The organism is Shewanella sp. SR44-3 (assembly GCF_014163735.1).
Classification (GTDB): domain Bacteria; phylum Pseudomonadota; class Gammaproteobacteria; order Enterobacterales; family Shewanellaceae; genus Shewanella.
In genome coordinates, this window is the sequence record NZ_JACJDV010000002.1 from 115343 (window position 1) to 173013 (window position 57671).

Below are 57671 nucleotides of genomic sequence, written 5' to 3' on the forward strand. Positions count from 1 at the left end.
CAAGGCATGCGCCATTATAACTTAAGCCAAGACAAGCGCTTCACCGCCCTACATCACAGATTAGAGCAGCAAGATCCTAAACGCCGCTTGCAACAATTAGAGCAGCAATTTGATGAGTATCAGCTGCGCTTAGACAATGCCTTTAAACATAAACTAAGCCGGCTTCACTTGCGTCAAGAACGCTTAAGTGCCCAACTGCAACGCCAATCCCCCGAGCACAAACTGCAACTTGCAGCCAAAGAGCTCACCCATATCAGTGGCCGTTTTAATGACGCCATTAAAGATACCCTTTATAGCGCCGAACAGCGATTAAAACAGTCAGCTCACCAATTGGAAGCCATGAGCCCCTTAGCCACATTAAGTCGCGGCTATTCAATCAGCAGTAACGCTAAAGGCAAAGTAATAGAAGATGCCAGCAAGCTCAAGGTTGGTGACAGCCTGCACACCCGCCTAGGCAAGGGGCAGCTGGTATCAACCGTCACAGATATAGTCAATTAATTTACAGCTAACCCAGCACTCAAAGGAATGTTATGCCAATAACATTGCGTCAAATCAGCAAAGAAAACTATGAAGCTGTGTGCGATCTTGAGGTCACCACAGAGCAAGAAGACTATGTTTCGACCAATATGTGGTCACTGGTTGAGTCTCACTACAATGATGGCTATGAAACCAGAGCAATTTATAAAGAAGAGCAGCCCGTTGGCTTTTTCATGTGGGTACAAGAGTCCAACACTAAAGTATCCATTTGGCGATTTATGGTTGATCACAACCACCAGCAACAGTCCGTTGGGCGCACGGCATTAGGCTTAGCCCTAACTGAAATAAAAAGCCTCGCAAACCTTGCTGAAATTGAAATTTGTTATAGCCCCAGTAATCCGGTGGCAAAAGGGTTTTACTCAAGTTTTGGCTTTATTGAAATCGGCATGGATGAAGATAACGAAGACATGCTGGCGATTATAACGCTATAAAAAAAGCATAATACCAATCACATTAATTATGTGATCTATCAGAGCACCTCAAGCTTTTCAATTCAAGGCGCATTAATGCAGTAAGGGTTATTCCCTTTCAAATTAATGTAACGATGAAGTGGAACGCTTGAGATGCTCCCGAGCGGCGGGTTTCAAAGGGGATTTCTCTGCGTTGAAGACTTTTGACATAGCACCACTATGCCTTCAAGCCTTCGCCTTGATTAATACCCTTTGAACTCCCGCTGAATGACCAGATAATTAATACGATTGGTATAAGCACCTTAACTCAAGTGCTTACGCTTCTAATATTCAGTGCAGAAGCTTATCTATTCACGTACAACTTACTGTACAAGTATCGACACTGCGCTATACTTGTACGACTTATGGTACATGTGAGGTTCCTATGAGGATCATCTCTTTTACAGAAGCCCGTAATGGCTTAAAGGCAGTGTTAGATAGCGTAGTTAATGATGCTAATACAACCATCATCACCCGAAGAGATGCTGAAGATGCGGTTGTGATGTCTTTAGACTACTACAACAGCTTAATGGAAACGGTACATTTACTCCGCTCACCAAAGAACGCTGAGCACTTAGCGCGCTCTATTGAGCAATATCGCGCTGGTCAAACTACGGCTCGAGACCTCATTGATGAGTAGCCGTCGGCTATTATCATGGACCGATGGAGCCTGGAATGATTACCTCTATTGGCAAACCCAAGATAAAAAAACCTTAAAGCGAATTAATAAACTTATCAATGATGTAAGACGCTCGCCTTTTGAGGGCATAGGTAAACCAGAACCACTCAAAGAAAACTTGGCTGGTTTCTGGTCCCGGCGTATTGATGATACAAATCGCTTAGTCTATGCCATTGATGATACCGCTATCACTATCATTGCCTGTCGTTACCATTACTGAATCAATGCACTTTTATATTAAAACTGATTTATATTAGAATTGAAAAACGCCCTGCTGGGCGTTTTGATTTATGCCAGTATGAATATTCATACTGGCGATATAGCTAAGCTTTACATCGCTAGCGTATAAAAGCTAACTGTTAGGCTGAGCTTACTTAAGCTTAAGGTCAACCCAGACAAGTCTGTGATCTGAAGTGACTGTTTTACCCTGCTCACCGTCTTTATTTTCAAACAAATAACGTTGAGGACTGTCTTTGTCTTCCCAGTACACGCCGCTATCCACAAGCTTCAAGTCGCTCGATGGCAATACGTAGTCAAGGCGCAGTGGGAACAACTGTGTCCAATTAGCAGGGGTGCCATAAAACGCTTTATCTGTTTGGTATATCGCAGCGCCTTTACTTTGTGGTACATAGTTACCGACTGCGGCTTCTGTTGATACCCGTGAATGGCTCAGCAGCTGACGAATAGCAAACTGGTAAGAGTCACCATCGACAGCGTCGGCGTTTAAGTCACCGGCGATAACAAAAGAAGCGTCAACGGCTAAGCCGCCCGCTTTGCCATTATCATCAATCAAGTAGCTTGATTTAGTCACATCATCGCTGACGTAATCAGAGAACAGGCGGATTTCATCATAATTTCTGCGACCATTTCTGTCTTCTGGGCCATCAAATACGGGTGGCGTTGGGTGCATAGCCAACAAGTGAACAGTTTTACCTTCGATAGTCACAGGAATATCGATGTGGTTTTTAGATGATAATCTAAAGTCACTTAGGGCTTCATCACTGTAATAGCTGCTGCCATCGTCATTTTTTGGCAATACTGCACCCGGCATGTCTTTCCAAAGGAATTTTTGGAATGAGCGTACTTTATCAGCCTCTAACGGATATTGAGACAAGACCACAAAACCGTATTGGCCATGATAGAAACCAAAACCATAGGTGTCATTGGGCATAGTGATTTTGCCGTCACCACTTATGTCTTTTTGAGCCAATAAGCCGGTATTAGTCGGCACAATATAAGTATATGGATAGCGAATAGGCTCAGCGCCATTGTGCGCTTTATCTAAATAATTTGTCTGGAAGTCTTTAAGGCTTTGGGTGTCAGCGCCTATGCCATCGTGATCAAACTCATTAAGCAGTACCACATCTGGGCGCACCCGCTGTAAAGTCTCGGCAACATTTTTGATTTGCTGATTATCTCCAGCCGCCATTTCTTCAGCTAGTTGAGTCGCTTTGGTGCGATCAAATGAAGCATTAAAAGTTGCAAAACGGAAGGTGTCTTTTACAACGGGAGTTACAGGCTCTTGCACAGGTTTGCTATCTTCTTTGCCACAACCGGCCAGTAAAGCCAAAGAGATCGCAGCCGCAGCTGCTGTTTTGATTAATTTCATAATATTTACCATCAACCTTTATTATCATTATTTTGCTCAACCCCTGAGCAAACTTGATAGTAACTAAGGTAAGTCGGTGATATCAATCGAAAGTCTGAGTTAGCCTGAGTGGATGTCCAAATCTTTGCCATTGTTCGCAAAAAATGCTGATTTTGCGAACAATGGCACTTGCCTTAGTTTCCTTTTTTAAACAATGACGACATCAAGCTAACGCTTCAAAATCATCTTCGGCAAGCTTAAATGTGCCGTCGGCTTGCTTGAGCCACAACTCCCTATGAATAACCCCTTGGGCTTGATTCATTTTCCACTTTGAGGTGAGTAACACCTGTGTTTCATCAAGCACGCTAAATTCAGGCTCAATGTATTCAACGTCGGCAAAACCATCATCGATGAGTTGCTGCCAGAAAGCACGGATTTCAGCTGTGCCAGTAAAAGTACCAAAGGGACGCGCATGCATTATGGCATCATCTTGATACTGTGCCGCGCAGCCAGCAGCATCTTGGCGATTAAAGGCTTGTTTCCAACGTTCACTTGCCTGCTTAGCCGCAGTTAATGCCGTTTGTTTAGCGTCTGCGCTGATAGTCCTACTCTGAGGTTGAGCAGTGGTTTGAGTCATGGATATTCTCCTGTAAGGTCATTGATGTCATCAGTATATGCACGCCAACTATTAAGATAAACGCTAAATAATAAAATCTATAATTCGCTTTAAACGAACAATGATTTACACTCAAACTGATTTACGCCTGTATTTTTCAGACGTAAAAACACCTACATAGAGCCCCATAATGAAAATAAACTTTAAGCAAATGAGTCTATTTGCCGCAGTTGTGGAGTCAGGCTCCATCACTGCAGCGGCCGAGCAGTTAGGCATGGCAAAATCAGTGCTGAGCCAACATCTTAAAAATTTAGAGCAACAATTAGGTGTGGTGCTGCTAAAACGCACCACAAGACGTCAACAACTCACGGCCGCAGGAAGCCGTTTTTATGTTAGCTGTAAGCAGCTCAATGATATTGCCAGCACCGCTTGGCAAACCGCCCAAGAGTCAAGCTTGAAAGCTGCAGGTAAAATCACCATTAGCGCCCCCCATGCCTTGATGAATATCATCATAGCTCCCGCAATGGCCGCCTTGTGTATGCAATTCCCTGACATTGAGCTGCAACTCATCGCAGAAGATAAACGTTTGAATTTAAGCGACCATGGGATTGATATCGCCGTGCGAGTAGGCAAGTTGGCTTCAAGTAACTTGATGCAACAAAAACTCGGTGAATTTAGAGACTCCTTGTGCGCCTCAAGGAGTTTTTATGAGCGTCATCAAACAGCATTGAATTTAGATAAGTACCTTCAAGAACGTTTTGCAACAATTGTAGATAAGCCCTATGCCCATGATGCAAAAGCGCTAATTTCTGATACAAAAAACCAGGCTTCTGATGCAGTAAAGCCTACCCCTGATAGCATTCGACTCAATTGCCCTTATATCGCCAATGATTGGCAAGGAAACGCCCCTAGCCACGAGCTCACTCACATTAAAACCGGCCATAGGTTAATTATTAATGCTAAAGCTAGCGCTCAAGTGAACTCCTTACCAACATTATTGGCACTGGCAAAATCCGGCGCTGGGATCGCACTGATCCCTGATTTTATTCTAGCGGACCAAGATGCTGGCGATCTCAGTGGGATTTTTAGCGACTATCAAGGAAAAACAAATCCGATTTATGCCATCCATGATTTCGGCCAACATACACCGCATCTGGTTAGCCTCTGCATTAAACAGATTAAAAACCATCTTAGAAGACTAACAAAAAAAGAACCCTAAGGTTCTTTTTTACTCGCGCTAATAACTCAATAAATACTCATTGGCGTCTTACATTTTTACCCAATTTATGACATTGGACTAAGAATAATTTCTACGCGGCGATTTTGTGCACGTCCCGCAGGCGATCCATTGTCAGCAACCGGTGATGCTTCACCGCGGCCAAAAGAACTCACACGGTTGGCGGCCACTTTTTGCAGCATTAAATACTGACCCACTTCATTAGCGCGCACCTGAGATAAGCGAAGATTGTAAGACTCACTCCCCGTACTATCTGTGTAACCAGTAATGTTCAAACGTGTATCGCTATACTCTTTCGCCACTAAGGCCACGCTAGATAACACAGATTGTGCTCGTGAGCTTAAGACAGTCTCATCAACACCAAAAGTCACATCATTAGGCATATTTAAGATGATGCTATCGCCACTGCGAGTTACGCTTACACCGGTAGATTTAAGCTGTTTACGAAGCTTAGCTTCTTGCACGTCCATGTAATAACCAATGCCGCTGCCCACAGCAGCCCCTGATGCTGCGCCAATTAACGCGCCTTTAGCTCTGTCTTTCTTACTTGATGAAGCAATCCCAATAGCGGCGCCAGCCAAGGCACCTATCATGGCACCATTGGTCGCTTTAGCATTTTCAGCTTCGCCTGTGTATGGATTGGGTAATTGACAGCCGGCAACAAATAGACTGGCTAGGGTAAGACTAGCTAACATAAGACATTTTTTAGACTTCAACAAAATAACAACTCCTTTCGCACTGATAAACTATCAGGCGATAAACACAAAATAGGCTAATTTTGATAGTAAGTGCATTGCCAGGCCCAGTACACGATAATCACCACTTGCACTGGCTATTTTTCAATTAACACACCCAATAAAAACAAGCTGCTAACCAAAAAAACTCATTGGTAACATCTTCACCTATGTTATTAATTATCTGGCCATAGGACGACTACGCCCTGACATCAACATGCACATTAGCGCCACTAATCCCCACCACGACAGACTGCCACCCGCTTCTACTTCAATATAGGTTTCTGGATAGGTTTCTACGTAAAGTGGATCTCTGTCTCGACTTTCAAGAGGCAATGCATAAAGGGTATTGACATCATTTGAGCTTAAACTTGCCACTGGCTCACTGAAACCCACTTCATACAAATCGATAAGCACATCATAATGAGCGGTCTGATAACCTGATTGCAGTGTGGTCAATACTCGGTAATCGTCATAACTGGTGCTGCCTGCAATACTAAATACTTCCGTTGAGTAATAATGCAGCCAAGGCCCACCTTCTTGGCTGACATAAAGCTCGGCATACACATTAGCGTATTCATTAAAACCGATACCGTTCACATCGGCATCAAAGGTCACGCTGAAAGTGGAGTAAAAATTATCACCATCAAAATCTTCCAATAAATGACTTTGAGCGTCATAAATATTGAAACGATGAAACCCACCACTAGACTGCAGCGCGCCTGTGGCATTTTGACTGCTCTTTGCTGTCATTCTTTGCTCGCGGGTCATTGGGAGCACGCCTTGATCTGCGCTGGCTTTTTCTGGTTGCGAACGCTTGGCAAGCGCTGCGCCTCCAGCCAAGGCTTCAGATCCAGCACTATCAACCTCGCCGGCACCTAAATCCTGCTTATGGCTATTTATTGAGGTTTTTACATCAGAGGGCTGCCAAAGCCGATTCAATACCGCACCTTGATGTAAGCGCTTCAATTCTTCAGACAGCGTACTGTATTGCAGCTTAGTTTCTTGAACGGTACTGGTTTTAACAGAACTGCCCTTAACAGAGATGTTTTTAGCATCACTGTCTTGAGTTCGATCATTTTGAATCAAAACATCACTACTGTGACTACTGACACTAAACTGTCTTCTTTCAAGACTTAACTCTTGTTGTGATTGCTGCACAGCTTGCGCTTGAGCATGGACGCTTGCGCTACTTAACAGCCCTAGAGCTGTGGCCACATAAAACGCAGCGCTGCTATGCACTTTTTTATTACTGCCCGTTTTGGCATTGCTATTGAAAGTATTCATGGACATAAGGCCTCCAATTGTCGATTTGTAAGCATCATTGAGTTTTGTTCTTGCCAAAGTACTAGCAAGGTATTAGCAAGGATGCATCGCGCTGTTGGAATGCATTAAAGCGCAGTCAAACTGAACGCTAGCTGAACGACATCAAAATCAATTTCTCTGTGGCGTTAGATCTCGGCTTGTTCAGCTGATGTTCACACTCAAGCATTAAAATGAATGCTATCAGTGGCTGTTTCTAATTAGCGGCGATTCTTTTACACTGGTTAATGAAGCTTAAAACGATTAACTATTGGAGTGATAAATGAAACTTGGGTGTAAATGGGCCAGCGCTCTCTTTGTCGTTTTCATGAGTATTGTGTACACCAGTTCTGCTATCGCTAAGGCATCTGTTGCTGTGGCATCATCTTTATCTCAAGCGGGTTATGCATTGCAACCTGGTCCCAGCAATAGCGCCGATCTTGCCATCAGAACGCCGCAACAAGCCATGCAGCGAGTTCGCAGCCAATACCAAGCTAAAGTGCTGACCATTCAGGCAAGCCAAGTGAATGGCAACCCGGGCTACAGAGTTAAATTGCTCACAGCACAAGGTGAAGTCTTCTATGTGCTTGTGGATGCTAAAACCGGTGCCATCTATCGCAATTAATACCCTAGCTAATCACGCAATTAATAGCGCCTCTTGATATCTATCATTTGCTTCGAAAAAAGGATCCACCATGCGTTTATTACTGGTTGAAGATGATATCGCGTTGCAGCAGAATCTTAAGCAGCACCTGCAAGCGGCCAACTACCTACTGGATATCGCTTCCGATGGTGAACTGGGGTTATATCAAGGGATGGAATTCCCCTATGATGCCGCCATCATAGACATAGGCCTGCCAAAGCTTGATGGAATAAGCCTAATCAAAACCTTAAGAGAACGGCAGGTGAGCTACCCCATTTTAGTCCTGACCGCCAGAGACAGCTGGCAAGATAAAGTCAGCGGCCTTGATGCTGGCGCTGACGACTACCTGACCAAACCTTTCCAACCTGAAGAATTGCTGGCCCGAATTAAAGCTCTTATTCGCCGCGCTGCCGGCAAAGCCAGTTCCTTGGTGAGTAATGGCCCTTTTAGCGTCAATATCACCAGCTTGGAAGTAAGGCGTCATAATGAACTGATTAATCTCAGTAGCTCTGAATACAAGTTATTTGAGTTTTTGATGCTGCACCCTGGAGAAGTTCAGTCAAAGTCAGAGCTAACTGAGCACATTTACGATCAAGACTTTGATTTAGACTCTAACGTCATCGAAGTGTTTATTCGCCGTTTAAGAAAAAAACTCGATCCTGATAACCAGTATCAGCTGATTGAGACACTGCGCGGACAAGGTTATCGTCTAAATCCTTTTTTAGATCAAAGCCCTGCTATAGACACAACAACTCATCAAGCTCCAAGTGCTAATCTAATCCCTAGTGCTAGTGTAACCCCAAGTGCAACACTAAGCGCTCCTACACCCCAAATTTCTGGGACTAAACAAGATGACTAATAACGCCATAAAAACATGGCTGGCTGAGTCTATTTTTAGCCGCTCACTCAAGGCGCGCCTTATCGTTAGTGCACTGTTATTTGTGTTGCTATTACTGCCTGTTATCGGCTTTGCCCTTAACGATGCCTTTAAAGAGCAAATGCTGGCCAGCGCCAAGGAAGAACTCAGCGCCTACATGTATTCAGTGCTGGCGATAACCGAAGTTGAACAGGGCCAAGTGCTGCTGCCAGAGGTCTTATTAGAAAACCGCTTTAATCTGATTAACTCTGGGCTTTATGCGCTGGTTTCTGCGCCTTCAAATGATGATAAGCTCGACCAATTACTGCTACGCCATAAGCAGCACATTGTCTGGTCTTCAGCTTCATTTCAAGGACAAGAGAAGCCCTATCGGTTGCCAAAACCTGCCATGGGGCAAATGGATTTTGCTGAAATACAGATAAACAATAAACCTCATCTCATTTTCAGCTTTAGTGCTAACTTTGCCAGTCATGCCGCGATTAGTGGTTCAGCAAGTGAAGCAGAGTCGAGTAGCCCTGAAGCCAACAGCTCAAGCGCCAATCCAACATCAAATTTCCCTGTGACCATACACATCATTAAAGACAAGCGAGCGCTGCTCATCCAAATTAATGCTTTTACGTCAAAGCTATGGAACTGGCTGTGGGTGATTTTAGTGGTGCTGCTAGGTCTGCAATTAAGTTGGTTGCTGTGGACCCTAAAACCACTGGCGCGATTCACCGACGAACTCAATCGAGTCGAACAAGGCCAAGGGACTCAATTAAGCCAAGATTATCCCCAAGAGCTAAACGTGGTCGCCAAGCAGCTCAATGGCTTATTGCGAAATGAGCAAAATCAGCGCCAGCGTTATCGCAACGCCCTTGCGGATCTAGCCCATAGCCTAAAAACGCCACTGGCAATCATTCAAACCCAGCAGGGGTTAAGCCCAAGCTCTCAAGAGCAAGTTGCCAACATCAACCGCATTATCAGTTATCAGTTAAGACGCGCCCAAAGTGCAGCAGGTTCAGCTTGGCATTTAGGCGTTCAGGCGGAGAAAGTCACCAGCAAATTATGCCGAACACTAAATAAAATTTATCCTCACATAGACATCCATTGTCATGTCGATCAACAGGTTATTTTTAGGGGCGATGAAGGCGATCTCACAGAAATGCTCGGCAATGTGCTCGATAACGCCTGTAAAGCGGCAAAGCATCAACTGCGTTTGACAGTACTCAGTACTGGCGACCAAGTCATTATTCATGTTGAAGATGACGGCAAGGGAATAAGCCAAGAAAAACAACAAGGTATTTTTGAGCGAGGCGTCAGAGCAGATACCTACGCCCAGGGTCATGGGATTGGTCTTGCTATCAGCCTTGATTTGGTCACTAGCTATCAAGGGCAGTTGAGCATTACTGAGTCAGCTCACTTAGGCGGGGCTAAATTCAGTTTTATTTTTCCAAATTAATCACTAGGATTCTTACTGAGTGTTCAGCTTAAGTTCAGCTTCACGAGCTTAGTATCTTCCCATACCCGAACAGGTTTTGGAGAAGATATGAACATAATTAATCAAGCTAGCCTGCTTTTTATAAGCCTATTTGTTTCTAGCATGGGTAGCCTAGCATCTGCTGCACCGAGTTTACCCATGGCAACCGCTGGACTTAATCAAGCATCACAATTGATAAACCAGCCCAGTGAGCCTCTGTCTCAGGGGCAGTTAGCCCAGCTTCTGGCCCCTATCGCCCTTTACCCAGACACAGTGCTAACCCATGTATTGATAAGCGCCGCCTATCCCATGGATGTGGTTCAGGCGGAGCGTTGGCTTAATCAACGCCAAGGCATGAGTCAATCTTCACTGATAAATAGCGCCGAAACAGAGCCTTGGGACCCAAGCATTAAAGCCTTATTAGCATTTCCTTCGTTATTACAAAAAATGAGTCAGGATCTCGCTTGGACTCAAGCATTAGGGGAGGCTTTTGTGCAAAATGAAGCTCGGGTACTTGATGCCATTCAGGTGCTCAGGCAACAAGCCTATGACGCAGACAACTTGAATGAACTGCAAAATATGCGGGTTAGGCGAGTAGAGAAACATATCATCATAGAGCCAATACAAACCCAAGTGATCTATCTGCCCTATTATGACAGCCGCTATATCTATGGTAATTGGCACTGGCAGCAACATCCGCCTCATTACTGGCACCGATCAACCTATATTAGCTCAAGCCGCTATATTGTAGGCTCCAGCCATAGGGGTCATATTTATTGGGATACTGGGGTGAACATTGGAGTGAATTTTTTCTTCAGTGCATTTCATTGGCATAAACGTCATGTGGTGGTGACGTCTCACCACAATAGCCATCACTACCAACGCCCACTGCAAATTGTCACCAGCCCTGGGGCGAGGCATTGGCATCACAATAGCGATCACAGGGCCAACCACAGAAGCAGTATGAGCAATGGCGATGGCGGCTTATCTAGAAAGCACAGCACCAGTGTCGGCGGACACGGCGCTCAGCAATTTAATCGACATCTGCCGACTCAAAAACAGCTGCCAAGCGTCTATCATCAGCCGCGCTATCGCGCTTCACAATCTCAAGGGAGCCAATCACACCAAGAGCGAGAACATGCATCTCACGCTCAAGATAATAGGTCTCGTTTAAGCCACTCACCCGTTAGAGCGGCTAAGATAAGGGAATATGCACAACCCATTAGGCAGCAACAACGCCAACCCAGCCATCATAACCAGCGCAATGAGAGCCAGCGTAGTCGCAGCGAAAATGGTGACAGGCAGCACAGCAGTAAAGAAAGACACAAAAATAGCAGCAAAGAGCGTTAACAAGCGGTAATACTAGCGATAAGAAATGAATATAGAAATAGTTGCACTTTTAAACAACAGACGTTAACCTACGCAAGAGGTTAACATTTCGTTAACATTTAGACAGCAACCATCAGCCAGTTTAAAGGATTATTCATGAAAAAATTTCTTAGTGTGGCCGCAGTACTATCAACAAGCCTATTTGCATCACAAGCATCAGCGGCAAGCATGGAATGCTATGTAGACACCCAAGCATATGACCAATATACCTCTGGTCATTGTTTTGCACTCGTTTATGGGGCAAGAAGTGCTACAGCTGTCTTTAGAATAGCTGGGGCAAACAAACCTATTAGTTCAGTTATTTGGGGAGATAAAGCAGCAAGTTGTGGTACTTCTGGTACTTCATGCTCATTCACCATACGCCCTTTTGTATCCAATAAAGCCTCTGCGACTATCCTCTATCAAGACGGTACTTGGGCTACGGCCTCAGCGACAGCCTCTTTTGAAGATGGCCGCTAAGGGTTAAATTTTAAATATCATTCCATCTCCTTTAAGGGCACTGCATGTTCACAGCGCCCTTTTTTTTACAGTACTAAGACATCTTGTTCTGCGCCTAAATCGCATTTCTTACAATTTAGCTCAAAACCTAACTTTTCATCCCTGCCTCCTTGGCTGATAACCCAAGGGCGCAGAGTCCAAGGAGGATTATGGCGAACATGTTGAAAATGACCACACTTCAATACCGCAACCCAATGCTGTCCATCATCTTGATGGTAATCCACTATGGCTTGTTTCAAGTTTGTCTCCTAGGCATAAATTCATCTAGATACGCGTTTTTAGACATAAAAAAGCCTGAACAAGTCAGGCTTTTAGTTTAAGCAGTAATAGCTCAAAGGCTGATATTACTATTGACCTTTGTTCTTTCTGTCGTTGATATGGCTTAAAGCGCGCTTACGACGGCGCTCTTGTCCCATAGTCAATTTATCCACTTTACCTTCGAAGGGATTATCACCTTCTTGAAAACGGATCTGAATTGGCGTGCCCACTACTTTTAATGAACGACGGAAGTAGTTCATCATGTAACGCTTGTAAGAGTCTGGCAGCTTGCTGACCTGATTACCATGAACCACGATAATTGGCGGGTTATAACCACCGGCGTGGGCATATTTAAGCTTAACTCGGCGACCATTAACCAGAGGAGGCTGATGATCATCCTGCGACATTTGCATCACGCGCGTTAGCATTGACGTACTCACGCGGCGAGTCGCACTGTCATAAGCTTCTTCGATTGATTCATATAAATGACCAACACCTGTGCCATGCAAAGCCGAAATAAAGTGGATTTTGGCAAAATCGATAAAACCTAAACGTCTGTCTAACTCACTCTTAACTCTATCTTTAACGGTTTGATCTATGCCGTCCCACTTGTTTACCGCAATCACCAATGCGCGGCCAGCGTTTAACGTGAAGCCTAATAAACCTAAATCTTGCTCGGCAATACCTTCACGGGCATCCACCACAAGTAATACTACGTTAGCATCTTCAACTGCTTTAAGTGTCTTGATCACTGAGAATTTTTCAATGACTTCATGGACTTTACTGCGACGACGAACACCAGCAGTATCAATTAAGACGTATTCACGGCCTTCACGTTCCATAGGAATGTAAATACTGTCACGGGTGGTGCCTGGTGCGTCATACACCACTACACGTTCTTCGCCTAAAATGCGGTTAATTAGCGTTGATTTACCCACGTTTGGCTTACCAATAATGGCAAGTTTTATCGGCAAGTCTTGCAGACGCTTTTGCTCAGCTTCGGCTTCTTCTTCCGTGTATTCACGTTCTTCTTCAATGGCTTGCTCGTCATCATCACGATTAAGTCCCATGGCTTCAGCATAGGGAGCTAACGCATACTCAATCATGTTGGTCACACCGCGACCTTGAGCCGCCGCCATTTGGTACACTTCACCTAAACCCAGTGCCCAAAATTCACCGCAGACAGAGTCAGCATCGATACCATCAACTTTATTGGCAACCACGAAGGTAGTTTTATCACGGCTACGTAAATGTTGCGCAATCGCCAAATCGGCAGAAGTTAAACCAGCACGAGCGTCTGTTAGGAATAACACCACATCCGCTTCTTCAATGGCAGCTAGAGATTGCTCCGCCATTTTGGTTTCAATGCCTTCTTCAGTTCCATCGATACCGCCAGTATCAACCACAATAAATTCATAGCCAGATAAAAACGCTCTACCGTACTTACGGTCACGGGTTAAACCTGGAAAATCGGCAACTAACGCGTCACGAGTGCGAGTAAGACGATTAAACAATGTCGATTTGCCGACGTTAGGTCGCCCCACAAGGGCCACTACAGGGATCATGATTTTGCCTCTAAAAACATTTCAATAAAAAGCCCCCGGAATTCAGATCCAGGGGCTATAAACAAGGGGTAAACCTTTAATTTATGGAAGGATTACCTGAGCAACTACGCCGCTACGACCTTGCACATAAATTTTTCCATCAACCACTTCAGGTTGACTATATAATCCATCACTGTCGACCTGTATACGGCCAACAACTTCACCACTTTCACGGCTAATAAAATGTAAGTAACCTTCAAAGTCACCCACAATCAGATATTCACCGACAACCGCTGGAGACGTTAGCTCACGGTTTTTAAGGCTCGAATTACTCCACAGCTCTAACCCGTTGCGCTTATCGACAGCGTAAACACGGCTGCGATCATCAACAAGATATAAGCTTAGCCCTGCTGAAGCGAGTTCATTAAAACTAGAATACTTACGAGTCCAAATCGTGCGGCCACTTCGCATCTCCATCGACACTAAGTTACCATTGTAACTGACTGCGAATAAATTATCGCCAGAAATTAACGGTGTCATGTCTACATCGGCCATACGCGTAAATTCATTACCACCGGTTGGCGCATAAATAGACTGCTCCCATGCCGCTTGACCGTTCTTCTTAACCACAACCGCGATTTTGCCATCCGCAGTACCTAAGAAGAAGCCACCGGCTTCATAACTTGCTGAACTTGTGCCTCTAAGCGTTAACTTAGGCAGCTGCATTTCATAGCTCCAAAGCTTAGTACCGTCATCGATATTATACGCTTCGAAAGAACCTTTGCTGGTATTCACAACCACAACGTCTTCAGCAATAGTCGGGGCCGAGAGTAATTCACCGCCAGCAACCACTGACCATACCGTCGCGCCGTCATCAGCATTTAACGCTACAAGTAAACCGCTTTCGCCACCGACGAAGACTTTGTTACGGGCAGCAACAACGCCAGCAGATAAACGTACGCCTTTGACCTTTGACAATAAGGTATCGCCAAATTCATCGGCAAAGTCTTTGCTCCAAACGGTATCACCGCTGGCTTGATCAAATGCCACCACTTCACCATCACGATCGGCAACAAAGATTTTACCATAGCGTACACTTGGCTTAAGGCGAGAATAATAATCATCAATCCCACCGCCAACGCTATCGCTCCAGCTTATTTCAGGAAATATGCTAGCTTGGAGTTCAACTAACTCACTGATGGGTTCTTCTTCAATATCGCTTGATGAACAGGCCGTAACCAGTGCAATACTTAGCCCTGCGGCCAGTAAATTCTTATACCAGGATTGCATAGTCACTTCCTTATGCTTTGTTAAGGCTGTCTAATTTCATTTGCAGCGCTGGACTCGCTAAAGTCCCACCTAAGGTCACCGCATCTTGATACGCACTTTTGGCCTTATCAAACTCACCTTGACGGGCGTAAAAATCGCCTTTTAACTCATCGCGCTGAGCACCATAAGCAGTGTCAGTGACATGCTCTAGTGTGGCGAGTGCTGTACCTAAGTTACCTTGCTCAGCTTGTACTCGCGCTAAGCGTAGTGCTGCTATCATATCAAGGCCTGCAGCAGGTTTTGCCGCGATAACTTTAGTGTAGGCTTGCTCAGCTTGCGTCAGATCTCCGGCTTCAACCGCAGATTTAGCTAGCATAAATTGCAATAGCGCTTGATAACCTTGTTGATCATGGTTTTTCTCAAATTCAGCAGCAGCCTTCATTACATTTGGGCTGTTTTCAGCATCCAAGGCGATAGTTTGAAATGCTTCAGAGGCAAGCTCAGCACTAGAAACTTGATTTTCTGAATAGGCATTCCAGCCATATAAACCACCTAGACCAATGACAGCGCCTAGTGCAATTGAGGTACCGTAATCTTTCCAAAACTGCTTGATAGCATCTACTTGTTGTTCTTCTGTGCTATAAATTTCCACTGCACTTCCCCTATTAAATCAATGCTGAAATGGTTGCTGCCAAAGCGTCTCTGGCAACTAATTCTTGTTGGTTATTATTTCGTAACGGTTTAATGGCCACTTGATTATTGGCAAGTTCATTCTCACCTATGATAATGGCGTAAGCTGCACCGCTTTTATCTGCGCGCTTCATTTGCTTTTTAACGTTACCGCCACCGCAATGGCTCATGACTTTAAGTCCTGGTAAGGCTTCACGCAAACTTTGAGCAACTTTAAACGCTTCAACTAAACATGAATCACCCATGGCAGTAACATACACATCCACTTCCGAGGCGATATCTTGGTTAAGTTCCAAGGTTTCAAGCAATAATACAATTCGCTCAAGTCCCATGGCAAAGCCCACAGCAGGAGTCTCTTTTCCCCCCAACTGACCGACTAAGCCGTCGTAGCGACCACCAGCAAGGACAGTTCCTTGTGAACCTAAACTTGATGTGACCCACTCAAAAACTGTGCGGTTATAATAATCTAACCCACGCACTAAGCGTGGATTAACTTGGTATTGGATGCCAACAGCGTCCAAGAGTTCACATAAAGTTGAAAAATGTGTTTTTGACTCTTCACCTAAATAATCCATCAAGGCTGGCGCATCAGCCAACAAAGCTTGTACTTGGCTGTCCTTAGTGTCGAGTACCCTAAGCGGGTTAGAATACATTCTGCGTTGACTGTCTTCATCAAGCTTGTCTTTGTGTTGCTCAAGGAAGGCGATTAGCGCATCACGGTAAGCGGCGCGCTCACTAGGATCACCAAGGGTATTAAGCTCAAGACTAACGTGTTCACTTATTCCAAGCTCTTTCCATAAACGTGCTGACAGCATCAAAACTTCTGCATCTATGTCCGCAGTACCTATGCCATAAACTTCAACACCAAATTGGTGGAACTGGCGATAACGGCCTTTTTGAGGACGCTCGTGACGGAACATCGGGCCCATGTACCACAGGCGCTGCTCTTGGTTATAGAGTAAGCCATGTTCATTACCAGCACGGACTGTTGATGCTGTACCTTCGGGACGCAAGGTTAAGCTATCGCCGTTTCTGTCTTCGAAGGTGTACATTTCTTTTTCAACAATATCAGTAACTTCACCAATAGAGCGTTTAAAAAGATCAGTACTTTCTACGATTGGAGTGCGAATTTCGCTGTAACCATAAGCACTCACAGATGAACGCAATACGGCTTCAACTTTTTGCCATAGAGGACTTTGGGTGGGCAGAATGTCATTCATTCCGCGAATTGCTTGGATCTGCTTAGCCACTGTAATTATCCGATTCTTCGATGTAAAAAAACTGCCTTAGGCCGCAATTGCATCCCTAAGGCATCAAATATTATGCTGTTAATCTGTCTTGTCTGAGATAGCAATCCGATTTGCCATCATGCTGGCCTTGGCGCGTATTTTAGCTTCAAGGGCATCGACTAAATTTAAGTTATCAAAGCGCTCTTTCTGGCGAATGCCATCGTCATAATAACCACTTTTGTTGGCACCACCAGTAAGACCAATATGAGACACTAATGCTTCACCAGGGCCGTTAACCACACAGCCAATAATCGACACATCCATAGGGGTCACTAAATCTTCAAGACGACGTTCGAGCTCGTTTACCGTATTGATCACATCAAACTCCTGACGAGAGCAAGATGGACAAGCAATAAAATTAATCCCACGGCTGCGAATACGCAGTGATTTAAGAATATCGAAACCTACTTTGATTTCTTCAATCGGATCGGCTGCCAATGAAATACGGAGAGTATCGCCTATGCCCTCAGCCAGTAACATGCCAAGACCCACAGCTGATTTCACTGAACCGGCACGCATGCCGCCGGCTTCGGTGATCCCAAGATGTAAGGGTTGACGAATTTGCTTTGCCAGCAAACGATATGACTCTACGGCCAAAAATACATCAGAGGCTTTAACGCTGACTTTAAATTGATCAAAATTAAGTCTATCTAGAATATCTACATGACGCATTGCCGACTCTAATAATGCTTCAGGCGTCGGCTCGCGGTATTTATCCATCAACTCTTTTTCGAGGGAACCACCGTTAACCCCTATTCGAATTGGAATGTTTTTATCACGCGCACATTCAACAACACTGCGAATTCGTTCTTCATTACCGATATTACCAGGGTTTATGCGCAGACAATCAACGCCGTATTCTGCCACTTTAAGGGCGATACGATAGTCAAAATGAATATCAGCCACTAAAGGCACGTTTACCTGTTGCTTGATAAGCTTAAAGGCTTCAGCAGCGTCCATGGTTGGCACAGAAACACGCACAATATCTGCACCGACCTTTTCTAAGGCACGAATTTGCGCAACTGTCGCTTCAACGTCAGTGGTTCTAGTGTTCGTCATAGATTGCACTGCTATAGGTGCACCATCTCCGATAGGCACATTACCCACGTAAATACGACTGGAAGGACGACGTTTAATTGGTGTTTCGCTATACATGCTGTTTCTCTACTGCTTACAAGCCCGCGGCCATTATACCTAGGTCTAGCTAGATAACGCTAATTTACGCTTCTGGTATGGTAAATCTAGCAACGCGGCCATCTAAATATTCACTGATATCAACTTGCTCACCATTAAAGGACAAGCTCACAAATTTAGGCGCGCCTATGATTAAGCTAAATGGTGCTTTACCCGCTACCTGAATAGTACGTCCAGAAGCTTTTACGCCATCTATTAACACTTTACCAGTGCTATCAACCACTTTCATCCAGCTGTCACCGCTGAGTTCAACACTCAGCTTGTCGCCGTCACCAAGTGATACTGCACTTGGCTGACTATCGGCGACACTAGCGTTTTGAGGGTCGACTTGAACAGCCGCTATTTCATTGCTGTTTATTAAAGTTTGCACAGCTGGTGCTTGCGATGCACTTTCTGAAGGGACGTCTGCTGCTTGAGTTGTTTCAGCTTGAGTCGCCACAGCATTAACATTGCCGTTAGCTGCGCCAGAGCCAGCATTCGGTGCAGTTTTTATGGGGTCAGCGCCTGTTTGTTCAGCAGCTAACGATTCATTAGTCACTGGCGCAGCATCAATTTGGCTGGCATCAAGGTCAACACCATCATGTTCTAATTCAGGTATAGATTGCGCTAACTGGCTAATTTCAAAAGCTTCTAATGCTTGTTCTTGCTCTGTTGCTGCCACTTCTTCCATGCTCGGCTGAGAGACATCCACATCACTTAACAATGATGATTTCTGTACCCACCACAGCACTAACAACGCCAGTAAAGTGAACACCAGCACATAAGTGAACATCAGCAAACGTTTATCACGGGCTTGTTTGGTGGTCTTACGAGAAAAACTCTGCATACTTGGCGCCACTTCCTGAGGAAGCTGCGCAATAAGGCAGGTTTTAATTAATTCAATATCGGCATCGATGAAACGCGCATAGTTTTTGACATAGCCTCGAACATAAGTCATCGAAGACATAGCATCAAACTTATCGTTTTCAAGGTCGGTAATAATACCTGGTCTAAGATGCAGCTGTATCGCCACTTCTTGAATGCTTAATCCTTTACCTTCTCGGGCCTTGCGTAACACAGCACCGACCGTAGTGATATCCGAAGATGGGTCTACTTGCTTTAGGGGATTTAAATCCAATTCATTATTTGTCATTACTGCAAATTAGCTCTGTATTCTTGTGCTTGGGTGGATGCTGGGAACTTGGCCAATAATACTATGCCAAATCGTTTAGCAGCGTCGATGTCACTGACGGCCTGCTCAATTTTAATGCCTAAAGCCAAACTTTGAGGCGATTCATTAACTACCTTATGATAAAGCGCTAATTGCTCGCGCGCCATAGCATAATCACCATTGAGTAAGGCTAATTCAGTTAATTCTAATAAGGCGACTTCGCGTCTTGGATCATACTGTAACGCTATCTTAAAATACTGTCGCGCTTTTTCGAGTTTTCCCGCAGCTCGACTACATAAACCTAGGTTTTCATAACTGGATGCTGTGCGAGTGTACTTGGGAGTATTGATTGCAGCCAACAACATGGTTTCTGATTCAGGGTACTTCTTTTGTTGACACAGAAACACCCCAAAATTGTTCTTAGCATCCCCAGTGGAGTCAGAGGCGTTGATAGCAGTTTGATAGGCATCCTCAGTACGAATAAGATCGCCAACAGTTTGATAATAATAAGCAAGAGCTACATATACATCACTGTGCTCTGGAGCATACTCAACGGCTTTATCAAGGTTATATTTAGCTTGCTCTGGATTGCCACGATTAAGATAAGTTAGCCCCAACTGCATGCGTTCACGAGCGGCGGCCAGTTTATCTAGCTTACGCTCAGAAACCTGAACATCAGTACCGCGATAAGTACTTTCAGTAATACACCCTGTCATCAACGACAAGGTGGCAATGACAAGGCAAACCTTCTGTAATTTGTACATAATGTTTCAGCCTATTAGTTCGAGCAAACAAAGAGTTAATCCATTGTGACCGAAATTTGGTTCTCTTGCATGCGTTTTTTTGCTAAACGCTTAGTTCTATCACGAATATCGCCAGCTAATTGACCACAAGCAGCGTCAATATCATCACCGCGAGTCTTACGCACGATAACCGTAAAGCCGTACTCCATCAGCACCTTTGAGAATCTGTCGATGCGAGAGTTAGAAGAACGACCATAAGGTGAGCCTGGATAAGGGTTAAACGGAATTAAATTCACCTTACATGGAGTGTCTTTCATTAATTTAGCCAACTCATGGGCTTGCTCTGTACTGTCATTGATATGATCAAGCATCACATATTCCACAGTTACTCGGCCGCGGTTTGCGTTAGATTTAGCAATATAACGACGAATGCCCGCTAAAAACTCAGCCAGTGGATATTTCTTATTCACAGGCACTAAAATATCACGCAGTTCATCATTGGGGGCATGGATGCTTACAGCTAATGCCACATCGATAGAATCGCCTAATATATCCAATGCAGGTACTACACCTGAAGTCGATAAGGTGACACGGCGCTTAGACAAGCTAAAGCCGAAATCATCTAACATGATATCCATCGCTGGGATCACGTTTTTCAGGTTAAGTAAAGGCTCGCCCATGCCCATCATCACTACGTTTGTAATTGGGCGCTCACCTGTGGCTTTAACAAAGCCTAAGAATTGAGCAACACGCCAAATTTGACCAACGATTTCCGATACGGTTAAGTTACGATTAAAGCCTTGCTGACCCGTTGAGCAGAAGGTACATTCTAGGGCACAACCGACTTGAGAAGATACACATAGGGTGGCCCTGTCATCTTCTGGAATGTACACAGTTTCGACTTCTTGGCCTTGCCCCACATTAATAGCAAATTTGATGGTGCCATCTGCAGACTTTTGGAAACTAGCAATTTCAGGCGCCACAATTACGCAACGCTCGGCTAATTTTGAGCGCAATACTTTGTTGATGTTAGTCATTTCTTCGAAATTACTGACACCAAAATGATAAATCCATTTCATTAGCTGATCAGCACGAAACGGCTTTTCACCCATTTCAGTGAATAAAGCTCGTAATCCTTTTCGATCAAGATCTAATAAATTGATTTTCTTTTCGCTCATCTTGCCTAACCTCTAACGCCAAAACCTGTAACAGGGCGGCGAATTATACAGATGCTGGCTTAGATTAGCTAGGGTCAGTTGTTCTTTATTGGTTAAAAATCATTCGAGACTTGGTCGTTTATTCTTTATTTAAATGTCAGCGTACAACGTGAGTGTGAAGCCCGGTAACACAGCACTGCGGGTAGAATTATTAGCATCAATGCTTGAGGCTTCACCTGTTAATCGCAAAAGTGTTAGGATCAGGCTTAGTACAACCAGATACCATAGGCACAGGATAGGACATCAGATTGAACATTCGTTATACGTTAAGCCTTGCTCACATCAATGATACGCACTCAAACTTTGAAGCCAGTACAGTTCAATTTTCTTTAGAGCATCAAGGATGCCAATATAAAATCAATACAAAATCAGGTGGGTACGCTAGGCTGTCATTTCAAATTAGCCAAGCAAGACTCGCAGCCCAAGAAAATACCATGCCGTTTTTATTTCTCCATGCTGGAGACAGTTTTCAAGGCACCCTGTATTTTAGGGAGTTTCAAGGCTCAGCCAATGCCCATTTATTAAATTTACTTGCCCCTGATGCCATGGTGCTAGGTAATCATGAAATTGATGCAGGCAATGGCCCAGTACAAGCTTTTTTAAACCGCATTGAATTTCCATTGCTGGCAGGCAATATGGATTTAAGTCAGGAAGAATTAACTAAGCCAGGCCGACTAGCAGGTCACCCTATGCTGTATGACTATGATGCCAAGCTCAAGCTTGCAAAGGTTATTCTCAAGCCATTTCACGATACTCAGCTTGCCATTATCGGAATAACGTTAGATCAGATGGCCCTCATTGCCCGCCCAGATCCTGACACTCATTTTGTTGATGCCATAGCAACCACAGCACGCACCGTGGCTCATTTAAAAGCCCAAGGTATACACCACATTGTAGTACTTAGCCACTTAGGTCTAGATCAAGATAGAGAGCTTGCCAATAGCGTGCCCGGAATAAGCTTAATTGTCGGCGGTCACTCCCATACATTGCAAGGTGACTTTAACGCACTTGGTTTAAGCCAACTTGCCTATGGAGAACGTCAAGGTGGTACTGCCATAGTCCATGCGGGAAAATACGCAGAAACCTTAGGCCTTGCTAACATTGAGTTTGATCAAGCAGGCAAGCTATTAAGCCTTACTGGTAATAACTTTTTTATGCTGGGGGATGAACTTACGATAACAAGCGCGACTGACAAAGCCGTGCCTAGGCAAGTTGAAAAGCGACTTTCAGAGCAACTTAGGCTGCACCCAGGAATACTCAATAGTGAGCAAGATGATGCTCTTGAACATATTATTCAGACACAATACCGTCCAGCCTTGGATGCATTAGAATCTCAAGTTTTGGGGCAGATCCCACGAGATTTTGTCCATACTCGCCTACCCAGTCGCCATCACCCTCACGGCAGCGAAATTGCCCCTTGGATCAGTCGCAGTATGTATAAAATGGCCAAAAAGCAACTGCCTGAGTTAGATTTCTCCCTGCACAATGCTGGCGGAGTCCGTCAGTCCTTACCCAAAGGGCAAATAACCATGGCAGATGTACTTGGGCGAATTTTACCCTTCGAACTGCCTTTAGTGGCTTATCAGATAAAAGGCCGCCACCTTTTTGAGGTGTTGGAAAACTGTATCAATGCGGCAACCAATAATGGGGCAACTGGCACAGGTGCGGGCAGCTTCCCTTATCCCTATGGCATTCGCTATTTTTATGATGGCACTCAGGCTTTGGGGCAACGTATCACTAAAATTGAACTGCATAAGCAAGGACATTGGCAAGATATTTCAGCAGATGAGCACTATACTGGTGTGTCTACAGCTTACACTGCATCAGGCAAGGAAGGGTACCATGGGCTATTAAATGCCTTGTGGTTCAAACCGCTACCTAAAACAACCTTGCCGGAAGCCTTTGTAGATTTTATGGGTAATCATGGGCATTTATTAACTGAAACATTAACCCCAAATGTGTACTACATCAGGCATATTCATAAAGGTTAAAGTTATGCCAGACATATACCCTAAAGCAAAAAACCAAGATCAAACACAGCTCTATTATCAATTAGTTGACTATACCCCCAGCGATGCTGCGGGGGTAAGTTCGCTATTTCACTTAGCCGTCAGTAACATCTCTCATCCAAGGTACAATCAAGCTCAGCTACTGGCTTGGTCGCAAGCTCCCCGCTCGACTCGGCATTGGCGCAATCAATTACAATACGCTAAAACTTGGTTGGTGATAGCTAACAATCCAAATGAGTCGCTGCAGGAACCACTCAAAGGAGTCGCTAATGGGGATGATGGGCGGAAGTTGATTGGTGTTATCAGTTTAGAAACCCAATTTAAACACCAAGGCTATATCAGCCATTTATATGTGACACCTGAAGCGCAAGGGCAAGGCGTAGGCCGCCAGCTGTTATTAAATGCTGAATACTGGGCGTTAGAGCAAAATTATAGCCAGCTCAGCACTGATGCCTCTTATGTCTCTAAAGCACTTTTCGAGCGTCACGGATTTAGCCATCAAGGCAAAAGCTTTCAACATAAACTTGGCCAAGTGCTCACGGGTTTTCACATGACCAAAGCACTTGCTGTTCCTATCTAGTTCCGACCTATTTAGACCCTAGCGACTCACTTAGTCAATGGATGCTGTAGAATTACTTCTTTAACAGCGGCATCAGCATGGTTTCTAAGCCATTAAGTTTCACTTCATACATCAGGGCTAACTGCTGTCCTAATTTACCTTGTGGGAAACCATTACTATGGAACCAGACTAAATAAGGTTCAGGTAACATCAGCAATTTTCGCCCTGCGTATTTACCAAAAGGCATGGTTTGATTAATCGCTTCAATCAATTGCTCTTGCTGCACTTTATTTTACTCCACGCTTGAAATTCAACCGATTGTACCCAATAACCTTATCTAAGATACAGTTTCTAGGATAATAATGCTGGCCATCACACTATTAGTTATCTCAGCCTTTGGGGCCATATTTTGGATAACCAGCCAAAACTGGCGTTCAGGTCTTAGGCGAGCGAAGATTAAATCCCAAGCGTTTCCTAAAGCATGGCGGCAAGTTTTAAAATCGCGTTTTCCTTATTTCAAAGCCATGCCAGCGGATTTACAGCTACAGTTAAAAAAACACATTCAGGTTTTTATCGCCGAAAAAGAATTTGTTGGCTGTGACGGCTTTAGGATTACCGATGAAGTTAAGGTGACGATTGCAGCCCAAGCTTGCCTATTGCTGTTAAACCGAAACACGGATTACTACCCTAAACTCAAGCAAATTTTAGTCTACCCCAACGCTTTTATTATGGAGCAAAATCAAACTGATTTTGCAGGGGTTGAGTCACGCAAACGCCAAGTTTTACTGGGCCAATCTTGGGAATTGGGCAAAGTGGTATTGTCCTGGAACAGCACTTTAGAGGGCGCCGCAGATCCAACTGACGGCGCTAACGTGGTTATCCATGAGTTTGCCCACCAGCTTGATCAAGAAAACGGCATGGCAAATGGCGCCCCAATACTTGGAGATATCAGCGCTTACCCTAAATGGTCAGAAGTATTAAGCCGAGAATTTAACCAGCTGCAATATGCTGCCCAGCATCAGCTCCCGTCATTATTTGACTATTATGGCGCCACCAATCCCGGTGAATTTTTTGCCGTAATAAGTGAAGTGTTTTTTGAGCGCCCAGCTGATTTTTCTTTCTCACACCCAAGGCTTTATCATGAGCTCAGCCAATTCTATCGACTGGACCCTATAAACTGGCAATAACAATTATTAATATTCGAACAAAACTTAATCGATTAAAAATATTTATAAATTAAGGATAACAATATGACCTCATTATTACACCGCCTCGGCTTTATCGCCGTGATTGTCACGAGTGCCATCGCCTTTGAAGCTCAAGCACAGGATGCTGGTAATCAAGATCAGAATACCAATAAACAATTAGCCACTAATGGCCTCAGCCAAACCGATAAAATACAGGTGGATACCTTACTAGATAACTTGCATCAATCGGCATCGGATGCCGATTGGGACAGCTATTTTTCAAGCTATCATCATGATGCGGTATTTTTGGGGACAGATGCAACTGAGCGCTGGGGGATGCAACAATTTAAGCAATATGCGCAGGCAAGCAAAGGTTGGAGTTATCAGTTAAAAAGTAGAAAACTAATCAAAATTAATGACCTTATCGTGTTTGATGAAGCGCTGCACAGCCCTTCTTATGGTGAAACCCGCGGCACAGGGGCATTAGTGCACACTCAACACGGCTGGAAAGTCGCCCAATATCACCTGACGTTCCCGATCCCAAATGATAAAGCCAAGCAGATAACCCAATTACTCGCTAAGCCTTAAACGCCCCACTGCGGTTATCACTTCAAAGGAAGCGGCTCGATATCGCTGGCTATTCAAACTTAGCGGTTTATTTGACCGAAACCGCAAAACAAATATTAGCCAGCTGGGTAAAATGAGTAAAATTATCATAGTCTTGAGATTCAAATGTGCGACCGCTGTGGTGCCTGTCTGCATAGAAAACCCCTATAACCCGGCTATCAATGGACACAGGAGCCAAGAAAAACCCTGTTTTTGACAATCTAGCTTTTAATGTTGGATTAATATTTCTTTGCCATTCTTTTGCATTTGGGTCTTCGACCCAAAAAGGGGTTTTTCGCTCAACACACTGAGAAAAAATACTCTGGGCTTCATCTAAGCTAATAATAAACTCGCGCTTCATCGCCTCAGCTTCATCTCCCAGCATGATCCTAGGTTGCAGTAACTGGCGGTTAGGGGATAACAACAGCACTCCACACCTATCGACACCGACTCCCGAAAGGATCCCTTCCAGTGCAGTTTGCATCACTTGATTAAAATCAGTTTTAGTCAAAGCGTAACCTGTGAGTTCTCTGAGTTTTTTAAGCTGAGCCGCAGGATCGCTAGCACGCACCTTCAACGCTTTAGCTTCTTGAGCAACACTGGCAAGCACATCGGCGCTTTTGGGTAGAAACTCAAGCAACACCTGAGCCCCATAGTCGATAGCTAATCTCTGAGTTGCATTAGTGCAATCCACCACCTTTTGCCGCAACTCACTGACTTCAATATTGAGCATCTCAGCCCCTTGCTTGAGGCGCTCAGCAAATTCATTAGGATCTGTTACAGGCTCAATGAGCAACTCGGCGAGTTTATCGGCAAGTGCGATGCAGCGGATTTCAGGGGTACGTTCATCAGGATGAGAAAGGGATTTAAGTAGTACCTCACCTAAACCCCAACTGCGAGCAATATTTTGAGTTAACTGACCGAAAGAAGTCCCTAAGATGTCACGGACTATGATCTGGGGGTCTTGTTTATCATCACTGTCGCGTATCTTCCAATCTAAGGCATCACAGAAACTACCGCCAATGCTCCAAAATGCACTCTCACCGATGCGATACAATAAAGAAGCGATAAACACTTCTTCTCGGAGCTTCTCATCATGGCCTGTCATCATCATTCTGGCGAGCATGGCCGCTTGAAATGATTGCGCCATCAGCTTTAGTAGTCTTTGGTAAACATTAGGACTTAAGTTTTTGTTCTCTAATAAACTACTTAACAGGCGAGCTGTAATGCAGATGTTTCTTAAGGTATCAAAGCCCAGCATCACAGCGGCGCGGCTGACAGTGGAGACATGATTGATGCCTTTGTTATAAGTGGCGCTATTAGCCACTCTTAAAATTCTTGAGGTGAGCGCATTATCATGCATCACGCTACGGCCTAAAATAGCCAGTGAAGACACATCATCCTTTGCAAGTTTTTCCAATTCGCGCACTGTAGAGCATAGGGCAGGCATTTCTTGATCGCTAATGCGTTTTGTCCAGTAATCTGCGCCCTTATGAATGGGGGAGGACGATTTCAACAATGGTCGCCTTAAGCATGAAGTGGGTTGTATCAGTATAGGGGGCGAACACTAAAGTGTTGGGATTTTTATGCTGGTTAGTAAAAAAACGGCTCTAGAATTCAAATCCATTGAATATCACCACAGAGCCGCCGACTCAGTGCTTTGTTTGGGTATACTCGGGCGGGAAGAATCGCCAAGGTAACAGAGCCAAGTCAGAAGATAAAAAATCCCATCTCGTCCGTAGGCAAACGAGATGGGATTAAGCTAATTAACGCTTAATTAAAACTGCTCTTCTTCAGTTGAACCCGTTAGTGCTGTCACTGAAGACTGACCACCTTGGATACAAGTCGTCACTTGGTCGAAGTAGCCTGTACCCACTTCTTGCTGATGCGATACGAAAGTATAACCTTTCTCTGCTGCTGCAAATTCAACTTCCTGCACTTTCTCAACATAGTGCTTCATGCCTTCACCGCGAGCATAGTCATAGGCTAAATCGAACATGTTGTACCACATGTTATGAATGCCAGCTAAGGTGATAAACTGGTACTTGTAACCCATGTTTGATAGCTCTTGTTGGAATTTTGCAATTGTTGCGTCATCCAAGTTCTTCTTCCAGTTAAACGAAGGAGAACAGTTATAAGCCAGCAATTGATCTGGGTACTGTGCATGAATCGCTTCAGCAAATTTCTTCGCTTCTTCAAGGCAAGGCTTAGCGGTTTCACACCAGATTAAATCTGCGTATGGCGCATAGGCAAGACCGCGAGAAATCGCTTGGTCAAGCCCCGCTTTAACGCGGTAGAAACCTTCACTGGTACGCTCGCCGGTGACAAAGTCACGGTCATAAGCATCACAATCTGAAGTCATCAAATCCGCAGCATTAGCATCGGTACGAGCGATAACTAGCGTATCAACACCGCTTACATCGGCCGCTAGACGCGCCGCTACTAGCTTTTGCACCGCTTCTTGAGTCGGTACTAGTACCTTGCCGCCCATGTGGCCACATTTTTTCACTGACGCTAATTGATCTTCAAAGTGAACCCCAGCAGCGCCAGCATCGATCATCGACTTCATCAACTCAAACGCATTGAGTACGCCGCCAAAACCCGCTTCAGCATCGGCAACTATCGGCAAGAAGTAATCAGTGTAATTTTTATCACCTGGATTAATCTCTTTGCCCCATTGAATTTGATCTGCGCGGCGGAAAGAATTGTTAATACGGCTAACCACAGCTGGTACTGAGTTGGCTGGATACAAAGATTGGTCTGGATACATGGTGCCCGCTAAGTTAGCGTCTGCAGCAACCTGCCAACCTGAAAGGTAAATGGCTTCGATACCCGCTTTAGCTTGTTGTACAGCTTGGCCACCAGTCAATGCACCTAAAGAGTTAACGTAGCCTTTCTTAGCACCGCCATTTACCAGCTCCCACAATTTAGCCGCACCACGTTTAGCTATGGTGTTTTCTGGCACGATAGATCCACGTAGTGCAACCACTTCTTCAGCCGTAAACGGACGCTTCACATGCTTCCAGCGCGGATTCTCAGCCCAATCTTTCTTAATCGCATCAATTTGTTGCTGACGAGTTAACCCTGCTTCTACCTTAGACATATCCTACTCCTTCATTTTGATTATCAGCTGAGATTTGAAACAGCTAAATGTGTAACGTTTAATTTAAGTTGCCAATATTAAGCGGTTAACAGTTCGTAACCCGGTAAGGTTAAGAAATCAACTAGCTCATCGGCCGTGGTAATGCTAGTGAACAGCTCAGCGGCTTTGACAAATTTGCCGTTATTAAACCGTTCAGTGCCCAATTCTTGTTTTACTGTAACTAATTCTTCTTTAAGCATGCTGTTGAACAACTCTTTGGTCACTAACTTGCCGTTGGAAAGGCTTTTACCGTGCTTAATCCATTGCCAGATAGAAGTGCGAGAAATCTCAGCTGTGGCCGCATCTTCCATCAAGCCGTAGATAGGCACGCAGCCGTTACCTTGGATCCACGCTTCGATATACTGCACCGCGATACGAATATTAAGTCGCATACCCGTTTCAGTACGTTCGCCATCGCAAGGGCTGAGTAATTCGCTAGCAAAAATCGGCGCATCCACATCGCGAGTAATATGCAGTTGATTAGTTTCACCCTGACCTATGTATCGATTGAAGATTTCCATCGCAGTATCCGCAAGTCCCGGATGAGCAACCCAAGTGCCATCATGACCATTACGGGCTTCAAGCTCTTTATCGCCACGCACTTTCTGTAACACCAGTTCATTGGTGGCCTCATCTTTTGCCGGAATAAAGGCCGCCATGCCGCCCATGGCTAAAGCACCGCGTTTATGGCAAGTTTTAATAAGTAATCGTGAATAAGCGCTAAGGAATTTGGTATCCATGGTTACGGCTTGACGGTCTGGTAAAACCTTGTCAGGATGATTCTTTAAGGTTTTGATATAACTGAAAATGTAATCCCAGCGGCCACAATTAAGCGCCACTATGTTTGAACGTAATTCATAAAGAATTTCATCCATTTCAAACACAGCAGGTAAGGTTTCAATCAAGCAAGTGCATTTAATGGTACCAGGCTTTAAACAGAATCTATCTTCAACAAAAGCGAAGACTTTTGCCCACCAACGCGCTTCTAAATGGCTTTCAAGTTTGGGAAGATAAAAATATGGTCCCGAGCCTTTAGCTAACAATTGGTGGTAGTTGTGATAAAAATACATAGCGAAATCAAACAAGCCGCCAGGAATTGCAGTCCCTTTAAACTCAACATGCTTCTCTTTTAGGTGCAAGCCACGAACTCGACAAATAAGCACAGCAGGATCGGGATTTAAGCTGTATTGCTTGCCCGTTTCTGGCGCAGTAAAGCTGATGTCGCCCCGCACAGCATCACGTAGATTAATTTGCCCTTCGATAACTTTCTGCCAGCTCGGTGCCAGCGAATCCTCAAAGTCAGCCATAAACACTTTAACGTTGGCATTGAGGGCATTGATGATCATCTTGCGATCAACGGGACCAGTAATTTCTACCCTACGATCGGTGAGATCTGCCGGAATGCCTCTAATTGACCATTGTCCATCTCTAATGGCACGGGTTTCAGGTAAGAAATCTGGCAAATCGCCTTTATCTATACGCGCCTGCTTCTGAGTGCGCCTAGTCAGCAACTCACCCACTTCGCCAGCAAAGTGCTCACTTAACGCACTTAATAAGGCTAAGGCACCCGTTGTAAAGATTTCATCTTGACCTTGAACATCTGCTCCGATAATCGCTAGTGGCGATGAGTCAGCTTCAGCTTGCTGTTGCGAGCACGCTTTTGTTTCGTCCCGTGTGTATTTTGCAACCAGTTGTTCTGCAGTCATATCTAAACTCCCAATCCCTTAAAGATGTCATCTGCACGCCAAATAACTTTCAGATGTTTGTTTTGAACTAAAATCTAACCATAAACATGTGTAATTGCAACAGTCCGAACATGCCTAAAAATCAAAAATTTAACATGAAAAACCTTCAAAAATTGGTAATACCAAAAGAAGGAGTTGCACCCAACTTATTGATAAACAGAAGTATAGAGCTTTAATTCTAATTGGTGGCACTGCCTAACACAAAATTGGTAATACCAAGGAACCAACAAACATTAAAGGAATGTTAAAACGTAATATAATTACCAGATGTAAAATTTACATTCCATTATTGACCACAGGAAAAAACGCCATCGCTACAGGCAATAAATAACCAAGCGTTTGCTGGGGAAGGAAAGGTAAACAAAGAAAACAGCTATTAAACAATCAGTTAAACACCATGCCGTTAAATGATAATTTAAACAGCCGTTTTAATCTTACGTTTACGTAAACAGGAATTAAACTGTCGCACCAAACTGACCTAAAACAGCTTTTGTTTTCAGATCAACAAGTGGATTTTCACTGGCTAAATATTGAATTTTTGAAAAAAGTTTGAAAAGAATTTGAAAAAATTTAAAAATAGTCTGAAAAACGGCGTAAAGAAGCTCGATGCTAACAGCAAGCCCATTTAATTTAGGTTTAATGCAGTAAGGGTTATTCCCTTTTAAACTTCATTCTTACACTGGAATGCAACGAAGAAGTGCAACGCTTGAGAGGCTCCCGCTGAATGACCAAATAAGTAATACGATTGGTATAATTCAGATCCTAATAAGAGTAATGTATAGCAAGTATTTTACATTACTCTTCATTGAATTTTAACGACACCTATCAACAAGTTGGCTGATATTAACTCACTAACCTTTGCTAAGCACGGTGAACGCTACAGTTAAAACAGCCAGGTTTTGCGTTGTGAATATGAATATACTCAACATCGTTTTGTTGAAATAACCGCGCTATGGCTAACTCAAGCTCAACACCCTCGACCACTTCAGCCCCAACCATGATTGCGGCTGCATTATAGGCTCTGACTGAAACTAATCTATGGCGCAGCATTTGCGGGATTTCATTGATAGCAAGCTTAGCTGTTAAAGCATGTTCACGAAAAAATATCGGCCCAGAGGCCCGATAAGGTGACTCCACATCGTGATGTAAATATGACAGTGCCAGCACTCGTTCGCCGACCTCAGCATCCGTCAAAGAAACTCGACATGGATAACCTGGGCTCGCATCAACTAGGATCCATTGTGCAGATTGCCTCGACAACGCTTTATCATTCAATTGAGCTAACTCATCAAACTCATGCTTGTCGAGTGCTTTTATTTGAAAGTTAACCGTGAAATTCCCCGCCATACAGTATTCCTTATTATCTGAATTAGTAAGGACCTAATAATAAATGGCAGAAGGAACAATACTCGCGAGTTTCGGAACAGGCAGTCTGATAAGGGAGGCACTTGATTTAAATCAAGAGGCTGTGTGTCGAGGAGTGAATGCCATGGCGAGCCTGTACAATATACCATCATCTGCACTTATCAATGCTTAAGCTCAGCTATCGCTAACTCTCCACTATCCCACATAAAACAAAACCCACAGGTTCGAGTGTGCCTCGAAGCTGTGGGTTTAATGTTTATTTAGTGCCAAAGCGGCGTAACTTAAGCTACAGACTGACGCGTAAACTCACTTGCAATAGCTATCGTTGTTACAATTGCTCAGTTCGCTCACACCTTGCCCCATAACCAAGCGGCGCCGCGTACGCCGGATGAGCCGCCAAATTTGTTTTCTAAAATTGGGGTATCACATTCGCCGCCTAAAACGTATTGGCGCAGCAGTGCTGGCAATTTGGGGTAAATGGCTTGCACCTGTGACATGCCGCCACCTAACACTATGGCATCAGGATCGAGCATATTGATTAAATGGGCCAATGAGCGAGCTAGGCGGTCAAGGTAGCGCTCAAAAGCCGCAATCGCCTCAATATCGCCGGCATCAACCAGTGCCATGATGTCGTTGCCGTGAGTCAGTGCCTTGCCGGTGTGTGAGTTAAAATCACGCACAAAGCCTGTGCCAGAAATAAAGGTTTCGATACAGTCTTGGTTACCGCAAAAACAGCGGGTGGTGTTAAATTCATCAGCCGTCATCCAAGGTAAAGGGTTATGGCCCCATTCACCACCAATGCCGTTGCCGCCGCCATGCACTGTACCATTAACGGCGATGCCACCGCCGCAACCTGTGCCAATAATCACCCCAAACACTAACCCCTTGCCTGCAGCTGCGCCGTCCACGGCTTCTGATACTGCAAAGCAATTAGCATCGTTGGCGACTCGCACTTCACGCTTGAGTAGTTCGCCTAAATCTTTATCTAACGGTTTGCCGTTGATCCAGGTGGAGTTGGCGTTTTTAACTAGGCCGGTAAAAGGTGAGACTACCCCCGGAATGCCCACGCCCACAGTACCTTTAAGGCCAGTTTCAGTTTCAGCAGCGTTAACTAGATCACAAATGGCCGCTAAGGTGCCAGGGTATTCCTTAGGCGTTGGAATGCGCTGCCTAAAAAGCTCTTGCCCTTGCTCATCAATGGCTAAAATTTCAATCTTAGTGCCACCTAAATCTACACCCATGCGCATCATAACTCGTTCTCCGTGTTCTAGGGCATTTGATAAAAAATGCCTATGGTGCTGCATGGGCTTAGGTGGTTAATTATACCAATCCTGTTAATTCTTGTTATCAAACCAAGCCTTAGATGCAGCAATAAAGTAAGGGTTTAAAATATTCTCTTTGGTGTTGTATTTAAGGGCATCACCCTCTGGATAACGCACCACAACACCACCAGCGGCTTCTAATACCGCTTGAGCCGCAGCAGTGTCCCACTCGCTGGTGAGTCCCAATCTTGGGTACACATCTGCCTTGCCTTCGGCCACTAAGCAAAACTTAAGTGAGCTGCCAACGCTTTGCATCTGGTGCTCACCAAGTTTGGCTAAATATTCTTGCACGTCAGGACTTATGTGAGAGCGACTGCCCACCACAACGGGCACTGAACCTATGACTCTTTGGCTAATATCAAGGCGAGTTTCAACCCCAGCATGTTCACGCCACGCGCCTAGTCCTTTTATACCAGAATAACAAGACTCAAGCACAGGCGCATACACCACGCCGACAACAGCTTGGCCTTGGTGAATAAGGGCAATATTGACCGTAAACTCGCCATTACGCTTAATGAATTCTTTGGTGCCATCTAAGGGGTCTATCAGCCAATAGGTTTCCCAATGCTTGCGCTCATTCCATGGGATATCGGCGGCTTCTTCACTCATGATAGGCCACTGTGAAAAGTCCTTGCCTAAGGCAGACACAATCACATTGTGGCTAACAATATCAGCCTCTGTCACTGGACTTTCATCGATTTTATTTTGCACTGCAAAATCACGTTTGCCGTACACCGCCATTATTCCTTCACCCGCCGTTTTAGCGATATTCACTAAATTTGCAAGCGCGGCGGTTGAAAAGGTAAAACTTGTCGCTGATGTCATTTACTTCCCCTGCTGTTCTAGGTTGACTGGCTAAAGCGGGGTAAAAATCACTGCTTACACCGAACTCATACCAAACTCATAGCGAACTCACACTGAACTCGTCAGATTGGCTATTATGCCATTAGTTACCGATTAACAAGGGATTTTTTGGCTATGAGATATGCTAAACCGCAGCAATCATCAGGCTCAATCAGTCTAAGCCAAGCTAAGGCCACAAAAAAGGGACTTGAGCCCGTTTGCATTCGTATTCATCCGCCTGTAGCACAGTAAACCAAGCCAACTCCAGAGGCGAAACGTCTCCTCAGCGGATGAATTTATTCTCACAGGGAATTGAACATTAGATAAAAAAAGGAATATATCAAGATGACAGAGGAACGCCAATATGACCACAAACAGCAGCATGATACTCGATAGCCAACGCCTTAAAAGTTTAAGAAAAAAAAAGCACTATCCCAAGAAGAACTCGCCCAAGCCAGTCTAGCATCTCGTATCCCTCTTTCTAGCTCCTCCATCAAACGTGCAGAACTTGGCAAACCTGTATCTCGGCGAATCGCCAGAAATTTTGCCATTTTCTTTAAAGTGCCCCTAGATCAATTACTCCATGACAGTCCTCAGTACCCATTAAATTTAGTTGACCCATTACCCATAGAGTCTCTTATCCAATCTTGCCGTTACTATAAAACCCAAATCATCTGGGTTTATGTCTTAGCTCTTGAAGGCAATAAACACAGAAATGCCATCAACTGCTTATGCCAACAATTACTCACGATTTTACTTGAGTCTAACGATGCCATGATTGATAAGGCCATCATTAATTATGACTCAGGGCAACAACCGCACATTGATGCTGCACATCACTCAAACCTTCATCCAGATCATCACACTCCCCACAGTAATCAACTGGCTTTTATATTTGAGCGCTAAGCTCAACTGATACTGAACTGATACTGAACTGATACTGAAAAAAAACCTTCAAGTGCCTAACCTTGTGATCGTGACTCATTGACGAACACAAGGAAGGCGTTATGGACAACCACAATATCGATTTTGATTTCATTCATAAGCTAGAAGGCTTCAGCCTGACAGGTTATGTCCCTGATCCTAAGCAAAGTCAATCAGGGGTCACTGTGGCCTCAGGCTTTGATATCGGCCAATGCTCAAGAGATGAAATCAAAGCTCAATTTAGCCCAGAGCTTGCCGAAAAATTATTGCCCTATGTGGGTAAAACGAAACAAGCAGCTGTCGATTGCTTATCGGCAATGCCATTAGCCATAGATGATAACCAAGCTAACGAAATTGACAGCTACACTAAATCGGCAGCCATTAGCCGTCTATGTAAAGCCTGGCAACAAGCCAGCCCCTATCAGGACTTTGACTCCCTGCCCTCTCCCTGTGCCACCATTATTGCCTCGGTCGCATTCCAATACGGCAACCTTGCTAAGCGCACGCCCAACTTTTGGCGCCAAGTCACCCAAGGGCAATGGCAACAAGCCTTAGCTAACCTAAGAAATTTTGGTGATAAGTACCCCACTCGGCGCCATCAAGAGGCTGATTTACTGGCCGCTTGGCTTGCCCAAAGCACTAATGCTAAGCCCTAGCCCCTAGAACATAAGCCTTAGCACATAAGCCCTAGCACGTTTATGTAACGGGCCAGCAACCCAACAGGCACAGGCCTTGAACCCAGAGCCATATAACGCCCTGAGGCAGCCAAGTCATGCCATTTTTTAATAACTTATCAATTATTTAACCACCAATCTCAAGGTGGAACCAAAAAATATCGAGGAGAAAAGCCGTGTCCAAACAAAGCCTAACCTTACAAAATCTTGTTGAAGCCATTATGAATTCCATTGCCGATGCCCAAGATCAGCTTGAGCGGCAAACCATGAACAACCTCAATGATTGGTTTGATGCCGATGGTAGGCCTAAGACGATCACCTTCAAAGTGCCGTCGTTACACCCAAATCACATAGAACAAAGGCAAGCTGGGGGCGAGTCCGTCGAGCGAGATATTGAAATTCCGCTACTGACACTGATGCAGATGAACCCCATAAAAATCAAGAAATTAATTACTAAGTTCGACATAGCTTTAGGCAGTGTCGAGGTGAAAGAAGATGAAACCGACTCAGATACTAAGCCGCTTATTGGCACTGGGACGGTAAAAAGAATCAAAAAAATTCTCTCAACCGATTTGTTTACTGGCAATGCAAAGGGCGCTAGCACCCCACGCCAAGCCAGCATGGAAATCGAATTTGAGAGTAGCGAGCCCACAGAAGCCTTTTTGAAATTACAAAATGAACTTCTAAAGCTCTTCTAGGACGTGTTCAGCTTGAGTGTAGACTTTGTCATTGCTGGTTGGTGTTTTATCGCATGCCTAGGTTGTCTTTAGCATAAATGCTATTTAAGCAGCTGATAACGCAATATAAAACTATAACCAACACAATCTTAAAGGCCCTACGCCACGCAAGGAAGCACCTCCTCATAACCCAGCAACGAGCGAGGAATTATTATGGGTGAATTAGTAAAAATGTCAGACCAATTTGGTGGTCTACCAATGGATCAGTTGATCGGTGGGCCGTTAGCGGCCGCCTGTGACGCTCAGATCTCTCTGGCTAAAGCCACCTCTGACTTTATTGAATCAGTAGGATTTGTTACTGATCCCACCAGTAAGCTGCAAAAAGTGCGCTATGTGGACTTTAAGTACGATAAGTACGAAGAAGATCCCCAAGCCGATGGCAGCATAAAACGGGTAAAGCGTGAATACAGCATCAATGTGCCTTTTATTGCCATTGTTTCTGTGCCAACGCTGCAGGTCACTGAAGTGGATGTAAATTTCATGATGGAAGTGAAATCTTCCTTCAGTGAACAAACCAAGGACTCAAGACAAGCTTCCTTTGAAGCTGAAGTCTCAGGCTCTATTGGTCCCTTCAGTATCAAGGTCAAAGCCCAAGGCTCTATTGCGTCGAGTAAAGAGAGTCAGCGTAGCTCTGATAACTCGGCAAAATACGATGTCTCGGTTAAGGCACGCCAGCTGGGCACGCCTGAAGGCCTGTCTAAAGTGATGGATATTCTGCATCAGTCTATCCTGCCAGTACCTACGGGTACCCAAGATGACACAGTAACACAGCCTCAAAGCCGTACCGCTTAGCCCTAAAAGCGAGCCGTACAACCAAGCAGTAAAGTCAAGATAGTGCTGGCTCTCAAAGGGGCCAGCTTTCAAGGAGAGCCTGATGTTTAATACCCCAAGCCAAAGCGTTAATACCTTTGATATCACAGATGTGGGTTATATAGAGCGGGTTGTCGTCGGCACGACAGATCCTGGGCAAATCCCCACAGAAGAGGAGACTCAAGCCAAGCTTGCCATTATTAATCGCTGCTTAACTGAGTTCCCTAAAGGCAGGATCATCGGCGTCGAACGCAGCTTTTCAGTGGTCCGCATCGGTGAGCATCAAGTGGTGCTAGAGGCTGTGGTTTATCACATCGGCTTTAAAAAACCACCCATGTGGCTGGAGGAAAGTAAGCGAGCTAAACCTAACTTCCAAATCGACCCTAAAAAGGTTGAGCAAATCGTGGGTCAATATGAATAAGTTCCTCAATGGAACAAGGAGAAATACCATGCCTTACGAAACAGATTTTTATGTTAAGAGCAACATCATAGGTTACACAGGGGATTTGAATAACAATCCCACAGTGTACTTTAAAAACGGTAATAAATTTGGTCGTATTACTCAAGATCATGGTCATCAAGACAATATAGGCCGTAATAAAGTCAGGGAATATGCAGACTATGACATTAGCAATGTTGAAGGCCGAGCTCGAGAGTACTATAACGGCGATTATCAACATACAAGTCGCCATGCTTTTGTTCCGCTCAATGGCAACCAAAATACCCTCAATACCTTGGCCCAAGCCATTAATGCTTTCCCTAATGCCAAGCCTAAGTATCAATAAAGGTTAACTTTGCCTATCCCCTAAAGTGCCCATCTCTTTAGGGGATTTTTTCAACGTGCCATGTCAAAAATTTTTTACAGGAGGTTCGCAGATGATGCACATAAAAACGTCAAGTTTCTGGCTGGCTTCTACGCTCATTTCAATTCTACTATCACTTTGGCTGGTTCAGCTGTGGAGCGAGATGAATCACTATGAAGTAAATCCCCAGCAACTGACAAATACCAGCGATGTAACTGACTATTTACGCGCCAATGAGCCGACTTTAAGCCCTCTTAATCATCCTCCAACCCAAGTGCACACTGGAGTTTTTATTCAATCACTGCAATTTATCAATTCAAGTGATGTCAATATTAACGGTTATTTGTGGCAGCGCTTTGACGCTGGAGAATTAGATGCACTCCATCGCGCAGGGCTGCATGAAGGGATTATTTTTCCCGAAGAAGTCAATTCAGGCAGTGACAATCAACCGGTGGAAATCTATCGTCTTAAAGAAGGCGAAAGTGACATTATCGGTTGGTATTTTGATACCACAGTGCGCCAACCCTTCGATTACGACAACTATCCTTTTGATCATAAGACCGTGTGGCTGCGCCTCTGGCCGAAGGATTTTTATGCCCATGTAATATTAGTGCCAGATTTTGACGCTTATGATGCGACTGGGGTGGAGGATATTTTCGGCATAGAGGAGCAAATTGTGCTGGGCACGTGGGAGCGTGAAAACACCTATTTTGATTATCATCATTCCAATTACACCACTGATTTTGGCATGGCACACTTTGTCGGGAAACAAGGTTTCCCTGAATTACAGTACAATATTGTTATCAAGAGAAAGTTTGAAAATGCGTTTATTGTCAATCTATTACCACTTTTTCTAGTGGCATCACTTTTGTTTGCGGCCTTGCTTACCGTCAGCCACAAAAAGCAGCACAGTCAGCGTTTAGGCTTTAATGCCACCGGCTTTATTAATACCAGCTCGGCACTGTTTTTTGTGGTGATGTTGGCACACATCCAGCTGCGAGAAAAATTTGAAGCCACCAGCATAGTCTATATGGAGTACTTCTATATTTTGATGTACTGCGTGTTAATCATAACCACAGCGAACGTGTACTTATTTTCAATAAAAATCAAACTATTAAGCCCTATCATAGATTACAGAGATAACTTGCTACCGAAAGTGATTTTCTGGCCATCCATACTGGCGGCCATGGTGGCGATTAGCCTCTGGGCCAATATATAAACCTCCTCCCAACAAACAACAACGTTAAGGGCAAATGCTAACGTCCAAGCCCTTGCTGCATGGCTTCTAAGTCCTGCAGTAATTGCTCCGCTTCAGAGTGTAAACCCAAATAACAAAGTATTGCGCTGATGCACTCTGCGGTGCACAGGCCATAATCTTTTTGATTACGCCGCAGCCGATAAACAGAAGGCTTAGTCTGTTCAATTAACATTTTGGTTAACTGATGCAAATACGGGCTTTGGTTATACATCTTCTGCGCTTCTTGCCAGGTAGCATCGAGTAACACAAGTCCTTTCACTGACCTATTTAATGGCATTTTCAATGACCCAATACTGCAACTTTGCAGCACCTCACAAGCTGCGACAGTCTCACTCCCGGGATAAAGAAGCGCCCATGATTCAGTGGCAAGCTGGGCGAGCAATTGCGCACAAGGCTGTTTTCGTTGCCAAACCACAGTGCAAACTTGCATATCGGTGGTATTTTCCAGCACAGCATGCACCAACTTGCCTGTATTGCTCGGACGTTCAAGCTCCCGGCTATGGGTCAATAAGACTAACTTCATAGGAATTCATTCTTCGAAAGGAGGTAAATAATGATTTTAAAAGATGTTATAAGTTATGCAGTGACTCCGTCACTAGCTCCATAGGAATATCTATAATCCCCTGGGTTTCACGAATAGCCCCCAGTGGTAAAAACCCCAGTTTAAGGTAAACCCCTTGGGCATTTAACGCGCTATTGACAGTAAAACGGCCTGTATTACCCTTCGCCAAACATTCATTTTTGGCATGGCACCAGAGTGCGGTGCCAATGCCTTGACCTTGATGGGTTTTCGCCACAAACAGATGATATAAATGGCTGTCATCTCGCATGCCAATTACGCCCACCAACAAGTCACCATCTTCCATTAAATGGTAACAAAATGGTCCAGCAAGATAACCTTCTATGGCTTCTTGACTCATAGACTCAAGTAATTTTTTCCCTCCAGACTCACTGCAGCTTGGTAAAATATCTTGTTTAGCGAGTACGCTGATCAGCGCACTTATGTGACTGGCATCGGTCAACTGCGCCTCCCTTAACCTCATTAATCGTTCTCCTTATCCTTGCAGTAGATATTCTTCTGCTTTTTCAATTTGATGAGTCTTACCCACCAGCAACAAAATGTCGTTTTTGCGCAGTTGCCAATCCTCGGGGGGATTATCAAACTCAGCGCCACTGCGGCGAATCGCCCTAAGCTCCACCCCCAAAGTCTCCCAAGGGATATCTACCAACATTTTTCCAACCGCACTGGCGCTAGTGGTTAAGGTCACCGCATGGAGTAAATCTAAAGTGAAATCCGTTTCTGCACCAGAGAAAAATCCATGCAGATATTGATAATGATTGCGCCGCTCTGATTCTAAGCGTTTTAAAATCCGCGCTAAGGGCACTCCACATTGATACAATACTTGGGAAACCAGCATTAAGCTGCCTTCTAAAGTTTCAGGAATGACCTGAGTCGCTCCCGCCTCTTTAAGCTCAGTCAACTCGCTGTCATCTCGAGTGCGCACTAAAATTTTTGCATCCGGCGCTAACTTACGGCACAAAGCCAAACACTCTTCCGATTGTCTGGGCTCGCAAAATGTCAGCACCACCATGTTAGCTTGGCGAATGCCTATTTGCTTTAAAATTCCCAACTTACAAGCATCGCCAAAGTATACTGGCTCAGCTGCCGCCCGCGCCTCTGACACTCGGGTGGGATCTAAATCCAGCACCATATAGGGTACAGCCTCGGTTTTTAAAAAACGGGCAATGGTTTGCCCTACTCGGCCATAACCTAGGATAAGCACTAATTCTTGGCTGTCGCTGTGAGGCACGTTAGCTGGCGCTAACTCCTGATGCGATCCCTTATGATTGCCCTGCAATTTTTTGGCTATGGTTACACTGTTGCGCACCAACCATGGAGCAATGGACATGGATAATACCGCCACCATCACCAAAATAGTGCTAATTTGATTTTCCAATAATTGATAATTGACCGCCAGAGCCAGCAGCACAAAGCTGAACTCCCCCACCTGAGCCAAGCTAATTGCTGTGCTCATGGCGACCTTAAAGGGTTCGCCAACCAGTTTTAGTAATCCATAAACCACTGCCGCTTTAGTGATAACCACGGCCAGTAAAATCAGAATAACCTGCCACCAGTACTGCATTACTAGGCCAAAATCCAGCAACATACCAATAGAAATAAAAAACAAGCCCATCAATAAATCGCGAAATGGGCGAATATCTGCCTCAAGTTGACGTCGGTATTGGCTCTCGCCTAATAGCATACCGGCAATAAATGCTCCTAGCGCCATGGACAAGCCTAGCCATTGGGTAAAGGCACCAGTAACCAAGGCCACGACTAAGGTCGATAACACAAACAGTTCATTTGAACGGGAGCGCGCCACTTCATCAAATATCCTTGGCAGCACCCACTTACCAAAGGACATTAAACCAATAAAGGCTAAAATGCCCTTGAGCAGGCCCCAAGCAATATCGGCTGAGCCAATGGGCGCACCATCATTAGACAATAGTGGTAACACAATCAATAACGGTACCACTGCCAAATCTTGAAATAACAATACACTGACTGACAATTCCCCATGACGACGTCTAAGCCAGCCTTGCTCATTCAATAATTTAAGTACGATAGCGGTTGAAGACAACGCAATCGCCGCACCAATCACCAAAGCCGAAACCCCATTTTGCCCCAATAATAATGCCGTAGCACCAGCAAGTACTGCAGTCACTATCATCTGCGCGCTACCTAAACCAAATACTGTACGGCGCATAGCCCACAGTCTAGGCACAGAGAACTCAAGCCCAAGGGTGAACATCAATAACACCACCCCAAGTTCGGCAACCGATTGCATTTGCAACTGAGTGAACCAATGAAAACCACTGGGGCCACTAAGTACCCCTGTCAGCAGGTAAGCCAAGATAGGCGGCAAGCCTATGCGTCTTAACATAGCAATAGCCACAATGGCGATAACCAACATAGATAAGATCTGAATAAAGATGCTGTGGTCCATGTAGTCACACTCTCCTTGTCAATTAAATGACGATTTCTAGATTAGGGAAATCACCTCTGGGTACCACTAGTTTTAACAGAGACGTTATAAAGATAGCAACCATATAAAAAACAACAAAAAAACATTTTAGGCACAGTAATTGCTTAATGATTAATGTCGGCTGGCTTAGTAGCGAAAATAAAGCGTCATTAACGCCTAATCAATCGAGCCAGACCACGTATTTAGATGTATCTTGTTGGAGTATCACTATGGATTTTGCCTTAGCAACACAACTGTATCCTGAAGAGTACTGGTATCAGTCAGACTCTTACCTCAAGGATGAGCCAGAGTTTGATCTGATCCAAGTCATTCAGCAATTACATGCGAGTTTAGAGCCGAGGACAGTGTTTGCCTGTTTCGGCAAATTAATCGGCCAACAATTGCCGATCCAAGGTGTGCAACTTTCAGTAGAGCAGAAAAAACTCAGCTGGGGGCGTCACCATGGTCTAAGCCTACAAAGAACCCTGTTACACAATGACACCAGCATGGTATTTCAATACCAATTGTCAGTGCCATTAACCCCCTTACAACTTGTGTTACTTGAAAAAGTAGAACCACTGTTTGCCTTGCCATTTATCAATGCGCTTAAATACCAAAAGATGGCCAACCAAGCCATGTTTGATGCATTAACTGGCTTAGGTAATCGTCATTATTACGGCCAATCTATCCACAATGCCCTGGCACGTGCCCAACGTAAGCATGGCAATGTTTCTTTGGTAGTGCTGGATTTAGACAGGTTCAAAAATTTAAATGATGAGTTCGGCCATAAGCTTGGCGACACCGTATTGATTGAGTTTGCCAATGTTATAAACAAGGCGATCCGTAATACAGATCAAGCTTTTAGAATTGGTGGTGACGAATTTGTTATCATAGTTCAAGGTGATGAAGACGCCGCTGGCATATTGTGTCAAAGGATCATGGAATTCCTACCAGCCAATCCAGTGCTTAATCAATTTAACGTGCAAACCAGTATGGGTATTGCCGGCTATAAAAATGCTCAAAGCCCAGAGCAACTTTATGAGTTTGCTGACAAAGCCTTATACAGTGCTAAAGCCGATGGAAGAAACGGTTTTAAAATCGACAAAGTTAGTTAAGCAACATTCACAGTGGAACAATACAGAGCATAGAGCCCGCACTAAAGCGGGCTTTATTATGTTGATGTTTTATCCATTTGAGCTAGATGCCTACACTGCCACTTATTCCTTTTTGGTATTACATATACTTTTTGTTCATGACATTAATTTCCCAAGCCACTACTGCCAAAGTAAAGCTGCAATGAGATGAAATATAAGTTTTTTTATAAAAAAACTTATATGCTAATTTACTCAGACTCAACCATTAACTTTGATTTTATTCAGTCAAAATACTGACTTTAGTTAAAAATACCTAGTCATTTAACTTAGTACATTTGAACTAATTGATAACTGCCACTCCCTACTTTTGGCTAGGGCTAGAAAAATAACTTGAATAAAAATGGTTACTGCCTCTAAAATCAAATTGCAATACAATTGCAACATTAAATTAACAATTAATTAACCTGAATTGTTCACTCTTGGTTATTCATATTGGTTATTCGCGTCAATGCTAGCGCAATGCATACTCTGATAACCCATGGTTATACCAAGTCTATTAATGTTCTGGACTAACAAATTTGTTAGCTCATATTCTTGAAAAACAGAGGCAACTTTCATGATAAAAAAATCAACCCTACAACTTGTCGGACTCAGTGCTGCATTGCTTAGCACGAGCGTATTAGCAGACGGCGTGCGTGCAAGCCTCGCCATGGATCAACAAAGCTATGCTAGTCAACAAGATGTGTATGTCACGCTAACATTAACCAACGAAGAGCCAAAAGCCGTTAAACTACTCAAATGGTATACTGCCGTTGATGGTGTGGAAGAGGCATTATTTAAGGTCAGTGTCGATGGCCAAGAACAGCCCTATTTAGGTGCACATTACAAGCGTCCAGCCCCCACAATAAAAGATTACATTAAGCTTAAATCTGGCGAGAGTGTGTCATACAAAATTGAATTATCATCCCTCTATGACATGTCACAAACAGGTAACTATGACATCAGCTATGACGTCAGCAATATTAAACTATTAGGGCCTAATGCCAGCAATAGCAAAAATCCTCAGACAATGAATAGCTGGGCTATGGATGATAAAGCGAGCCAAGATAAAGTCGCCACTAATAGCGTAAACTTCTATCTAGAAGGCCGTCAAAAAGTCTCGCCGACTCATCAAATTACAGCCGATGGCATTATCAGTACTATGGCAAGTGCCGCAGGTGGTTCAGTGTCTTTCACTGGTCGTTGCAGTAATTCAGAGCAAAGCTCAATTCTATCCGGTTTAAATGCAGCAAGGAGCATGGCTTCTAATGCCAAATCTTACATGCAATTTAGCAGCCCAACGTCACGCTACAACACCTGGTTTGGTAGCTATAGCTCAAGCCGCTGGAGCACGGTCGCTAATAACTTCAGTAACATAGACAGTGCATTAAATAATCAACCACTGACATTCGATTGTAGCTGCAATAAAAGCTACTTTGCCTACGTGTATCCAACACAACCTTATAAAGTTTACCTGTGTAATGCCTTCTGGAGTGCACCAACAACGGGAACGGACTCTAAAGGCGGCACTATTGTTCATGAGTTAAGCCACTTCAACATAGTTGCCGGAACCGATGATATTGTTTATGGGCAAAGCGGTGCTAAATCCCTTGCCATCAGCAATCCATCTCAAGCAATAAAAAATGCTGACAGCCATGAATACTTCGCCGAGAACACACCTTTCCAGAACTAACTGTCTAAGCTAATTTTCAAAAAATGGCTAACAGTTAGACTCAAGCGATAAAACGATGAAGGCGGCCTAGGTTCGCCTTTTTTATTCTCTATTGTTAGCGTATAAGTGAAAATCAAAGCTAAGTTTATTTAATGATGAAGAAATTCGAACAAGCGTTTATTAAAAAGAGAACTCATAATGAAAATCATCATTCACGCCCTAACCGGATTATTTTCCCTATTGTTTATCTCATCACATGCCCACGGTCATGGAATTGGAGATAAACCTCTTGATGGAGCCTTGAACATGACACCGCCAGTTAGCTGCAGCATCACAACAACAGATGATAAAAAAGTGATTCAGGTAAGCTTAACCAACCAAAGCAGTCACACTTGGCAGCTTCTCAGCTGGCACACGCCATTTGATGCTTGGTTCAGTCGCTTTATGAGTGTCACTGTCATAGGTGGGGAAAAAGATGGCGAAATAGTGCCATACCAAGGCGCACTGGCCAAACGAGGCGCCCCTAATGCTGAAGACTATTTGCAGCTAGCAGCCAAAACAAGCTTATCGGTGACGCTCGACTTAGCCCAAGCCTATGAGCTCCCCTCGGCAGACTATCTTATTACCATTAATCCGTTTGAGTTACATCAAGTGGACAATAAAAGTAAAAGCTTCACCTTGGCCTGCCCCACTATCAAGCTGGCATTATAGTGGCCCAGTAAAACTCACTTAAAGATAAGCTAAAAATATCAATCACTAACAGGCTGAGGTTTCAAATTCGCATGCATTTTATAATAGGCAACACCGTTTTTATAAAATGGCGCTCCAAGTGAGCTAAAACCGAGATGTTGATAAAACCCTACAGCTGAGACTCTAGCATCAAACCAGAGATAGCTGACTTTAGCTTGTTTTAACTTGGTAACGATATGATTAAGCATGCATGAGCCTATGCCCTGACCTTGAAACTGGCTAAGGGTTGCAAACTTTCTTAATCGAGCAGTCCCATCATTGATATATACAGATGCTACGCAAAGATGTCATTATCGACAACCACACCGAAATGTAACCCTTCACTATCGCCCTCAACCTGACAAAACTCCGGGCTTTCATTGGGCCATAACACCTTGTGCCGGATGGGAATAGTTTGCTCCCAGTTAAGATCGATGACATGCAAAATTTTTCACAACCTTTTAATTTTCAGTTACTTGTTAAATATCGACGCTAAGTGTTTGACCTAAATTCTCAGCGCACAGCTACCATGTTGTGCTTGCCGCCACTGATGACTAGACTGCTAGCTACACTGATGAGGCGAAATAAGCCATGATTTCAGCAGTTGTCATCTCTTTGGTTTCATTGGAAAAACAATAATAATTAGGGCGCATATCGCTAAAGTATTGCATATCCATCTCAAGCCCTTGCAAGTGTGGAAACAAGCCAACCGGCATATTATATTCACCGGTGGCGTTAAATTTATAAAACAAATGCGTACCGCACTCAGTGCAAAAAGCGCGAGACGCCCAAGATGATGATGGGTACATTTTTACCTTGTCATCGCCTTCTATGGTCACTTTAGTGCCACATTTAACCGCAAAAAATGGCGCGCCGCCCCAGGTCCGGCATGATTGGCAATGACACACGGTAAATTTGGGGTCGATATCTTCGGCAGTGATTTTTACAGCGCCACAAAGGCAATTGGCTTCAGAGATAGTCATGTGGATGACACCTTAATTGATCAATAGATAATAGCGTTTTAAGATAAGCTCTAGCTCATTATCTAAAAAAGCAGAAAAAACTAGAACATATTCAATTATATGCTGCGTTCAAGTAAAGCTAAAAAGCGTGGCAACGACAATAAAGAAAACTGACCTAGCCTAAATTACCATTTAGATATTCGAAGCGTAGATTTCCCTCACTCTTGTCCTCACTCTTAGCTTCAAAAGCGCCAACAATTTTAAAGCCACAAGAGGTTAATACATTAACGGAGGCGATATTCTCAGCTGAGGTATGAGCGATAATTTTACTTACGTTATCAAAGGATGTTGCGTGAGACACTAACATGTTAACCATTTCAGTGGCGTAGCCACGGCGCTGCCACTCTGGCAATACTGAATAGCCAATCTCGACAATCCCGTCAGCATTGGGTGGGCCAAAATAACCACCGGCTCCGACTAATGCTCTGGCCCCTTGTGTCGCATCTATGTTGATGGCATACCAGCCGTACCAGCCTTGCGCTGCATCACCACCAGTTTCAAAACACGACAGGAAAAACGCCATTGCATCCCGATCATACTCTCCCGATGGCCAATGTTCTGACACAAATGCGTTTAATTTCCCAGCCAATAATTCAGGGGTTTCAAGCTCTATGCGAATATGCTCAGCCGATGAAGAAATCATCTCCACTCGCCCTGATTGATGACCCTGTAATAAATTCTGCATTTTACTTCAATGATCCTTTTATAATGTGCAAGTCCGTTTGATAGGCGCTAGTATAGCTTGATAATATCAACTAAAACAATGAGCTAAAGCTGCGTTATAAAAATGGGCGTCTCAACGATGGTCATCAACAAGTAAGATAGTTTCTTATTTGATTCTGTTCTTGATATTTATACACAAAGAAAAGCGCACCAATAACAAAGAAAAAGCCAGTAAAATTAGTCAGAATTTCAGTCTAAACCCAATAATCCCACCCTTCAGGTGGGAGAAGCGCACTTCGGAGTTGAATTCGGGCATCTTCATTAAGATTTTTAAGTTCCTACGCTAAATCATGCTATTTAAGCTGGATGGTTATATTTCGGTGGTAAGTTCTACTCTCTAATAATAACTTTCCATCGATAGATATTAGTTCCTCTTTTATGAAAGATATCACCAATCTAAAGTAACTGATATTGTATTTAATCCCTTGCTATTTGGGATAGCTAATCACACCTTTTTCTGTGGCGGTTTGTCTAAGTAATTGCACCATATTACGACACTTTTGAGACTGAAACGGCTTTGAAGCATAGATGAGTGTAACTTTAAGATCTGCAAATTGATGATTAGCTAACAATGGGGTGAAGATGCCTTCTTTTATGCCTGGCATTACCATCACTGTTGGCAGCATGGTAATGCCTTTGCCATCTCTTGCCATATTTCTGAGCAAGTGCAAATCTTCGCTGTAAACATAGTAATCGGTATTTCTTGGGAGCTGCATTTTACTGTAACGGTTGCCCAGTAGCAGGTGGCTTGCCAATTCATCTAATGATTTAGGCTGGCCCATTTTTTGTAAATAACTGGGGCTTGCCACCATAACGCAGGGGAGCTGAATAAAGTATTGCTGTACGTAATCATCATTAATTGGCGGACTATAGACAGGGAGAACTTGAATATCTGTATTGGTCCGCCTTAGATCTATGGCCTGTTTTTGATGCTCAATTTCAAGTTTTACCTTGGGGTAGAGGCTGGTATAGCGCTCAATCACGGAAGTGAAAAACTCTGTCACCCCAAGCACCGGAGGAATGGCCATCCTTAGCTTTCCTTTAGGCTCCCGATTTTGCTCCGCTAACATGGTCATCGCTTCATCCAGCGTCGTTAAATGGGACTCAACCTGCTGATAGAGCCATTCTCCTTGCTCTGTTAGCTCGATATGGCGAGTGGTTCTGATCAATAACTGATACCCGAGCCGACGTTCCAACTCCTGCAATCGCCGACTCACTTTAGACCTTTGTAAATGGCTGGCTTTAGCTGCAGCACTTATGCCTTGATAGCGTACGGTTAAAGCAAAAAGTTGCAAATCATCTAGGTTGTGCATCGACTACTGTCCTATTTATAGGTCACTTATCGCTCATTTTACTCTCTTCTAGCCAAGCATAGATCCCGATAAACTAGAGTTTGTACTCTAGTTGTGAGTCAGATCACCAGTAAATGATTAACTCACTGCGATTGACTCATAGCTAGGGCTGTTAAGGTTAACTATCAAGAGGTCTGACTATGTTTCTGTTTGAACCCTTATCCTCGCATCACATTATTGCTGGGGTTGCCGTATTAGCGGCATTAATCATGCTCAACGAGATATCACGGCGTAATTTATGGGCGGGTATCGCCTGTTTTATTGTGCTTCCTTTGGTGCTGACTTTTACTGTCTGGCAGGACACTACCTCTGCCGAAGGCTCTACCGTTGGAACCTGGTTTCACTGGGCGAAAGTCTATTCATGCTTAGCCGGATGTATTGGTTTTATGGTACTGCGCTACCTAAAGGGCGCAGTAAACAATAAATTTATGCTGTTCTTTCCGGCGTTAATTTTGGGGGTAAATATCTTTGAGGCAGTGCTTAGGGATTTTCAGGTGTCTAGTTTTGGTGAACTCAGCCTACATGATGGCATGATGATCCAAGGCGGCGCTTGGAACATATTCAACGGGATAGCCGGTATTTTAAATATTGTCACCATTTGCGGCTGGGTGGGAATTTTTATCAGTAAGAAGAAAACTAAAGACATGCTGTGGCCAGATATGTTGTGGTTTTGGATCATAGCCTATGATCTGTGGAACTTTGCCTATGTGTATAACTGCGTACCAGATCATGCCTTCTACGCTGGTGCTATGTTACTACTTTCTTGTACTATTCCAGCCTTTTTCATTCAAAAAGGAGCCTGGCTACAGCACAGGGCTCATACTTTAGGCTTTTGGATGATGTTTGTCATGACCTTCCCCTCCTTTGTCGATACCTCTAGCTATGCGGTGAAATCATCGGGCAGTACAGATGCACTGTGGCTGGTTTCTATCTTAAGTTTTGTGGCTAACTTAGCAGTGTTTATCTACCAAGTTAAACGCATTAGAAATCGTAAACTAAGCCCAACCCGTGATGAGCTTTACACAGATCTCAATGCTTACCATGAGGTTGCCGCTTTAAAAGAGGGCTATGTTGCACCTAAGCGCTAGCAATCGAGTGCTATTGAGTTGCCAGTGATGAGCTAGCTTGCTGTTGCCATATCACATTATTAACTTTCATCAATTCATTAGCTTGCCATTAGCTAACGATATTGAAAGACAACAGGGCCTGTATCTATACGGTGCGGGCCTTTTTAATTAACCTAAGCTCAATAAGGCATAAACAGAAGTCGCATAAAAATAGGCATCAGAGATATTAAGCAGTGACTTACTCTCTTTTAGTTAAACTAGATACTGCAACACCTACGACGTTTAGTCATTTAATAGTAAGCAACTAAATCATACAAGGTAAAATCGAAGCCGCACCGACCACTCAACCATTAGATTAAGTAATGCTAAAAAATTATTTATTACTGTATTTTATGCTGGAATACAGGCAAAATCCGCTTTCTTTTGGTTAGCTAGAATGATCTTATGTTAGAAGTAAAAGTAATCAGTGCTTTATGGTTCATCGGCATCTTAGCTGAAGCTATGACAGGCGCCCTAGCGGCGGGTAAAAAACAGATGGATCTTTTTGGAGTGGTAATAATTGGTTGTGTCACCGCGATTGGTGGTGGCACCCTGCGCGATATGCTCCTAGGAAATTACCCCCTAATATGGGTTGAAAATGCACATTACTTGTTAGCCATAGCAACCGCCTCACTGTTAACCGTGATGATTGCACCGTTAATGCGTTACTTATCACGCTTGTTTCTAGCCATTGATGCTGTCGGTCTAGCAGTATTTTCTATTGTGGGTGCACAGAAAACCTTAATGCTGGGTTACAGCACTGAGATTGCGATTGCGATGGGAGTTGTGACTGGCGTTTTTGGTGGCGTTATCCGTGATGTGCTATGCAATCAAGTCCCGCTTATTTTTCAGAAAGAGCTATATGCATTAGTGGCTTTGCTAACGTCTGCTTTATATGTGGCGATGAAACTAAATGGGGTTGTTGAATGGATAAGCCTATCTGTTGCACTGACCTTTGGCTTTAGCTTTAGAATGCTTGCAATCCGCTACCATTGGTCAATGCCTAAGTTTGACTATCAATGTCAATCAAACAATATCCATTAACAGCCACTAAATTGGCCCAATGGAACAGACAAGCCATTGTAAAAGAATAATTGTTTGACACAGGTTTAGGCTCTACAAGGGAGCGACTATATTGAGTTAAACAGGACGCTCCAACATCTACAACTTTTTGGGTTTAGTAAAAGCGGCTAAATTACGCGATTCGCTACAGTTTTCTACATGTAGAGCGAATGAAAAATAAGGCCAAAAGCCTTCAGTGAGCAGACAATTGCTTTGACTTATCGGGGCGTCCATATATGCCCTAGGGCTACCGCAAAAACGTTTACCACTCAAAAACTGTTCGATAAAAAATCATGCCCTACACCCTGATATATGACCCTTGGATTATTGACCATTTATGATTTCGGCCTGTGAAATCCATCATTAACCCAACCCCAAGTATCAAGATAATTACTAGTATTCCACTGAGGCAGTTTTTCTTTAATAGAGACATTTTATAATGACACCCATTGTTACATTTTATAATGACACCATTGTTAAATTTTTTGGATTTAGTCTTTAAGATTTTAAGCACACAGCTAACACTGAAACTAACGAGTTGAGCTTAGCTGATTTGCGCAACGACCGTCTACTCTTGTAAAAAAGTAGGACGTCGAAGCGAGCTACAGGGAAGTATTCACGCGTGTCGTAGAGTGAACACCAGAGTGAGACTGTATGATCATTTCAATCAACCAGTGAATAGTGCCAATACTCTGTTTTCGTTCACTTACTCATTAATCTAAATATTGATATTAACCATCGCAGCATTTGTGAGTCCTTTCACATCAGAAAGGATATTCTACTTTAGTTGAAATCAACAGCCATGGACGAATCTGGATTAAATCAAACGCTGCGTGTCGTAGACTTTCTCGAGACAAATGCGCCATGGCAAGCCTGTATAGCGAAATTAAACAAACTCCCTTTCTAATCTTCAGTTTTTAGCATTAAATCTCACAAACTAACACTCACGCCGATGCGGTACTGCTCGTCGAGTTGGGCTAGGTAACTGTGCCAGCTATTGTCTGCTTTCTCGCTGCTGCCTGCCTGCTCTAGCTCTTGTTCCAACTTTTGATCTTGGCTGTGCTGTAGTGGTACAGACAACCAATCCAGCTGCAGGCCTTTAGTTAACGGGCTTTCGGCTAACCCATAGTGACCAGATTGAGCTTGATTTATCCGTGTCATCACAGCTTGTTGCGCTGGCGAATAGTCGATATCAGCTGTGACTGATTCTGGTGTGACTGGTTCTGGAAAGTTAACACTCATAACGCCACTTTCTGCACTATTGAAGCCACTTGGGCCTGGGTTAACACCACTTTCTGCACTGCTAAAGCTAAACAAGCCGTCCAAGCTTAGGCGGTGGATCTTTGGTTCTTGGCTGTTGCTGTTAGTGCTAGCAGTATTATCACTGTTTTGACGCTGGCGCGCGGCGTTAATATCGAAGCTGAAACGAGTAAGTTTCATGGCAAGACCTTTGCCGCAGGCCTTGATGTAGGATTCTTTTAATGCCCATAGGTCGAAGAAACGATGCCGCTGCTTGGATGCATCTAAGGCCAATAAGTCGGTGATTTCAGCCTCAGCGAAATAGCGTTTTAGAATAGTGTGGATGTTAGTGCTGTCGCGGCGGCGCTCGATATCAACCCCCAAAGCGTAACGTTTGCCATGAGCGGGGGCTTGCAGCACTCCAATCAATAACCAATCGCCTGAGTGACTTAAGTTAAAGTTAATCCCCGTTTGGGCGTATTGCGCCGCCGTTAATTCGGGCTTGCCTTGCTTGCCGTATTCAAATTGCCACTCATCAGGTAACAACCTGCCATGTGAAGGCGTATGCAAAGACAGCACATGGCGTAACGCAGCCCTGACAATTAAAGCATTATTGCGGCTTTTTGGCTGATAACGGCCAACTTTGGCTTGCTCATCGTCACTGAGGCACTTGAGTAACAGCGCCCGTTGAGATGAATTAATGGGAGCTAACGGCAACAGGTATAGATGCATCTCGCTAACGAGTGGCTCGTTTGCTAGCCGCTCACGGGCTTGGGCTCCACAAGAGGAAAGCGCGTTGGAAGAAAGCTCATTGGGCATAGGGGGCTCTTGGTATTGAAATTAATCTCTTGTATCGCGATTAAATTGGCTCACCTGCCCATGATAACAGCGGCGAAATACCCTGTCTTGAAATTATATTTAGCGCATTAGACTGATTTTTAGTTCCGCATGATTGTATCGGAGTGAAACCTCAGGTAATCTGCCATGGTTGTTTTTTAGCATGACAGATTTTTTAAGCCAAAACGCTAGATTAACAACAGATTATTTGATCTCATCTGAGCCTGACTAGAATAAGAGTCCCACTAGATTATATGGATAGCCAAGATTAAGATGACCTCAAGCGCATCCACCAGCACCAAGGCCAATGACGCCGTTCAAACCAGGGTTAATCGAGCCAGCACTGAGCAGACGAGTACTAAGCAGACGAGCGCAGAGCAAACAAGCATTAAGGCCCAGGCCAGTGCTAAAGCCAGTGCCAAGGCAAAGCTCAAACCCCTTACTCATAAAAAGCCATCTGCCAGTCAAAAACGTCACTCCAATGCCACCACCACTCCCGAAATGCGCGCTTTTATTCAATCATCTCCCATGAGCGTCGCGGAACTGGCAAAAATTCTAAATATTAGTGAAGCCACAGTGCGCAAATGGCGTAAACGCGACTCAATCGATAATAGCTCTAACACGCCCCACAAACTCAACACCACCCTCTCCCCCATGGAAGAATACGTGATGCTGGGGCTGCGCTATCAATTGAAAATGCCCTTAGACAGGTTGCTTAAAGTCACTCAAGAATTCATTAACCCCAATGTGTCCCGCTCCGGCCTTGCCCGTTGTTTAAAGCGCTTTGGGGTATCAAAACTTGATGAATTCGACAGCCCCTATGTGCCAGAAAAATTCTTCAACCAGCTGCCTGTTATTCAAGGCACTGACGTTAAAACCTACACCTTAGATCCCAAAACCTTGGCCGAAACCTTGTCGCTGCCAAGCCCAGATCCTGACAACGTAGTGCAAGTGGTGTCCTTAAGCATTCCCCCAAAGCTCACTGAGCAGCAGAATTACTCTGTGCTGCTTGGGGTCGATTTCAAGACCGACTGGGTTTATTTAGACGTCTATAAAGACAGCCATACCCAAGCGACCAATAGATACATGGCCCATGTGTTAAAGCATGGTCCGTTCCACTTACGTAAGTTACTGGTAAAAAATTATCACAGCTTTTTAGCGCGCTTTCCCGGCGCTAGCATGGCCGCCAACCCTGTGTCGCAGCACAAATCGGCCACTCACCTACATCAGGTAACTGACACCCAGTTACCCAACGGAGACTCCCATGAGCCAATCCAAGAATAATACCGACAAGCGTTTAAATAAGCGTTTGAAGGACATGCCCGTTGCCATAGTCGGCATGGCGAGCATTTTTGCTAACTCTCGCTATTTAAATAAGTTTTGGGACTTGATCAGCGAAAAAATCGATGCCATTACCCAAGTGCCTGACACTCATTGGCGCGTAGAAGACTATTACGATGCCGATAAATCGGCGCCGGATAAAAGCTATTGTAAGCGCGGCGGTTTCTTACCCGAAGTCGACTTTAACCCGATGGAGTTTGGCCTGCCGCCTAATATCCTAGAGCTGACCGATTCATCACAATTGTTGTCACTTATCGTGGCCAAAGAAGTATTAGCCGATGCAGGTGTAGGCGCCGATTACGACACCGACCGCATAGGCATTACCTTGGGCGTCGGTGGCGGTCAAAAGCTTAACCATAGTTTAAGTGGCCGCCTGCAATACCCTGTACTTAAAAAAGTATTTAAAAGTAGTGGCCTTAGCGATGAAGACACTGAAATGCTGATCAAAAAGTTTCAAGATCAGTATATCCATTGGGAAGAAAACTCATTCCCGGGATCTTTGGGTAACGTGATAGCAGGCCGTATCGCCAACCGTTTCGATTTAGGCGGGATGAACTGTGTGGTCGACGCCGCTTGTGCAGGCTCCCTTGCGGCGCTGCGTATGGCGCTGACCGAACTTACAGAATGTCGCAGCGACATGATGATAACCGGCGGCGTGTGTACCGATAACTCACCGTCCATGTACATGAGCTTCTCAAAAACCCCAGCCTTTACCACCAACGACACCATCCAACCCTTTGATATCGATTCAAAAGGCATGATGATTGGTGAAGGTATTGGCATGGTTGCATTGAAGCGTCTTGAAGATGCTGAGCGCGATGGCGACCGTATTTATGCTGTCATTAAAGGCGTTGGCGCCTCATCGGACGGTAAATTTAAGAGTATTTATGCCCCGCGCCCTGAAGGCCAAGCCAAAGCATTAAAACGTGCTTATGATGACGCAGGTTTTGAGCCGCACACTATTGGCTTAATTGAAGCTCACGGTACCGGCACTGCCGCCGGTGATGTTGCCGAATTTAACGGTTTAAAGTCAGTATTTTCAGAAGGCTGCGATAACAAACAGCACATAGCTTTAGGGTCAGTTAAATCCCAAGTGGGCCACACTAAATCAACCGCGGGCACCGCAGGATTGATAAAGGCGGCGCTGGCGCTGCATCACAAGGTATTGCCGCCGACCATCAATGTGAGTAAGCCAAATCCAAAGCTTGGGGTTGAGGATTCACCGTTTTATTTGAACACACAAACCCGCCCTTGGTTGCCCCGCACCGATGATACGCCGCGCCGCGCAGGCATTAGCTCATTCGGTTTTGGCGGCACTAACTTCCATGTGGTGTTAGAAGAATATAAGCAAGACCATGGCCGCGATGCCAAGTACCGTCATCGCGCCGTGGCGCAAAGTTTATTGATAAGCGCCGCCAACAAGGCAGGGTTACAGACTGAGTTGACTCAGCTATTAAATGAACTCAATGGTTTAGATACCAAATGCCCGAATGGGGTTGAGATTGAGTTAGCAAAATTAGCCAAGCGCTTCGCGGTGACTGGCATTGACAGCAAAGCCGCTCGCATCGGTATTGTGGTCAGTTCATTAACAGAGCTGACTAAAGAGCTTACCCAAGCCATTGCCCAGCTAAGTTCAAATTCAGCTGATAGCTGGCAATTGCCTTCTGGTACCAGTTTCCGCACTAGCGCGTTAGTGGCTAAAGACAGCAATGCCAAAGTCGCCGCGTTATTTGCCGGCCAAGGCTCACAGTATTTAAATATGGGCATCGATTTAGCCTGTTATTACCCTGAGATGCGCCAGCAATTGATGCTAGCCGACAAGGTGTTTGCCAAAAACAAGCAAACGCCGTTATCGCAAATTCTATTCCCCATTCCAGCCTTTGAAGCCGATGTGCTCGCGGCACAACAGACGCTGCTCACTAATACTGCCAATGCTCAAAGCGCCATAGGTGCAGTGAGCATGGGGCAATATCAGCTATTAACCCAAGCAGGCTTTAAGCCTGACATGGTCGCAGGCCACAGTTTTGGTGAATTGTCGGCATTATGCGCCGCTGGCGTGATTAACCAAGATGATTACTATCAATTAGCCTTTGCCCGTGGTCAAGCCATGGCCGCAACGCCAAAAGATCAAGATGCAGGCGCCATGTATGCGGTGATTATTCCCGCAACCTTAGACAATGGCACGGCGCAGCTTGAAAAATGCATCAAAGATTTTGATGGCGTGAAAGTGGCTAATTACAATTCACCGACTCAGTTAGTGATTGCAGGCCCAACAGCAACCACCAGCGATGCAGCAACAGCGATTCAAGCACTAGGCTTTAAAGCTATTGCCTTGCCTGTCTCTGGCGCCTTCCACACACCGCTTGTGGCCCATGCACAACAGCCTTTTGCTAACGCAATCAACAAGGTCAAGTTCGCCAAACCTAAGCTTAATTTATACGCTAACGGCACAGGTAAGCTGCACCCTAAAGATCCTAAGGCCATCCAAGCCGCTTTTAGCGATCACATGCTGCAATCGGTGCGCTTTAGCGAACAATTACAATCTATGTTCGATGCCGGTGCCCGGGTGTTTGTCGAGTTTGGCCCGAAAAATATTCTGCAAAAATTGGTTGAAGGTACCTTAGGCAACCAAAGCGATGCTGTCAGCGTGATAAGCCTTAATCCCAACCCTAAGGGCAACAGCGACACTCAGTTGCGCCAAGCCGCGACTCAACTTGCAGTACTCGGTTTAAGCCTCACAGAGGTTGACCCGTATCAAGCACCGATTGCTGAATTAGCTAAGTCATCGCCGATGAACGTCAAGCTAACGGCAAGCAACTTCATCAGCCCTGCGACCAAAGCCAAAATGCAAAAGTCACTGGAAACCGGCCAAGTGGCCCTGAAGCAAGTGAAGATTGAAGTACCGGTTGAAGTGACTGTCGAAAAAATTGTTGAGAAGATCGTGGAAAAAGAAGTGATTAAAACTGAATATATTGAAGTGCCACAAGCAGGCGCAGCAGCGAGCCAAGTCAATCGCCCAGTGGCGGGTTCAAGCGCCGTTAATGTTAATGCGACTGCCGTGAGCCAAGGCAGCTTAGGGGCAT

At 44.5% G+C, this 57671-nt stretch carries 56 protein-coding genes (2 of these 56 running past the window's edge); 28 read left to right on the forward strand and 28 right to left on the reverse strand.

Translation table 11 applies throughout. The features are described 5' to 3' along the window. From xseA to H5073_RS01995, 4 genes are all read left to right on the forward strand, one after another. Window positions 1–498, forward strand: the final stretch of a protein-coding gene (gene xseA, locus H5073_RS01980; protein WP_182676436.1) for an exodeoxyribonuclease VII large subunit. Its footprint begins 843 nt before the window's first position; the window shows 498 of its 1341 coding nt (coding positions 844–1341); its start codon lies beyond the left edge, outside the window; it ends in the stop codon at window positions 496–498. Window positions 499–530: 32 nt separating this feature from the next. Then, on the forward strand, window positions 531–968 hold the full coding sequence (locus H5073_RS01985; RefSeq protein WP_182676437.1) for a GNAT family N-acetyltransferase: 438 nt from the start codon (window positions 531–533) through the stop codon (window positions 966–968). A 403-nt stretch (window positions 969–1371) separates the two neighbouring features. Beyond that, complete coding sequence (locus tag H5073_RS01990; RefSeq protein WP_182676438.1) at window positions 1372–1626, forward strand: type II toxin-antitoxin system Phd/YefM family antitoxin; 255 nt, start codon at window positions 1372–1374, stop codon at window positions 1624–1626. Next, window positions 1619–1885 carry a Txe/YoeB family addiction module toxin gene (locus H5073_RS01995; protein WP_182676439.1) on the forward strand — a complete coding sequence of 89 codons (267 nt, stop codon included), beginning with the start codon at window positions 1619–1621 and terminating at the stop codon, window positions 1883–1885. Before H5073_RS01990 ends, H5073_RS01995 begins: the two co-directional genes overlap by 8 nt. Window positions 1886–2035: 150 nt before the next feature. On the opposite strand, the gene H5073_RS02000 is transcribed toward H5073_RS01995, so the two are convergent. Then, window positions 2036–3274, reverse strand: coding sequence for an endonuclease/exonuclease/phosphatase family protein (locus tag H5073_RS02000; protein ID WP_220487853.1), 1239 nt, complete (start codon window positions 3272–3274; stop codon window positions 2036–2038). A gap of 202 nt (window positions 3275–3476) precedes the next feature. Further along, complete coding sequence (locus tag H5073_RS02005) at window positions 3477–3890, reverse strand: nuclear transport factor 2 family protein (RefSeq protein ID WP_182676440.1); 414 nt, start codon at window positions 3888–3890, stop codon at window positions 3477–3479. Window positions 3891–4059: 169 nt separating this feature from the next. Between H5073_RS02005 and H5073_RS02010 the strand changes: the two genes are divergently transcribed. Beyond that, window positions 4060–5088: a LysR family transcriptional regulator gene (locus tag H5073_RS02010; RefSeq protein ID WP_182676441.1), complete on the forward strand. Its 1029-nt coding sequence runs from the start codon at window positions 4060–4062 to the stop codon at window positions 5086–5088. A 65-nt stretch (window positions 5089–5153) separates the two neighbouring features. Here H5073_RS02010 and H5073_RS02015 read toward each other — a convergent pair whose 3' ends face one another. Together H5073_RS02015 and H5073_RS18330 are read right to left on the reverse strand one after the other, a co-directional pair. Further along, a complete protein-coding gene (locus H5073_RS02015; protein WP_182676442.1) occupies window positions 5154–5801 on the reverse strand; it encodes an OmpA family protein in 648 nt (215 codons plus the stop codon). A 219-nt stretch (window positions 5802–6020) separates the two neighbouring features. Continuing rightward, on the reverse strand, window positions 6021–7133 hold the full coding sequence (locus H5073_RS18330) for a choice-of-anchor H family protein (RefSeq protein ID WP_259394787.1): 1113 nt from the start codon (window positions 7131–7133) through the stop codon (window positions 6021–6023). Window positions 7134–7425: 292 nt separating this feature from the next. Between H5073_RS18330 and H5073_RS02025 the strand changes: the two genes are divergently transcribed. The 5 genes from H5073_RS02025 to H5073_RS02045 all read left to right on the forward strand — a co-directional run bounded on the left by H5073_RS02025 (window position 7426) and on the right by H5073_RS02045 (window position 11969). Continuing rightward, complete coding sequence (locus H5073_RS02025; RefSeq protein WP_259394788.1) at window positions 7426–7767, forward strand: PepSY domain-containing protein; 342 nt, start codon at window positions 7426–7428, stop codon at window positions 7765–7767. A 70-nt stretch (window positions 7768–7837) separates the two neighbouring features. Beyond that, complete coding sequence (locus H5073_RS02030; RefSeq protein WP_220487855.1) at window positions 7838–8644, forward strand: response regulator transcription factor; 807 nt, start codon at window positions 7838–7840, stop codon at window positions 8642–8644. Then, window positions 8637–10103, forward strand: coding sequence for an ATP-binding protein (locus H5073_RS02035; RefSeq protein ID WP_182676443.1), 1467 nt, complete (start codon window positions 8637–8639; stop codon window positions 10101–10103). Before H5073_RS02030 ends, H5073_RS02035 begins: the two co-directional genes overlap by 8 nt. An 87-nt stretch (window positions 10104–10190) precedes the next feature. Continuing rightward, the gene (locus H5073_RS02040) at window positions 10191–11471 is read left to right on the forward strand and encodes a DUF3300 domain-containing protein (RefSeq protein WP_182676444.1); all 1281 of its coding nucleotides are present in this window, start codon (window positions 10191–10193) and stop codon (window positions 11469–11471) included. 135 nt (window positions 11472–11606) lie between these two features. Continuing rightward, on the forward strand, window positions 11607–11969 hold the full coding sequence (locus tag H5073_RS02045) for a hypothetical protein (protein WP_182676445.1): 363 nt from the start codon (window positions 11607–11609) through the stop codon (window positions 11967–11969). A gap of 65 nt (window positions 11970–12034) precedes the next feature. On the opposite strand, the gene H5073_RS02050 is transcribed toward H5073_RS02045, so the two are convergent. The 9 genes from H5073_RS02050 to H5073_RS02090 all read right to left on the reverse strand — a co-directional run bounded on the left by H5073_RS02050 (window position 12035) and on the right by H5073_RS02090 (window position 21323). Further along, on the reverse strand, window positions 12035–12247 hold the full coding sequence (locus tag H5073_RS02050) for a DUF3565 domain-containing protein (RefSeq protein WP_182676446.1): 213 nt from the start codon (window positions 12245–12247) through the stop codon (window positions 12035–12037). A gap of 108 nt (window positions 12248–12355) precedes the next feature. Then, on the reverse strand, window positions 12356–13831 hold the full coding sequence (der, locus tag H5073_RS02055) for a ribosome biogenesis GTPase Der (protein WP_182676447.1): 1476 nt from the start codon (window positions 13829–13831) through the stop codon (window positions 12356–12358). An 81-nt stretch (window positions 13832–13912) separates the two neighbouring features. Beyond that, window positions 13913–15100 carry an outer membrane protein assembly factor BamB gene (gene bamB, locus H5073_RS02060; protein ID WP_182676449.1) on the reverse strand — a complete coding sequence of 396 codons (1188 nt, stop codon included), beginning with the start codon at window positions 15098–15100 and terminating at the stop codon, window positions 13913–13915. 10 nt (window positions 15101–15110) lie between these two features. Beyond that, window positions 15111–15731, reverse strand: coding sequence for a tetratricopeptide repeat protein (locus tag H5073_RS02065; RefSeq protein WP_182676451.1), 621 nt, complete (start codon window positions 15729–15731; stop codon window positions 15111–15113). A 13-nt stretch (window positions 15732–15744) separates the two neighbouring features. Then, window positions 15745–17019 carry a histidine--tRNA ligase gene (gene hisS, locus H5073_RS02070; protein ID WP_182676452.1) on the reverse strand — a complete coding sequence of 425 codons (1275 nt, stop codon included), beginning with the start codon at window positions 17017–17019 and terminating at the stop codon, window positions 15745–15747. 78 nt (window positions 17020–17097) lie between these two features. Continuing rightward, the gene (ispG, locus tag H5073_RS02075; protein WP_182676454.1) at window positions 17098–18213 is read right to left on the reverse strand and encodes a flavodoxin-dependent (E)-4-hydroxy-3-methylbut-2-enyl-diphosphate synthase; all 1116 of its coding nucleotides are present in this window, start codon (window positions 18211–18213) and stop codon (window positions 17098–17100) included. A gap of 64 nt (window positions 18214–18277) precedes the next feature. After that, a complete protein-coding gene (locus H5073_RS02080; protein WP_182676456.1) occupies window positions 18278–19384 on the reverse strand; it encodes a RodZ domain-containing protein in 1107 nt (368 codons plus the stop codon). Continuing rightward, the gene (pilW, locus tag H5073_RS02085) at window positions 19384–20166 is read right to left on the reverse strand and encodes a type IV pilus biogenesis/stability protein PilW (RefSeq protein ID WP_182676458.1); all 783 of its coding nucleotides are present in this window, start codon (window positions 20164–20166) and stop codon (window positions 19384–19386) included. The genes H5073_RS02080 and pilW overlap by 1 nt, the downstream gene beginning before the upstream one ends. Window positions 20167–20201: 35 nt before the next feature. After that, window positions 20202–21323, reverse strand: coding sequence for a bifunctional tRNA (adenosine(37)-C2)-methyltransferase TrmG/ribosomal RNA large subunit methyltransferase RlmN (locus tag H5073_RS02090; RefSeq protein ID WP_182676460.1), 1122 nt, complete (start codon window positions 21321–21323; stop codon window positions 20202–20204). Window positions 21324–21610: 287 nt separating this feature from the next. Here H5073_RS02090 and H5073_RS02095 point away from each other — a divergent pair, with 287 nt between their 5' ends. Together H5073_RS02095 and H5073_RS02100 are read left to right on the forward strand one after the other, a co-directional pair. Next, window positions 21611–23353 carry a bifunctional UDP-sugar hydrolase/5'-nucleotidase gene (locus H5073_RS02095; RefSeq protein ID WP_182676462.1) on the forward strand — a complete coding sequence of 581 codons (1743 nt, stop codon included), beginning with the start codon at window positions 21611–21613 and terminating at the stop codon, window positions 23351–23353. A 4-nt stretch (window positions 23354–23357) separates the two neighbouring features. Continuing rightward, window positions 23358–23951, forward strand: a complete 594-nt coding sequence (locus H5073_RS02100; protein WP_182676464.1) for a GNAT family N-acetyltransferase — start codon at window positions 23358–23360, stop codon at window positions 23949–23951. A 52-nt stretch (window positions 23952–24003) separates the two neighbouring features. Here H5073_RS02100 and H5073_RS02105 read toward each other — a convergent pair whose 3' ends face one another. Continuing rightward, the gene (locus H5073_RS02105) at window positions 24004–24216 is read right to left on the reverse strand and encodes a DUF3820 family protein (protein ID WP_182676466.1); all 213 of its coding nucleotides are present in this window, start codon (window positions 24214–24216) and stop codon (window positions 24004–24006) included. 76 nt (window positions 24217–24292) lie between these two features. Here H5073_RS02105 and H5073_RS02110 point away from each other — a divergent pair, with 76 nt between their 5' ends. Next, on the forward strand, window positions 24293–25117 hold the full coding sequence (locus H5073_RS02110; RefSeq protein ID WP_182676468.1) for a M90 family metallopeptidase: 825 nt from the start codon (window positions 24293–24295) through the stop codon (window positions 25115–25117). A 63-nt stretch (window positions 25118–25180) separates the two neighbouring features. Next, window positions 25181–25705, forward strand: a complete 525-nt coding sequence (locus H5073_RS02115) for a nuclear transport factor 2 family protein (protein ID WP_182676469.1) — start codon at window positions 25181–25183, stop codon at window positions 25703–25705. A gap of 67 nt (window positions 25706–25772) precedes the next feature. On the opposite strand, the gene H5073_RS02120 is transcribed toward H5073_RS02115, so the two are convergent. The 6 genes from H5073_RS02120 to cysQ all read right to left on the reverse strand — a co-directional run bounded on the left by H5073_RS02120 (window position 25773) and on the right by cysQ (window position 34122). Next, entirely contained in the window at window positions 25773–27239 is a 1467-nt protein-coding gene (locus H5073_RS02120) for an HDOD domain-containing protein (protein WP_182676471.1), read from the reverse strand. A 261-nt stretch (window positions 27240–27500) separates the two neighbouring features. Continuing rightward, entirely contained in the window at window positions 27501–28826 is a 1326-nt protein-coding gene (gene aceA / locus H5073_RS02125) for an isocitrate lyase (RefSeq protein ID WP_182676473.1), read from the reverse strand. A gap of 77 nt (window positions 28827–28903) precedes the next feature. Continuing rightward, complete coding sequence (gene aceB / locus H5073_RS02130) at window positions 28904–30571, reverse strand: malate synthase A (protein WP_182676475.1); 1668 nt, start codon at window positions 30569–30571, stop codon at window positions 28904–28906. Window positions 30572–31471: 900 nt separating this feature from the next. Further along, entirely contained in the window at window positions 31472–31957 is a 486-nt protein-coding gene (locus tag H5073_RS02135) for a DUF1203 domain-containing protein (protein ID WP_182676477.1), read from the reverse strand. A gap of 365 nt (window positions 31958–32322) precedes the next feature. Further along, the gene (gene mak, locus H5073_RS02140; protein ID WP_182676479.1) at window positions 32323–33225 is read right to left on the reverse strand and encodes a fructokinase; all 903 of its coding nucleotides are present in this window, start codon (window positions 33223–33225) and stop codon (window positions 32323–32325) included. Window positions 33226–33309: 84 nt separating this feature from the next. Then, on the reverse strand, window positions 33310–34122 hold the full coding sequence (gene cysQ / locus H5073_RS02145) for a 3'(2'),5'-bisphosphate nucleotidase CysQ (protein WP_182676481.1): 813 nt from the start codon (window positions 34120–34122) through the stop codon (window positions 33310–33312). Window positions 34123–34701: 579 nt separating this feature from the next. Here cysQ and H5073_RS02150 point away from each other — a divergent pair. From H5073_RS02150 to H5073_RS02180, 7 genes are all read left to right on the forward strand, one after another. Then, window positions 34702–35046, forward strand: a complete 345-nt coding sequence (locus H5073_RS02150; protein ID WP_182676483.1) for a hypothetical protein — start codon at window positions 34702–34704, stop codon at window positions 35044–35046. A 101-nt stretch (window positions 35047–35147) separates the two neighbouring features. After that, on the forward strand, window positions 35148–35720 hold the full coding sequence (locus H5073_RS02155; protein ID WP_182676485.1) for a pesticin C-terminus-like muramidase: 573 nt from the start codon (window positions 35148–35150) through the stop codon (window positions 35718–35720). 194 nt (window positions 35721–35914) lie between these two features. Then, complete coding sequence (locus H5073_RS02160) at window positions 35915–36436, forward strand: DUF2589 domain-containing protein (RefSeq protein ID WP_182676486.1); 522 nt, start codon at window positions 35915–35917, stop codon at window positions 36434–36436. A gap of 192 nt (window positions 36437–36628) precedes the next feature. After that, a complete protein-coding gene (locus tag H5073_RS02165) occupies window positions 36629–37267 on the forward strand; it encodes a DUF2589 domain-containing protein (protein WP_182676488.1) in 639 nt (212 codons plus the stop codon). Between the two features lie 82 nt (window positions 37268–37349). Next, a complete protein-coding gene (locus H5073_RS02170; RefSeq protein WP_220487856.1) occupies window positions 37350–37706 on the forward strand; it encodes a hypothetical protein in 357 nt (118 codons plus the stop codon). 28 nt (window positions 37707–37734) lie between these two features. After that, on the forward strand, window positions 37735–38070 hold the full coding sequence (locus H5073_RS02175; protein WP_182676490.1) for a hypothetical protein: 336 nt from the start codon (window positions 37735–37737) through the stop codon (window positions 38068–38070). Between the two features lie 181 nt (window positions 38071–38251). Continuing rightward, window positions 38252–39307 (forward strand): hypothetical protein, encoded by a 1056-nt coding sequence (locus H5073_RS02180; protein ID WP_182676492.1) that lies wholly within the window; start codon window positions 38252–38254, stop codon window positions 39305–39307. Between the two features lie 37 nt (window positions 39308–39344). Here H5073_RS02180 and H5073_RS02185 read toward each other — a convergent pair whose 3' ends face one another. The 3 genes from H5073_RS02185 to H5073_RS02195 are packed head-to-tail and all read right to left on the reverse strand — an operon-like array spanning window position 39345 to window position 42354. Continuing rightward, window positions 39345–39869, reverse strand: coding sequence for a DTW domain-containing protein (locus H5073_RS02185; protein ID WP_182676494.1), 525 nt, complete (start codon window positions 39867–39869; stop codon window positions 39345–39347). Between the two features lie 46 nt (window positions 39870–39915). Further along, window positions 39916–40389: a GNAT family N-acetyltransferase gene (locus H5073_RS02190; RefSeq protein ID WP_182676496.1), complete on the reverse strand. Its 474-nt coding sequence runs from the start codon at window positions 40387–40389 to the stop codon at window positions 39916–39918. A 12-nt stretch (window positions 40390–40401) separates the two neighbouring features. After that, on the reverse strand, window positions 40402–42354 hold the full coding sequence (locus tag H5073_RS02195) for a monovalent cation:proton antiporter-2 (CPA2) family protein (protein ID WP_182676498.1): 1953 nt from the start codon (window positions 42352–42354) through the stop codon (window positions 40402–40404). Window positions 42355–42602: 248 nt separating this feature from the next. Between H5073_RS02195 and H5073_RS02200 the strand changes: the two genes are divergently transcribed. The 3 genes from H5073_RS02200 (at window position 42603) to H5073_RS02210 (ending at window position 45888) form a co-directional block, all read left to right on the forward strand. Further along, window positions 42603–43487 carry a GGDEF domain-containing protein gene (locus H5073_RS02200; RefSeq protein WP_182676500.1) on the forward strand — a complete coding sequence of 295 codons (885 nt, stop codon included), beginning with the start codon at window positions 42603–42605 and terminating at the stop codon, window positions 43485–43487. Between the two features lie 595 nt (window positions 43488–44082). Continuing rightward, entirely contained in the window at window positions 44083–45198 is a 1116-nt protein-coding gene (locus H5073_RS02205; protein WP_182676502.1) for a M35 family metallo-endopeptidase, read from the forward strand. A gap of 177 nt (window positions 45199–45375) precedes the next feature. Beyond that, window positions 45376–45888, forward strand: coding sequence for a hypothetical protein (locus tag H5073_RS02210; RefSeq protein ID WP_182676504.1), 513 nt, complete (start codon window positions 45376–45378; stop codon window positions 45886–45888). Between the two features lie 38 nt (window positions 45889–45926). On the opposite strand, the gene H5073_RS18235 is transcribed toward H5073_RS02210, so the two are convergent. The 4 genes from H5073_RS18235 to H5073_RS02230 form a co-directional block, all read right to left on the reverse strand. Beyond that, window positions 45927–46190, reverse strand: a complete 264-nt coding sequence (locus H5073_RS18235) for a GNAT family N-acetyltransferase (RefSeq protein WP_310734220.1) — start codon at window positions 46188–46190, stop codon at window positions 45927–45929. Between the two features lie 282 nt (window positions 46191–46472). Further along, window positions 46473–46889, reverse strand: coding sequence for a GFA family protein (locus H5073_RS02220; protein WP_182676506.1), 417 nt, complete (start codon window positions 46887–46889; stop codon window positions 46473–46475). Window positions 46890–47043: 154 nt separating this feature from the next. Beyond that, complete coding sequence (locus H5073_RS02225) at window positions 47044–47613, reverse strand: GNAT family N-acetyltransferase (protein WP_259394789.1); 570 nt, start codon at window positions 47611–47613, stop codon at window positions 47044–47046. Window positions 47614–48079: 466 nt separating this feature from the next. Next, window positions 48080–48964 (reverse strand): LysR family transcriptional regulator, encoded by an 885-nt coding sequence (locus tag H5073_RS02230; protein ID WP_182676508.1) that lies wholly within the window; start codon window positions 48962–48964, stop codon window positions 48080–48082. Window positions 48965–49143: 179 nt separating this feature from the next. On the opposite strand from H5073_RS02230, the gene H5073_RS02235 reads away from it, so the two are divergent. Continuing rightward, window positions 49144–50091, forward strand: a complete 948-nt coding sequence (locus H5073_RS02235) for a DUF5692 family protein (RefSeq protein ID WP_182676510.1) — start codon at window positions 49144–49146, stop codon at window positions 50089–50091. A 423-nt stretch (window positions 50092–50514) separates the two neighbouring features. After that, a complete protein-coding gene (locus tag H5073_RS02240) occupies window positions 50515–51153 on the forward strand; it encodes a trimeric intracellular cation channel family protein (RefSeq protein WP_182676512.1) in 639 nt (212 codons plus the stop codon). Window positions 51154–52101: 948 nt separating this feature from the next. Here H5073_RS02240 and H5073_RS02245 read toward each other — a convergent pair. Further along, window positions 52102–53229, reverse strand: coding sequence for a 4'-phosphopantetheinyl transferase superfamily protein (locus H5073_RS02245; protein ID WP_310734219.1), 1128 nt, complete (start codon window positions 53227–53229; stop codon window positions 52102–52104). Window positions 53230–53520: 291 nt separating this feature from the next. Between H5073_RS02245 and H5073_RS02250 the strand changes: the two genes are divergently transcribed. Both H5073_RS02250 and H5073_RS02255 read left to right on the forward strand, forming a co-directional pair. Beyond that, the gene (locus H5073_RS02250) at window positions 53521–54531 is read left to right on the forward strand and encodes a helix-turn-helix domain-containing protein (RefSeq protein WP_182676514.1); all 1011 of its coding nucleotides are present in this window, start codon (window positions 53521–53523) and stop codon (window positions 54529–54531) included. Further along, window positions 54512–57671, forward strand: partial view of a type I polyketide synthase gene (locus H5073_RS02255; protein ID WP_182676515.1) — the 5' end (the start) only. 4928 nt of this gene lie beyond the right edge of the window; the window shows 3160 of its 8088 coding nt (coding positions 1–3160); its start codon is at window positions 54512–54514; its stop codon lies off the right edge, out of view. Before H5073_RS02250 ends, H5073_RS02255 begins: the two co-directional genes overlap by 20 nt.

Excerpts from the sequence above, each read along its gene's own strand:
- bamB (WP_182676449.1), bottom strand. The coding sequence starts at position 15,100 with ATGCAATCCTGGTATAAGAATTTACTGGCCGCAGGGCTAAGTATTGCA.
- H5073_RS02195 (WP_182676498.1), bottom strand. The coding sequence starts at position 42,354 with ATGGACCACAGCATCTTTATTCAGATCTTATCTATGTTGGTTATCGCC.
- H5073_RS01990 (WP_182676438.1), top strand. The coding sequence starts at position 1,372 with ATGAGGATCATCTCTTTTACAGAAGCCCGTAATGGCTTAAAGGCAGTG.
- H5073_RS02000 (WP_220487853.1), bottom strand. The coding sequence starts at position 3,274 with ATGAAATTAATCAAAACAGCAGCTGCGGCTGCGATCTCTTTGGCTTTA.
- H5073_RS02240 (WP_182676512.1), top strand. The coding sequence starts at position 50,515 with ATGTTAGAAGTAAAAGTAATCAGTGCTTTATGGTTCATCGGCATCTTA.
- H5073_RS02165 (WP_182676488.1), top strand. The coding sequence starts at position 36,629 with ATGGGTGAATTAGTAAAAATGTCAGACCAATTTGGTGGTCTACCAATG.
- H5073_RS02025 (WP_259394788.1), top strand. The coding sequence starts at position 7,426 with ATGAAACTTGGGTGTAAATGGGCCAGCGCTCTCTTTGTCGTTTTCATG.
- H5073_RS02250 (WP_182676514.1), top strand. The coding sequence starts at position 53,521 with ATGACCTCAAGCGCATCCACCAGCACCAAGGCCAATGACGCCGTTCAA.
- H5073_RS02100 (WP_182676464.1), top strand. The coding sequence starts at position 23,358 with ATGCCAGACATATACCCTAAAGCAAAAAACCAAGATCAAACACAGCTC.
- H5073_RS02045 (WP_182676445.1), top strand. The coding sequence starts at position 11,607 with ATGAAAAAATTTCTTAGTGTGGCCGCAGTACTATCAACAAGCCTATTT.
- H5073_RS02175 (WP_182676490.1), top strand. The coding sequence starts at position 37,735 with ATGCCTTACGAAACAGATTTTTATGTTAAGAGCAACATCATAGGTTAC.
- H5073_RS02180 (WP_182676492.1), top strand. The coding sequence starts at position 38,252 with ATGAATCACTATGAAGTAAATCCCCAGCAACTGACAAATACCAGCGAT.
- H5073_RS01995 (WP_182676439.1), top strand. The coding sequence starts at position 1,619 with ATGAGTAGCCGTCGGCTATTATCATGGACCGATGGAGCCTGGAATGAT.
- aceA (WP_182676473.1), bottom strand. The coding sequence starts at position 28,826 with ATGTCTAAGGTAGAAGCAGGGTTAACTCGTCAGCAACAAATTGATGCG.
- H5073_RS02235 (WP_182676510.1), top strand. The coding sequence starts at position 49,144 with ATGTTTCTGTTTGAACCCTTATCCTCGCATCACATTATTGCTGGGGTT.
- H5073_RS02245 (WP_310734219.1), bottom strand. The coding sequence starts at position 53,229 with ATGCCCAATGAGCTTTCTTCCAACGCGCTTTCCTCTTGTGGAGCCCAA.
- H5073_RS02015 (WP_182676442.1), bottom strand. The coding sequence starts at position 5,801 with ATGTTAGCTAGTCTTACCCTAGCCAGTCTATTTGTTGCCGGCTGTCAA.
- H5073_RS02230 (WP_182676508.1), bottom strand. The coding sequence starts at position 48,964 with ATGCACAACCTAGATGATTTGCAACTTTTTGCTTTAACCGTACGCTAT.
- H5073_RS02035 (WP_182676443.1), top strand. The coding sequence starts at position 8,637 with ATGACTAATAACGCCATAAAAACATGGCTGGCTGAGTCTATTTTTAGC.
- H5073_RS02205 (WP_182676502.1), top strand. The coding sequence starts at position 44,083 with ATGATAAAAAAATCAACCCTACAACTTGTCGGACTCAGTGCTGCATTG.
- H5073_RS02155 (WP_182676485.1), top strand. The coding sequence starts at position 35,148 with ATGGACAACCACAATATCGATTTTGATTTCATTCATAAGCTAGAAGGC.
- ispG (WP_182676454.1), bottom strand. The coding sequence starts at position 18,213 with ATGTATAGCGAAACACCAATTAAACGTCGTCCTTCCAGTCGTATTTAC.
- cysQ (WP_182676481.1), bottom strand. The coding sequence starts at position 34,122 with ATGACATCAGCGACAAGTTTTACCTTTTCAACCGCCGCGCTTGCAAAT.
- H5073_RS02010 (WP_182676441.1), top strand. The coding sequence starts at position 4,060 with ATGAAAATAAACTTTAAGCAAATGAGTCTATTTGCCGCAGTTGTGGAG.
- H5073_RS02080 (WP_182676456.1), bottom strand. The coding sequence starts at position 19,384 with ATGACAAATAATGAATTGGATTTAAATCCCCTAAAGCAAGTAGACCCA.
- H5073_RS18330 (WP_259394787.1), bottom strand. The coding sequence starts at position 7,133 with ATGTCCATGAATACTTTCAATAGCAATGCCAAAACGGGCAGTAATAAA.
- H5073_RS02185 (WP_182676494.1), bottom strand. The coding sequence starts at position 39,869 with ATGAAGTTAGTCTTATTGACCCATAGCCGGGAGCTTGAACGTCCGAGC.
- pilW (WP_182676458.1), bottom strand. The coding sequence starts at position 20,166 with ATGTACAAATTACAGAAGGTTTGCCTTGTCATTGCCACCTTGTCGTTG.
- H5073_RS02040 (WP_182676444.1), top strand. The coding sequence starts at position 10,191 with ATGAACATAATTAATCAAGCTAGCCTGCTTTTTATAAGCCTATTTGTT.
- H5073_RS02190 (WP_182676496.1), bottom strand. The coding sequence starts at position 40,389 with ATGAGGTTAAGGGAGGCGCAGTTGACCGATGCCAGTCACATAAGTGCG.
- H5073_RS02115 (WP_182676469.1), top strand. The coding sequence starts at position 25,181 with ATGACCTCATTATTACACCGCCTCGGCTTTATCGCCGTGATTGTCACG.
- H5073_RS02110 (WP_182676468.1), top strand. The coding sequence starts at position 24,293 with ATGCTGGCCATCACACTATTAGTTATCTCAGCCTTTGGGGCCATATTT.
- aceB (WP_182676475.1), bottom strand. The coding sequence starts at position 30,571 with ATGACTGCAGAACAACTGGTTGCAAAATACACACGGGACGAAACAAAA.
- H5073_RS02210 (WP_182676504.1), top strand. The coding sequence starts at position 45,376 with ATGAAAATCATCATTCACGCCCTAACCGGATTATTTTCCCTATTGTTT.
- H5073_RS02030 (WP_220487855.1), top strand. The coding sequence starts at position 7,838 with ATGCGTTTATTACTGGTTGAAGATGATATCGCGTTGCAGCAGAATCTT.
- H5073_RS02135 (WP_182676477.1), bottom strand. The coding sequence starts at position 31,957 with ATGGCGGGGAATTTCACGGTTAACTTTCAAATAAAAGCACTCGACAAG.
- H5073_RS02220 (WP_182676506.1), bottom strand. The coding sequence starts at position 46,889 with ATGACTATCTCTGAAGCCAATTGCCTTTGTGGCGCTGTAAAAATCACT.
- H5073_RS02225 (WP_259394789.1), bottom strand. The coding sequence starts at position 47,613 with ATGCAGAATTTATTACAGGGTCATCAATCAGGGCGAGTGGAGATGATT.
- H5073_RS02170 (WP_220487856.1), top strand. The coding sequence starts at position 37,350 with ATGTTTAATACCCCAAGCCAAAGCGTTAATACCTTTGATATCACAGAT.
- mak (WP_182676479.1), bottom strand. The coding sequence starts at position 33,225 with ATGATGCGCATGGGTGTAGATTTAGGTGGCACTAAGATTGAAATTTTA.
- H5073_RS02090 (WP_182676460.1), bottom strand. The coding sequence starts at position 21,323 with ATGAGCGAAAAGAAAATCAATTTATTAGATCTTGATCGAAAAGGATTA.
- H5073_RS01985 (WP_182676437.1), top strand. The coding sequence starts at position 531 with ATGCCAATAACATTGCGTCAAATCAGCAAAGAAAACTATGAAGCTGTG.
- der (WP_182676447.1), bottom strand. The coding sequence starts at position 13,831 with ATGATCCCTGTAGTGGCCCTTGTGGGGCGACCTAACGTCGGCAAATCG.
- H5073_RS02200 (WP_182676500.1), top strand. The coding sequence starts at position 42,603 with ATGGATTTTGCCTTAGCAACACAACTGTATCCTGAAGAGTACTGGTAT.
- H5073_RS02005 (WP_182676440.1), bottom strand. The coding sequence starts at position 3,890 with ATGACTCAAACCACTGCTCAACCTCAGAGTAGGACTATCAGCGCAGAC.